At 66.9% G+C, this 55,093-nt stretch carries 55 protein-coding genes and 2 pseudogenes (1 of these 57 cut by a window edge); 33 read left to right on the top strand and 24 right to left on the bottom strand.

Annotated features, from left to right (window positions below):
- The 8 genes and pseudogenes from AC3IMC_RS05925 to AC3IMC_RS05890 form a co-directional block, all read left to right on the top strand.
- Positions 1-589 carry the 3' end of a thiamine pyrophosphate-binding protein gene (locus tag AC3IMC_RS05925; protein WP_490917471.1) on the top strand. Its footprint begins 1,070 nt before the window's first position, so 589 of the gene's 1,659 nt are visible here — the last part of the coding sequence; its start codon lies beyond the left edge, outside the window; the stop codon is at positions 587-589.
- A 355-nt stretch (positions 590-944) separates the two neighbouring features.
- A complete protein-coding gene (locus AC3IMC_RS05920) occupies positions 945-2,180 on the top strand; it encodes a hypothetical protein (RefSeq protein ID WP_490917470.1) in 1,236 nt (411 codons plus the stop codon).
- Between the two features lie 154 nt (positions 2,181-2,334).
- Positions 2,335-2,502 (top strand): annotated as a pseudogene (locus AC3IMC_RS05915) (NADP-dependent oxidoreductase); the annotation flags it as partial.
- Positions 2,503-2,688: 186 nt separating this feature from the next.
- Positions 2,689-2,886, top strand: a pseudogene (locus AC3IMC_RS05910) (nuclear transport factor 2 family protein); the annotation flags it as partial.
- Positions 2,887-2,930: 44 nt separating this feature from the next.
- Complete coding sequence (locus AC3IMC_RS05905; RefSeq protein ID WP_490917717.1) at positions 2,931-3,122, top strand: hypothetical protein; 192 nt, start codon at positions 2,931-2,933, stop codon at positions 3,120-3,122.
- 147 nt (positions 3,123-3,269) lie between these two features.
- A complete protein-coding gene (locus AC3IMC_RS05900) occupies positions 3,270-4,073 on the top strand; it encodes a DUF6994 family protein (protein ID WP_490917469.1) in 804 nt (267 codons plus the stop codon).
- 36 nt (positions 4,074-4,109) lie between these two features.
- The gene (locus AC3IMC_RS05895) at positions 4,110-4,349 is read left to right on the top strand and encodes a hypothetical protein (RefSeq protein ID WP_490917468.1); all 240 of its coding nucleotides are present in this window, start codon (positions 4,110-4,112) and stop codon (positions 4,347-4,349) included.
- A 190-nt stretch (positions 4,350-4,539) separates the two neighbouring features.
- On the top strand, positions 4,540-5,124 hold the full coding sequence (locus tag AC3IMC_RS05890; protein WP_490917710.1) for a DUF2510 domain-containing protein: 585 nt from the start codon (positions 4,540-4,542) through the stop codon (positions 5,122-5,124).
- 61 nt (positions 5,125-5,185) lie between these two features.
- Here AC3IMC_RS05890 and AC3IMC_RS05885 read toward each other — a convergent pair whose 3' ends face one another.
- The 3 genes from AC3IMC_RS05885 to AC3IMC_RS05875 are packed head-to-tail and all read right to left on the bottom strand — an operon-like array spanning position 5,186 to position 8,248.
- A complete protein-coding gene (locus AC3IMC_RS05885) occupies positions 5,186-5,965 on the bottom strand; it encodes a carbon-nitrogen hydrolase family protein (protein WP_490917467.1) in 780 nt (259 codons plus the stop codon).
- A gap of 45 nt (positions 5,966-6,010) precedes the next feature.
- Positions 6,011-7,360, bottom strand: a complete 1,350-nt coding sequence (locus AC3IMC_RS05880; protein WP_490917466.1) for an APC family permease — start codon at positions 7,358-7,360, stop codon at positions 6,011-6,013.
- A 9-nt stretch (positions 7,361-7,369) separates the two neighbouring features.
- Positions 7,370-8,248, bottom strand: a complete 879-nt coding sequence (locus AC3IMC_RS05875; RefSeq protein ID WP_490917465.1) for a carbon-nitrogen hydrolase family protein — start codon at positions 8,246-8,248, stop codon at positions 7,370-7,372.
- A gap of 96 nt (positions 8,249-8,344) precedes the next feature.
- Between AC3IMC_RS05875 and AC3IMC_RS05870 the strand changes: the two genes are divergently transcribed.
- The 7 genes from AC3IMC_RS05870 (at position 8,345) to AC3IMC_RS05840 (ending at position 15,204) form a co-directional block, all read left to right on the top strand.
- On the top strand, positions 8,345-9,094 hold the full coding sequence (locus tag AC3IMC_RS05870; protein ID WP_490917464.1) for a FadR/GntR family transcriptional regulator: 750 nt from the start codon (positions 8,345-8,347) through the stop codon (positions 9,092-9,094).
- Positions 9,095-9,169: 75 nt separating this feature from the next.
- On the top strand, positions 9,170-9,919 hold the full coding sequence (locus AC3IMC_RS05865) for an SDR family oxidoreductase (RefSeq protein WP_490917463.1): 750 nt from the start codon (positions 9,170-9,172) through the stop codon (positions 9,917-9,919).
- Between the two features lie 84 nt (positions 9,920-10,003).
- Entirely contained in the window at positions 10,004-10,756 is a 753-nt protein-coding gene (locus AC3IMC_RS05860; RefSeq protein WP_490917462.1) for a hypothetical protein, read from the top strand.
- A 51-nt stretch (positions 10,757-10,807) separates the two neighbouring features.
- Complete coding sequence (locus AC3IMC_RS05855; protein ID WP_490917461.1) at positions 10,808-12,355, top strand: HD domain-containing phosphohydrolase; 1,548 nt, start codon at positions 10,808-10,810, stop codon at positions 12,353-12,355.
- 94 nt (positions 12,356-12,449) lie between these two features.
- Complete coding sequence (locus AC3IMC_RS05850; RefSeq protein WP_490917460.1) at positions 12,450-13,379, top strand: NADP-dependent oxidoreductase; 930 nt, start codon at positions 12,450-12,452, stop codon at positions 13,377-13,379.
- Between the two features lie 242 nt (positions 13,380-13,621).
- Positions 13,622-14,137, top strand: a complete 516-nt coding sequence (locus AC3IMC_RS05845) for an RNA polymerase sigma factor (protein WP_490917459.1) — start codon at positions 13,622-13,624, stop codon at positions 14,135-14,137.
- Positions 14,134-15,204, top strand: a complete 1,071-nt coding sequence (locus AC3IMC_RS05840) for a CU044_5270 family protein (RefSeq protein ID WP_490917458.1) — start codon at positions 14,134-14,136, stop codon at positions 15,202-15,204. The genes AC3IMC_RS05845 and AC3IMC_RS05840 overlap by 4 nt, the downstream gene beginning before the upstream one ends.
- Before the next feature lie 57 nt (positions 15,205-15,261).
- Here AC3IMC_RS05840 and AC3IMC_RS05835 read toward each other — a convergent pair whose 3' ends face one another.
- A complete protein-coding gene (locus AC3IMC_RS05835; RefSeq protein WP_490917457.1) occupies positions 15,262-15,648 on the bottom strand; it encodes a hypothetical protein in 387 nt (128 codons plus the stop codon).
- A gap of 157 nt (positions 15,649-15,805) precedes the next feature.
- Between AC3IMC_RS05835 and AC3IMC_RS05830 the strand changes: the two genes are divergently transcribed.
- Complete coding sequence (locus tag AC3IMC_RS05830; protein ID WP_490917456.1) at positions 15,806-17,458, top strand: LuxR C-terminal-related transcriptional regulator; 1,653 nt, start codon at positions 15,806-15,808, stop codon at positions 17,456-17,458.
- Between the two features lie 403 nt (positions 17,459-17,861).
- Here AC3IMC_RS05830 and AC3IMC_RS05825 read toward each other — a convergent pair whose 3' ends face one another.
- A complete protein-coding gene (locus AC3IMC_RS05825) occupies positions 17,862-19,076 on the bottom strand; it encodes a virginiamycin B lyase family protein (protein WP_490917455.1) in 1,215 nt (404 codons plus the stop codon).
- A 165-nt stretch (positions 19,077-19,241) separates the two neighbouring features.
- Between AC3IMC_RS05825 and AC3IMC_RS05820 the strand changes: the two genes are divergently transcribed.
- The 3 genes from AC3IMC_RS05820 (at position 19,242) to AC3IMC_RS05810 (ending at position 21,829) form a co-directional block, all read left to right on the top strand.
- Positions 19,242-20,426, top strand: coding sequence for a metallophosphoesterase family protein (locus AC3IMC_RS05820; RefSeq protein ID WP_490917454.1), 1,185 nt, complete (start codon positions 19,242-19,244; stop codon positions 20,424-20,426).
- A gap of 143 nt (positions 20,427-20,569) precedes the next feature.
- Complete coding sequence (locus tag AC3IMC_RS05815; RefSeq protein WP_490917453.1) at positions 20,570-20,887, top strand: hypothetical protein; 318 nt, start codon at positions 20,570-20,572, stop codon at positions 20,885-20,887.
- A 135-nt stretch (positions 20,888-21,022) separates the two neighbouring features.
- A complete protein-coding gene (locus AC3IMC_RS05810; RefSeq protein WP_490917452.1) occupies positions 21,023-21,829 on the top strand; it encodes an alpha/beta fold hydrolase in 807 nt (268 codons plus the stop codon).
- Between the two features lie 58 nt (positions 21,830-21,887).
- Here AC3IMC_RS05810 and AC3IMC_RS05805 read toward each other — a convergent pair whose 3' ends face one another.
- The 4 genes from AC3IMC_RS05805 to AC3IMC_RS05790 form a co-directional block, all read right to left on the bottom strand.
- A complete protein-coding gene (locus AC3IMC_RS05805) occupies positions 21,888-23,132 on the bottom strand; it encodes an endonuclease/exonuclease/phosphatase family protein (RefSeq protein WP_490917451.1) in 1,245 nt (414 codons plus the stop codon).
- A gap of 209 nt (positions 23,133-23,341) precedes the next feature.
- Positions 23,342-23,662, bottom strand: coding sequence for a GYD domain-containing protein (locus AC3IMC_RS05800; RefSeq protein WP_490917450.1), 321 nt, complete (start codon positions 23,660-23,662; stop codon positions 23,342-23,344).
- 13 nt (positions 23,663-23,675) lie between these two features.
- Positions 23,676-24,401, bottom strand: coding sequence for a DUF2182 domain-containing protein (locus AC3IMC_RS05795; RefSeq protein ID WP_490917449.1), 726 nt, complete (start codon positions 24,399-24,401; stop codon positions 23,676-23,678).
- An 89-nt stretch (positions 24,402-24,490) separates the two neighbouring features.
- Complete coding sequence (locus AC3IMC_RS05790) at positions 24,491-25,096, bottom strand: DUF1326 domain-containing protein (protein ID WP_490917709.1); 606 nt, start codon at positions 25,094-25,096, stop codon at positions 24,491-24,493.
- A gap of 349 nt (positions 25,097-25,445) precedes the next feature.
- On the opposite strand from AC3IMC_RS05790, the gene AC3IMC_RS05785 reads away from it, so the two are divergent.
- From AC3IMC_RS05785 to AC3IMC_RS05770, 4 genes are read left to right on the top strand one after another with little or no spacing between them, the layout of a single operon-like run.
- Positions 25,446-26,150 (top strand): DUF998 domain-containing protein, encoded by a 705-nt coding sequence (locus AC3IMC_RS05785; RefSeq protein ID WP_490917448.1) that lies wholly within the window; start codon positions 25,446-25,448, stop codon positions 26,148-26,150.
- The gene (locus tag AC3IMC_RS05780; protein WP_490917447.1) at positions 26,147-28,861 is read left to right on the top strand and encodes a PEP/pyruvate-binding domain-containing protein; all 2,715 of its coding nucleotides are present in this window, start codon (positions 26,147-26,149) and stop codon (positions 28,859-28,861) included. The genes AC3IMC_RS05785 and AC3IMC_RS05780 overlap by 4 nt, the downstream gene beginning before the upstream one ends.
- Positions 28,858-29,544, top strand: coding sequence for a hypothetical protein (locus AC3IMC_RS05775; RefSeq protein WP_490917446.1), 687 nt, complete (start codon positions 28,858-28,860; stop codon positions 29,542-29,544). The genes AC3IMC_RS05780 and AC3IMC_RS05775 overlap by 4 nt, the downstream gene beginning before the upstream one ends.
- Positions 29,541-30,140, top strand: a complete 600-nt coding sequence (locus AC3IMC_RS05770; protein ID WP_490917445.1) for a TMEM175 family protein — start codon at positions 29,541-29,543, stop codon at positions 30,138-30,140. The genes AC3IMC_RS05775 and AC3IMC_RS05770 overlap by 4 nt, the downstream gene beginning before the upstream one ends.
- 15 nt (positions 30,141-30,155) lie before the next feature.
- Here AC3IMC_RS05770 and AC3IMC_RS05765 read toward each other — a convergent pair whose 3' ends face one another.
- Complete coding sequence (locus AC3IMC_RS05765) at positions 30,156-30,422, bottom strand: hypothetical protein (RefSeq protein WP_490917444.1); 267 nt, start codon at positions 30,420-30,422, stop codon at positions 30,156-30,158.
- A 97-nt stretch (positions 30,423-30,519) separates the two neighbouring features.
- Between AC3IMC_RS05765 and AC3IMC_RS05760 the strand changes: the two genes are divergently transcribed.
- Both AC3IMC_RS05760 and AC3IMC_RS05755 read left to right on the top strand, forming a co-directional pair.
- Positions 30,520-30,984: a hypothetical protein gene (locus tag AC3IMC_RS05760; RefSeq protein WP_490917443.1), complete on the top strand. Its 465-nt coding sequence runs from the start codon at positions 30,520-30,522 to the stop codon at positions 30,982-30,984.
- 97 nt (positions 30,985-31,081) lie between these two features.
- On the top strand, positions 31,082-31,852 hold the full coding sequence (locus AC3IMC_RS05755; protein ID WP_490917442.1) for a YoaK family protein: 771 nt from the start codon (positions 31,082-31,084) through the stop codon (positions 31,850-31,852).
- A 22-nt stretch (positions 31,853-31,874) separates the two neighbouring features.
- Here the strand turns inward: AC3IMC_RS05755 and AC3IMC_RS05750 are convergent, their stop codons facing one another.
- Positions 31,875-32,708, bottom strand: coding sequence for a GmrSD restriction endonuclease domain-containing protein (locus AC3IMC_RS05750; protein WP_490917441.1), 834 nt, complete (start codon positions 32,706-32,708; stop codon positions 31,875-31,877).
- 186 nt (positions 32,709-32,894) lie between these two features.
- On the opposite strand from AC3IMC_RS05750, the gene AC3IMC_RS05745 reads away from it, so the two are divergent.
- The gene (locus tag AC3IMC_RS05745; protein ID WP_490917440.1) at positions 32,895-33,563 is read left to right on the top strand and encodes a hypothetical protein; all 669 of its coding nucleotides are present in this window, start codon (positions 32,895-32,897) and stop codon (positions 33,561-33,563) included.
- A gap of 45 nt (positions 33,564-33,608) precedes the next feature.
- On the opposite strand, the gene AC3IMC_RS05740 is transcribed toward AC3IMC_RS05745, so the two are convergent.
- The 5 genes from AC3IMC_RS05740 to AC3IMC_RS05720 form a co-directional block, all read right to left on the bottom strand.
- On the bottom strand, positions 33,609-34,607 hold the full coding sequence (locus AC3IMC_RS05740) for an aldo/keto reductase family protein (protein WP_490917439.1): 999 nt from the start codon (positions 34,605-34,607) through the stop codon (positions 33,609-33,611).
- A gap of 29 nt (positions 34,608-34,636) precedes the next feature.
- The gene (locus tag AC3IMC_RS05735; protein ID WP_490917438.1) at positions 34,637-35,668 is read right to left on the bottom strand and encodes a LacI family DNA-binding transcriptional regulator; all 1,032 of its coding nucleotides are present in this window, start codon (positions 35,666-35,668) and stop codon (positions 34,637-34,639) included.
- Between the two features lie 66 nt (positions 35,669-35,734).
- Positions 35,735-37,606, bottom strand: coding sequence for a metallophosphoesterase family protein (locus AC3IMC_RS05730; protein WP_490917437.1), 1,872 nt, complete (start codon positions 37,604-37,606; stop codon positions 35,735-35,737).
- Entirely contained in the window at positions 37,603-38,688 is a 1,086-nt protein-coding gene (locus AC3IMC_RS05725; protein ID WP_490917436.1) for a hypothetical protein, read from the bottom strand. Before AC3IMC_RS05725 ends, AC3IMC_RS05730 begins: the two co-directional genes overlap by 4 nt.
- 265 nt (positions 38,689-38,953) lie before the next feature.
- A complete protein-coding gene (locus AC3IMC_RS05720) occupies positions 38,954-39,823 on the bottom strand; it encodes a DUF1295 domain-containing protein (RefSeq protein ID WP_490917435.1) in 870 nt (289 codons plus the stop codon).
- 207 nt (positions 39,824-40,030) lie between these two features.
- Between AC3IMC_RS05720 and AC3IMC_RS05715 the strand changes: the two genes are divergently transcribed.
- Entirely contained in the window at positions 40,031-40,462 is a 432-nt protein-coding gene (locus AC3IMC_RS05715) for a DUF2177 family protein (RefSeq protein WP_490917434.1), read from the top strand.
- On the opposite strand, the gene fdhF is transcribed toward AC3IMC_RS05715, so the two are convergent.
- The 4 genes from fdhF to AC3IMC_RS05695 all read right to left on the bottom strand — a co-directional run bounded on the left by fdhF (position 40,404) and on the right by AC3IMC_RS05695 (position 46,562).
- The gene (fdhF, locus tag AC3IMC_RS05710; protein WP_490917433.1) at positions 40,404-43,139 is read right to left on the bottom strand and encodes a formate dehydrogenase subunit alpha; all 2,736 of its coding nucleotides are present in this window, start codon (positions 43,137-43,139) and stop codon (positions 40,404-40,406) included. The two genes, AC3IMC_RS05715 and fdhF, sit on opposite strands and share 59 nt — an antisense overlap.
- A complete protein-coding gene (locus AC3IMC_RS05705; protein WP_490917432.1) occupies positions 43,136-44,863 on the bottom strand; it encodes an NAD(P)H-dependent oxidoreductase subunit E in 1,728 nt (575 codons plus the stop codon). Before AC3IMC_RS05705 ends, fdhF begins: the two co-directional genes overlap by 4 nt.
- A 168-nt stretch (positions 44,864-45,031) precedes the next feature.
- Positions 45,032-45,175, bottom strand: coding sequence for an MFS transporter small subunit (locus AC3IMC_RS05700; RefSeq protein ID WP_490917431.1), 144 nt, complete (start codon positions 45,173-45,175; stop codon positions 45,032-45,034).
- Between the two features lies 1 nt (position 45,176).
- On the bottom strand, positions 45,177-46,562 hold the full coding sequence (locus tag AC3IMC_RS05695) for an OFA family MFS transporter (RefSeq protein ID WP_490917430.1): 1,386 nt from the start codon (positions 46,560-46,562) through the stop codon (positions 45,177-45,179).
- Between the two features lie 205 nt (positions 46,563-46,767).
- Here AC3IMC_RS05695 and AC3IMC_RS05690 point away from each other — a divergent pair, with 205 nt between their 5' ends.
- The 3 genes from AC3IMC_RS05690 (at position 46,768) to AC3IMC_RS05680 (ending at position 50,223) form a co-directional block, all read left to right on the top strand.
- On the top strand, positions 46,768-48,444 hold the full coding sequence (locus tag AC3IMC_RS05690) for an FAD-binding dehydrogenase (RefSeq protein WP_490917429.1): 1,677 nt from the start codon (positions 46,768-46,770) through the stop codon (positions 48,442-48,444).
- A 77-nt stretch (positions 48,445-48,521) separates the two neighbouring features.
- Positions 48,522-49,412: a potassium channel family protein gene (locus tag AC3IMC_RS05685; protein WP_490917428.1), complete on the top strand. Its 891-nt coding sequence runs from the start codon at positions 48,522-48,524 to the stop codon at positions 49,410-49,412.
- Between the two features lie 73 nt (positions 49,413-49,485).
- Positions 49,486-50,223, top strand: coding sequence for a hypothetical protein (locus AC3IMC_RS05680; RefSeq protein WP_490917427.1), 738 nt, complete (start codon positions 49,486-49,488; stop codon positions 50,221-50,223).
- Position 50,224: 1 nt separating this feature from the next.
- On the opposite strand, the gene AC3IMC_RS05675 is transcribed toward AC3IMC_RS05680, so the two are convergent.
- Positions 50,225-51,142, bottom strand: a complete 918-nt coding sequence (locus AC3IMC_RS05675; protein WP_490917426.1) for a CPBP family intramembrane glutamic endopeptidase — start codon at positions 51,140-51,142, stop codon at positions 50,225-50,227.
- Positions 51,143-51,159: 17 nt separating this feature from the next.
- Positions 51,160-52,209: a helix-turn-helix transcriptional regulator gene (locus AC3IMC_RS05670; RefSeq protein WP_490917425.1), complete on the bottom strand. Its 1,050-nt coding sequence runs from the start codon at positions 52,207-52,209 to the stop codon at positions 51,160-51,162.
- A gap of 166 nt (positions 52,210-52,375) precedes the next feature.
- Here AC3IMC_RS05670 and AC3IMC_RS05665 point away from each other — a divergent pair, with 166 nt between their 5' ends.
- From AC3IMC_RS05665 to AC3IMC_RS05655, 3 genes are all read left to right on the top strand, one after another.
- Entirely contained in the window at positions 52,376-52,810 is a 435-nt protein-coding gene (locus tag AC3IMC_RS05665) for a nuclear transport factor 2 family protein (RefSeq protein WP_490917424.1), read from the top strand.
- Positions 52,811-52,907: 97 nt separating this feature from the next.
- Complete coding sequence (locus tag AC3IMC_RS05660; protein ID WP_490917423.1) at positions 52,908-53,546, top strand: hypothetical protein; 639 nt, start codon at positions 52,908-52,910, stop codon at positions 53,544-53,546.
- A complete protein-coding gene (locus AC3IMC_RS05655; RefSeq protein ID WP_490917422.1) occupies positions 53,539-53,697 on the top strand; it encodes a hypothetical protein in 159 nt (52 codons plus the stop codon). The genes AC3IMC_RS05660 and AC3IMC_RS05655 overlap by 8 nt, the downstream gene beginning before the upstream one ends.
- Positions 53,698-53,714: 17 nt before the next feature.
- On the opposite strand, the gene AC3IMC_RS05650 is transcribed toward AC3IMC_RS05655, so the two are convergent.
- Positions 53,715-53,969, bottom strand: coding sequence for a hypothetical protein (locus AC3IMC_RS05650; protein ID WP_490917421.1), 255 nt, complete (start codon positions 53,967-53,969; stop codon positions 53,715-53,717).
- Positions 53,970-54,174: 205 nt separating this feature from the next.
- On the bottom strand, positions 54,175-54,852 hold the full coding sequence (locus AC3IMC_RS05645) for a GntR family transcriptional regulator (RefSeq protein WP_490917420.1): 678 nt from the start codon (positions 54,850-54,852) through the stop codon (positions 54,175-54,177).
- Positions 54,853-55,093 lie beyond the last annotated feature (241 nt).

The raw sequence follows: 55,093 nt of genomic DNA, 5'->3' as shown, positions 1-55,093 counted from the left end.
GGCTCTGGCCACGGCCCTGGATGCCGTGCTGCCGGAGCGCCGGACGGTGGTGCAGGACGGCGGGCACTTCATCGGCTGGGCGCCCATGTACTGGAACATCCCGCGGCCGCAGGACCTGGTGATGGTGGGGACCGCCTTCCAGTCGATTGGGCTGGGCCTGGCGAGCGCCGTCGGGGCGGCCCGCGCAGTGGAGAACGACCGTACCCTGGTGCTGGCCTCCGGCGACGGCGGCTTCCTGATGGGCCTCTCGGACCTCGAATCGCTGATCGGCGCCGCCCGCAGCGCAGTAGTGGTCATCTACAACGACGCCGCGTACGGGGCCGAGATCCACCAATACGGCTCGCAGGGCCTGACCGAAAAGCCCATGCTGATCCCGGAGGTGGATTTCAGCGGGATTGCCCGGGCTCTGGGTGCTGAGTCGGCTGTTATCCGGTCGCTCGGTGACTTGTCGGCCCTGCAGGACTGGATTGACGCTGGCGCTCACGGGACTTTTGTGGCCGACTGCCGCATCACGTCCACCGTCCGGGCGCCGTGGCTGACCGAGTGGATGAAGGCCTCCCAGGCTTCCAACGCGGCCATAGCAGGGTGACCGACCAACGGCATCAGCGGAATCACGGGCAACTTTTGTAGTTGGAGGACCCACTTAGGTAAGTTGAGGCATGGTCGCCAAGTTGCCTCGCTTCCTGCGGATCAGGGGTGTTGTTCACGCCAGGAAGATAGCTCCATAGCGTGGCTGAACGGGACTGTACTCACCAATCAGGGCCAGAGCCCCGCCTATGCTGTAATTCCGAGACGATTCATCTCGGGCTCCATTTTCCTTGTGCAATCGAGTTCGGAGGCTTCATATGGCATCTGTAAGCGTTTCTGTTGGTCCTAGCGACCGGGCAATAAGTTTTGACCACGCTGCGCAGAACCATTATGGACAGGTTCAAGGCTGCCTCAACATGATCTCGCTCATTGGGGTGAAAGAGGATCAAACCGGCTTCGACACTCGCCTGAGGGAGCACTTGACAGAGCCTCAGCAAGAGGAGCTCAGGGAAATTATGCTGGAAGCCGCCAAGGTTTTCGGGCAGCTGGGGCCTAAGCTTGAACCGTCAAAATTTGAAATTTCTTCTACTGGCCGCGACCCAGAGGTTTTCGCGACTTTTCAGCGAATCATGCTCGGTGCTACTAAACAGGTAACAGTCACCGACAGAAGCCAATTACTGCAACGATCCGTTCTGATAATCTTGGTAAGCGGGTTCGAAACCCTCATGTCCGATTTGGCGGCCGCCATCATCCGGGAAAACCCCGGGATAGCGAGTCTTGAAACTGCGAAGCTCAGCCTTGCCGAGCTCCACGCTCTAGGCTCAGTTGCTGAAGCAGCCGAGCATTTGACATCGAAATACGTCGAAGATCTTGCTAGGGGATCAATTGAGGACTGGGTCAAGTGGTTTGACAAGTCCGGAGTCAAACTAAACGAAATTCCGGCTGGCTGGGCACAATTTAGGGAAATTTTCGCGAGACGAAATCTTTATGTTCACACTGATGGACGTGTCAGTTCGCAGTATATCGATACAATGGTGTCCGCTGGTGCGAAGGCGGAAGACATCGCCCCGAAAGATTCCAAGATCACTGTCAATAATGAATACTTACAACAATCGTGCGAACTCTTAATGGCCGCTGGCACCCTGTTGGCTACTAGTGTATGGATGAAGCTAAGGCCCAGCGAATCATCCCTTGCTGTTCAGTGGTCCCTTGGAGTTCTGGAACGTGCCCTAGATGATCGCAACTTTCAGGCTTGTGTTCACATTTCTGACAAGATGCTGCGAGTTGTAGGCACCAAGGCCAACTTGGTGACGGTCTGCAGGCTGAAGACAGCCAACTGGACAGCAAGAATGCTGGCTGGCGATACAGAGCGAGTGGCAGCAGAAGTCCGCGGCTGGGACGTTGGTGGAATTGATCTTGTCTACAGTCACGTTCGCTCAGTCCTGCTTGCTAACGATGAGCATGCCTTGGATGAGATCTCCACCCTCGTCAGGACTGGACGCCTGGCTAAGGTTGACGTTCTTTCCTCTGTTCTCTACCAAGGCCTTAGGGAACGCCAAGGACAGCGGTTCTATGATGCGCTGGATGTCGAACATTTGGGCCTTAAAATCCTCGCGGAGGGCGGCGAGCCCTCACTTGAGATAGCACCGTAACGCGCCACTAAGTACGGCCGTTAGGTTCGGCGTTGAGGATGACGGGCGCCACATTTGGGCGCACCTTGTTGGCCGAAGTTCGATGTGATGCCCTGCCCGGAGGCGGCGCGATAGGGGCAGGGCAAGACGACGAACCTTCATGGCCTACTAGGTGCTCAACCGGCTGGGGGTGGAAGGCCGGGGAACGGTCCTAATCGACAGCGGCGCCGGCGGTGTCGGCTCGCCCGGACGTCAGATTGCCGTGGCCATGGGTGCCAGCGTCATTGCCACCGCATCGGAGAAGAACCACGATTTCCTCCGCTCCCTGGGCGCTGAGCCCGTGGCGGGGCACGCTCGGCGCGCTCCTCCCACATAGCTTCAGTATCCGCCGCCAGACGGCGGGCGCAATCCCCCAAAGTCGGCGTTCCTCCAGCACCCCCGGAACCCCCGGCGAGGGGATCGCGGCCGGTGGTGCCGGCGTCGTACTTTTCCTTTACGGGCTAATGAACAGTTGATTGGAGGTCCACAAATGGGACAGGCACGCAAAACCACCGACCGCCTAATGGCGGCCATGGGCGCCAAGGACAAAGAGACGCTGGCGCCCTGTTACGCCGCCGACGCCGTGGCCTACACCCCTGACGTGGGGGAACTCCGCGGAGGCGATGCCATCACCGGCTACCTCTTCGCATACTGGGAAGCCATGAACGACGTCCGGTACGAACACGTGGCCAAGTACGAAGCCAGGGACGTTGCGATCTACGAGGTATTGTGGTGGGAACCAACACCGAGCCACTGCACCTGCCGTCCGGCGAAACCCTGCCGGCCACCGGCAAAACGCTCCCGGTCAGGAGCTGCGACGTTACAACGGTCCGGGACGGCGAGATCACCTCCCATCACTTCTACTTCGACCAGCTGGAGTTCCTGGCACAGCTCGGCCTGATGCCCGCGTTGTCGCCGCGCTAAGCCGTTGGTGCAGGGTGCGGGAAAGATCAAGGCAAGATTGCCACAGTACGAGCCGTTGCAGTCCCCCAAACAAATTGCATCAAACCATCAGCCGCACCGACTAATGGGGGAAACGGATGACGGGTATCCAGTCCTGCCGAGTCACCGATGGAGAACGACCCTGCAACGCCAGATCCTGTGGATCCCGGGTCACTTCCGCTCTTCGATATCTCATTCGATTTCAAAACCGATAAGCCTGCAAAAAATAGGCCCGACGCCGATAGGGACAGTCCAAAACTCCGGTCAATTCACGAACTGTTGTGGACCAAGCGGCTCAACTCCGGGATCCTTTTCGCACCCAAACGGCCACTGCGCCGCCGAGACGGTTACCTTATCTTCACTGACCCTTCCGGCGTCAGACACTGGTACGGCAGCGATGCCATCACTGGCTCCTACGGCCGTTGGCTACGACCGAAGGCTTTAGTCGCCGCCATCGCCGGCCTGAACGAAGAGCAGCGAGCCCGGTTCCTTAACCCTCCGTACACCATTGGAAGTGCCATGATCTGGCCTGTCAGGTCGAAAGACCTGCCCACAATGAACACGGCACGAGGGCTGAGGATTGTCATTGCCGACCGGATGGACCTCACCCTTGAATGCATACGGCGTCACTACGCCGGTGAGCCAGGGAGTCCTCTCGCTGACGTCACTCACGCCTATGAAGACTTTTTCGCCCTCTTCGACGGGTTCAAGGAGTTCGTGGATTTCTTCCACTTCCAGGATCTCGTTACGCCGGACTATGCGCAGATCCGCTTCTATCTGCCGTTCGAAGACTTCCAGCGTGCCGGAACCCCCTCCACCACTGAGGAGTACGTAACGTACCGGGAGGCAACACTGGAGTTTATCGACAAGCGAAGCCGCCGGATGGCGAAGTGGCTCTCGGAGAACCACCCCGACGTGGAGGTCCGCGACTAGCTCCGGCGACAGGGCAACCCTGACATGTCTTTGGGTATGACCGGGGGAACCGCCCTGCGCTACGGCGTGGTTTCGGTCCTGCTGATCACCGTCCAAGTGGTCAGCTTGTGGTTTTATTCCAGCGAGGTCTACCGACCTGCAGGAACTCGCCGACCTGCTGGTCAGCCGGAAAATGCGCGGGAAGTTGCCGAGATCTTGCGGCTGAAAGGCGCTGACGCCTTCCGGTCCAACATGGAAGGCCATACCCGCGGCAAGATCGTGGTTGCCGTCGACTAGGATTCCTGATCCAGGCAGCTGGTTGAGGAGGGCTCCGTCCCTTGGGACGGAGCCTTCCTATGCGTGGTTGCGCTGACTACGTTACGACTGATTCCCACTAGCCACGGCGGGTGGTGTTCGATAATCTTCCGCCAAGAGCTGGGGGCAAACCTTGTTAGGTGGCGTTTGAAAGGAAAGTTCCGTGGGGAAGATGAAAGGCAACCGTCTGAACACGGCTGCCAATGTAGGTAGCTTCGTCACGTCTCGACAGCAGCTCGATATTCAGAGACAGCTGGCGATGCAGGGAGCGATTCAGGCGCAACTTGCTGCTGCTCAGCTTGACCAGCTTCAGCGTCAGCAAATGGCAACTGAGTACGCCAATCTATGCCGATGGGCAGACAACGAATTTCACGCAGGCCGCATGACCAAAGAGCAAGCCGAAGTATTTGTCGCCGAACAGTGGCATAACCGATTGACTCCCCCGCCAAAAAGCTCCTCGCTAGTTACTTCATCTCCATGGAAAGCTCTAGACAATATTCTTGGTCGCGATCCCGCTCCTGGCTGGTACCACGAAGGCCGCGGCACCGCGCGCTGGTGGAATGGCACAAGGTGGACGGTTCACATATGTTCCGTCCAGGAGGCACTTGCAAGGCAGCAGGTCCCGCCTGTAGCCGCTCCACCTCCGTCGACGGGCCAGGTGACATGCCCGGCCGGTTGGTACCCAACGCCTACGCATGGGGAGCTGGCATATTGGGATGGAAACGTGTGGACCGGCCAAACCAGAACGGATAGCTAGAACAGGCAGACGTTCCTGGCCGACTCCTCTTGTCATCGGCAACCAGAACTAAGAGCGGTTCCTACAACCGCCGCTGCCGGAACATCGGGAACGACTCCCTCACCCGGTCGACCGTCTCCAGCGAGACCTCCACGGCTCGCACCCCAGCGCCGAGCCCGAGATCAGCCTCCACAACACCCATCGGATCCACCAGCACGCTCCGCCCCACGGATACCGGCGGCGCCTGGCACACTCCCGCCACGTAGACGCTGTTCTCGATCGCCCGCGCCGCATTCAGCGCCAGCCACTGCTCCGTCTTGTGCTCGCCCGGCACCCAGGACGAGCAGACCAGCAGGACCTGCGCGCCGGCGTCGGCTAATGACCTGGCCAGCTCCGGGAAGCGCAGGTCGTAGCAGGTCATCAGCCCGAAACGCACTCCCCCGTGCTCGAACACCACCGGTTCAAGGGACTCCCCCGGCTTGATGAACTCGGACTCGCCGAACCCCTGCGCGTCGAAAAGGTGGATCTTCCGGTAGGAAGCCAGCCGGCCGCCGTCGGGCCCGAACGCCACCAAAGTGTTGTGCGCCCTGTCCGGTTCGTCCGAGGTCTCCACCACGCCCGCCACCAGCGCGATGCGGTGGCGGCGGGCGGTGGCGGCGAGCTCACGGCAGACGGGACCGTCCAGGGGCTCTGCCACGGCCGGGAACGTGGCGTCCACCTTCTTCTTCTCGTAGGTGGCGTACTCCGGGAAGGCGATCAGCGCGGCGCCGTCGCGCGCTGCCTCGGCGGCGAACCTCTCGATCGCGGCGAGGTTGGCCTGGATATCGGCACCCGACTCCAGCTGACCCAGCGCTATCTTCACGAGCTTTCCTTCCCTTGGCCGTACAAGCCGCAACTCAAACAGGGATCAGGCGGCTGCCTCGACCGACGCCTTCTCCGTCGCAGCCATCTCCGGCGGCGCCGCCTTGAAGCCGCGGGTGATCAGGGCCAGGACCACGATGCCCAGCACCAGCCAGGACACCCCCAGCGTAATCGCGTTGGAATCCAGCTGGGAGAGCAGGTAGGCGCAGATGATGGCGCCAATCACCGGGACCACCACGTAGGACACCGGGTTCAGCTGTTGCCCGGCCCGGCGCTGGCGCACGTAGTGGAACACCACTGAGACGTTCACCAGCGTGAAGGCGGTGAAGGCACCAAAGTTGATGAACGACGTCGAGGTGGCCACGTCCAGGAAGAGCGCGATCAGGCCCACGACGCCGGTGACCACCAGGTTGGCCACCGGGGTGTGGTACTTCGCATTGAGCCTGCCGAAGACCGCCTTGGGCAGGACCGAGTCGCGGCCCATCGCGTACATCAGGCGGGAGGCGCTGGCCTGCGCGGCCAGGCCGGAGGCGAACTGCGCCACCACCAGGCCGGCCAGGAACATGGCGCCGAACAGCTGCCCGCCGATCTGCAGGGCGATGGAGCTGGCCGCGGACGCCGAGTCCTCGAACACCCCGCCGGGGTGCACCAGCTGGGTCACGTAAGAGACTGCCACGAAGATGCCGCCGCCGATCAGCGCCACGAGCATGATGGCGCGCGGAACGGTGCGGCGCGGGTTGATGGTCTCCTCGGTGAGGGTGGTGACGGCGTCGAAGCCCAGGAACGAGTACGCGGCGATGGCCGCGCCGGCGGAGATGGTGGTGAAGCTGGCGGTGTCGTTGAAGAACGGCTGGCCGCTGGCCAGTCCCCCGGCGCCGTTGCTGGACACCACGTTGCCGATGGCCAGCGCCACGAAGAACACCAGGACCAGCAACTGGAACGCCATCAGCACGTAGTTGGCCTTATCCGCCACCTTGATGCCCAGGATGTTCAGCAGCGTGGTGACCACGATGAAGCCCACGATCCAGACGCCGATCGGGATGTCCGGGAACTGCGCAGTCAGGTAGGAGCCGCCGATGAGCCAGATGACCATGGGCAGGAAGAGGTAGTCCAGCAGCACGGCCCAGCCCACCAGGAACCCGACCCGGGGGTCGATGGAGCGGCGGACGTAGGTGTAGGCGGAGCCGGCCACGGGGTAGGCGATGGCCATCCGGCCGTAGCTGTGCGCGGTGAACAGCATGGCCACGAGCGCCACGAGGTACGCCGCCGGCGCGGCGCCGCCGGTGGTCTCGGCGATGATGCCGAAGATCCCCAGGACGATGATCGGGGTCAGGTACGCCAGCCCGAACAGGACCAGCGAGGGCAGCTTCAGCGTGCGGGTGAGGGTTGTTGTCACGGTGCTTCCTTAGGGCTTGTAGGACGGCGGTGTCCAGGTGGCCGGATTGATCCGGCCTTGGTAGACGGAAAGTTCGACGGCGGGCTCCCCCTCGCGGAACTGCGACCAGGGGCGGTTGAGGTTCTCCGTGCCGTGCGTGCGGACATGCTCGACGGCGGCAAGGTCCAGTTCCGCGGTGAGCAGCTGCGGCTGATCGTCCGAGGCCTCGGCGAGGGTGTTGCCCTCCGGGTCCACGATGATGCTTTGGCCCTTGCCGGTGGGGCCGGCACAGTTGACGCTGACCATGAACACCTGGTTCACGATGGCGTTGGCCTTGGCGAGGATCAGTTCCTGCCTGCGGTCCGGCGTCGTGGTTTTGACGACGTTGAGGATCACCTCGGCGCCCATCCACGCGAGCTGGCGGGACACCTCCGGGTACCAGGCGTCGTAGCAGATGTTCAGGCCCACCCTGCCGATCCCGGGAAGGTCCACGGTGGTGAACCTGTCGCCCGGATCGTAGGGCTCGAACGGGCGCCAGGGGAAGATCTTCCGGTAGTAGCCGGCGAGCTCCCCTTCCGGGGACAGGACCAGCTGGGTGTTGAACAGCTGGCCTTCCGGTCCGCGTTCACAGACGCTGCCGGGGACCAGCCAGATGTTGAGGTCCCTGGCCAGCTGCTTGAGCTCGGTGACCCGTGGCCCGTCCAGCGGCTCGGCACTTGCCTGGAGCATTTCAGCGCGCTGCAGGTCCGGGTCCTGGTCGCCGAAGAGATGCAGCTCGGGGAAGACCACCAGCTTGCTGTGCGGCTGGGCGTCAAGGGCTGCTTTGACCTCGTCCGCGAAGGCCGAAACGGGTTCGCCGATGAGCCGCGGCCGGGCCTGCGCCGCGACGAGGGGAAGGATTCGTTGCATGGGTTTTTCTCCGCTGTGGGGTGTGATCCGGGTTATATTAGATCAGAATGATCCAATAAAGGGAAGGGGGCCGGCGTGGGCCGTAAAGTAGCGGTTATGACCGATCAGCTGGAGGAGACCGCCGAGCCCCCGCGCCTTGGTGCCGGCAGGATCACCGGGATGGAACGGCGCAGCGCCATGGACGCGGTGCGGATGCGGATCGGCATGGCGATCTCGCTGGGGCTCCTGAAACCGGGCGAGCGGCTGCCGGACCAGGAGGACGTGGCCCTCGGTCTTTCGGTCAGCCCGATCACGGCCCGGCGCGCCCTGGCCAGCCTGGCGGAGCAGGGCGTAGTGGTCCGCCGGCGCGGCCGGGCCGGCGGGACGTTCGTGGCGGATGCGCCGCCGTCGGACGTCCTGGCGTCACTCTCGGCCTCGCCCGCCGAGTCCCAGGCGGTGAACCGGCTGGTGGACCGGCGGCTCTTGTTTGAATGCGCGGTGACGCACTATGCCGCAGTGAACGCCACCACCGAACAGCTGGACGAGCTGGACCGGCTGACCCGGGAGATGGCCGGGGCGAGCGACTGGTCCTATTACCACCGGATGGATGAGCAGTTCCATCAACTGGTGGGAACCGCATCCTGCCTGGACACCGCCGTCGACGTTTACCACGAGACCCTTGCCGAGCTGTATGACTACTTCATCCCCTACCCCATTGAGAAGCTGCACAAGTCCAACCACGACCACATCGCGTTGGTAGCAGCCCTGCGGGCCGGCAAGGTTGAGGAAGCGGTGGAGGTTTCACGGAAGCACGTGGACATCCTTCATCGGACCATGTTCATGGGGCTGGCGAAGGGCCAAGCCTAAGCCGCCAGGCCGATCCACAACGCCGGGCCGCCGGACGCACCTGTTTTGTCGTAGGCCCGGCCTAGGATTTCTTCCATGAGGATCGCCGTTGCAGGGGGAACCGGTACAGTGGGCCGCCACGCTGTGGCCATCGCCAGGGAGCGCGGGCACGATGTGGTCAGCCTCAGCCGCACCGAAGGGGTGGACCTGGTCAGCGGGCGCGGCCTCGACCAGGCGCTCCAGAACGTCGAAACAGTCATCGACGTCGCCGGCATCCAAACCATGTCCACCAAGAAGGCCGTGGATTTTTTCACCAATGCCACCCAGAACCTGCTGGCCGCCGGGAAGAAGGCCGGCGTGAAACACCACGTGGCGCTGTCCATTGTGGGCATCGATCACGTCAATTCGGGACTGTATGCCGGGAAGCTGGTGCAGGAGGACGAAGTCAGGCACGGCGGCATTCCCTGGCCCCTCCTCCGGTCCACCCAGTTCCACGAGTTCGTGCCGATGGCCATCAAGGCCGCCTCGGTAGGCCCGCTGGTCTTCGTGCCCACCATGTTCACCCGGCCGGAGGCGGCACAGGAAGTGGCCGCGGCCCTGGTGGACGCGGCGGAGGCGGGGCCGAAGGGCCGCATCCCTGACCTCGGCGGCCCGCGGACCGAACGGCTGAAGGACCTCGTCTCGGCCTATCTGGCCAGGACGCGGCAGAAGAAACGGATCGTTCCCCTGCACGTCCCCGGCCCCATAGGCAAGGCCATGCGCAAAGGCGCGCTGATCCCGCCGACGGGTTCCGCCGTCGGACGCCAGACGTTCCTGGAGTGGCTCGAAGCCATCGACGCCGCGTAAAAGCCGATCCCAAATGGGGCAGTTGCCCCATGCCCTTGCTGCGGCCCGGTCCTAGGCTCAGGGCATGGAGAAAAGGAGGCGGCCATGAACACCTACCAGCCGCAGTCATCAGCACAGGCAACACCGACCCTTGCCGAACTTCCCGAGGACGCAGCGGAGCATTTCGCCGGCTACGCCATCTTCGGGCTACCTTTTGCCAGCGGCCACTACCTGGCGTTCCGGGATTTTCCGGTGAGCTCGGTTGGCCCCGGCTACCGCTCCGTCTGGCACCGCACGCCCGGCGGGGAATGGACCCTCTACGCAAACACCGCACCTGAGTTCAGCTGCGCCCGCTACTTCGGGGCAGCCTTCCACCACACGGTGGAGACCGACGTCGACATCCGGTGGAGCGGTCCGTTCACCGCCCTGATCACGGTCCCGGGCGTTCTTGACTGGCACCTGCAGCTGGGCACTTCCGCGGCCACCTCAATGTTGACCGCCATGGCCATGCGGATGCCCGAAACGCTGTGGCGCAACGAGCTGGTGCTCAGCGTCATGGGAGCCTTCGCAGGGCCGCTGCTGAACGCCGGCAGGATGAAGGTCTCCGGTGTGGTGCCCAACGGCCAGACGTTCCAGGCCCAGCCCCGGCAGTTGTGGCTGGTCACGGATTCCCAGGCCACCATCCGGGGCGAGGACGCGGGCGTGCCCGGGCCACTGGAGGTGCAGGACCATCTGGCGGACTTCTGGCTTCCGCAACGAGGACTGTTCGGAGCCCGGGTGGGCGTGCGGTTCCCGTCCACCGCCCGTCCCGGCGTGGAACCCGCCGGCGTCCGCGGACGGAAGAAGCAGGCCGCATGACGGCGGGCTGATTCCTACTGCCCGCGGTGATGGCTTCCTAGAATGGCAGGTGTGAAGCAGTCACCGGCGGGGCCGCGCCGCAGTGAAGTCCTGGCCGCGCTGTCCCTCGCCATTGACCTGGGCCTCGGTCAGCCGATGGAGCACATGCTGCGGTCCTGCCTGCTTGCGTTGCGGATCGCTAAGGCGGCGGGGGTTGACGCCGCCGGCCAGGGCAGGCTCTACTACGCCAACCAGGTGGCGTGGATCGGCTGCCACGCGGATTCCTTCGAACTGGCGGCGCTGTTCACGGACGACATCGCCTTCCGCGCCGATTACTACAACCGCGACCAGCACGGACTGCCCATGTACGCCGGCATGTTCAGCCATGCCGGCGCGGGCCTGCCGCCGCTCGCCCGCGTTGCCTACTGGACGCGTTTCGCGGCAACGGGCAGCGCTGCGGTGCGGAACATGATTGCCTCGCACTGCATCTCTGCCGGGGTGCTCGCCAGCAACGTGGGGCTCGACGGCGGCGTGGCAGGCCTGCTTGCACACACCTTTGAGCGGTGGGACGGCAAGGGCCTGCCTGAGGGAGTAGCGGGGCCGGACATTCCGCTGGAAATGCGGATCATGCATCTGGCGGATACGGCGGAGGTGTTCCTGCGCCAGGAGGGCGTTGCGGGTGCCGTGGCGATGGTGCGGGCGCGCCGCGGCACCCAGTTCGATCCGGCCCTGGCCGGGCTGTTCATCGACCAGGCTGAGGCACTCACCGAAGGACTCCTCGACGTCGACTGCTGGCAGGCCGCCCTTGACCTGGCCCCCAGCGACGCTCCCCTGTCCGGGGCCCAACTGGACGCGGTGCTGCGGGCCGTGGGTGAATTTGCTGACCTCAAATCCCCTTACACGGCCGGACACTCCCGCGCCGTGGCTGCCCTCGCCGCCGCCGCCGGGGAGGAGCACGGGCTGCCGCCCGACGATGTGAGTGAGCTCCGCCGAGCAGGATGGGTTCACGACCTCGGGCGCCTGGGGGTATCCAACCAGGTGTGGGACAAGAAGGAGCCCCTCACCCGGGCGGACCTGGAACGCATCCACATGCATCCGTTTCTGGGAGAACGGATCCTCAGCCGCGTGCCAGGGCTGAAGAGCGAGGCGGCCCTGACCGGCCTGCACCATGAGCGGCTGGACGGGTCCGGCTACCCGCGCGGGATCGGCGGAACGGACCTGGGAATCAAGCAGCGGATCCTCGCGGCTGCGGACTCCTACCACGCCTCCCTGGAACCCCGTCCGCACCGGGCAGCGCTCACGCCGGCCGACGCGGCGGCCAGGCTGCGGCAGGAAGTTTCAGCCGGCCGGATTAGCCGGGAGGCTGCGGACGCCGTGCTCACGGCCGCCGGCCAGCAGCCCCATCAGCGGCCTGCCGCTCCGGCCGGGCTCACCCCGAGGGAAGTGGAAATCCTCGGCATGCTCTGCCGTGGCATGGCCCCGGCCGAGATAGCCGGCACCCTGTTTCTCGCCCGCAAGACCGTCCGAAACCACGTGGAGCACATCTACACCAAGATCGGTGCAACCAACCGGGTGGGTGCCACCTTGTTCGCGGTAAGGAACGGGCTGATTGAGCGGTGACTCCGCAACAAAAAATCGTGGGACTGCCCGTGCCATGCACCACTTCCCGGCCCGATCCGGAATAGCTGCAGATGTCCCCGCAGTTGTCCCAGGCATGAAGGCAATCACCTACAGCGAATACGGAGCCCCTGACGTCCTCGAATTCGGCGACCAGCCGATGCCAAAGGTGGGGCCCGGCATGGTCCTGGTCAAAGTCAAGGCAGCCGCGGTGAATCCCGTGGACTGGAAAATCATGGCGGGCTACCTGGATGCCGTCATGGACCTGCAGTTCCCCGTCATCCCCGGCTGGGACGTAGCGGGGGTTGTGGATTCGGTGGGCATCGATGCCCGGCAGTTCCAACCCGGCGACGAAGTCATCGCCTATGGCCGCAAGGACTATGTCCACGGTGGCAGCTTTGCCGAGTACATCGCGCTGCCGGAGCGTCTCCTCGCCCGGAAGCCCGCCTCGCTCGACTGGAACGAATCGGCGGGCCTGCCGCTGGCTGGGCTCACCGCCTACCAGGTCCTCAACCGTCTGGACCTGAAGGCCGGCGAAAGCGTCCTGATTCACGGCGGCTCAGGAGGCGTGGGCTCCCTCGGCATCCAGATCGCCGTCGCCATGGGCGCCAACGTCATCGCCACCGCTTCCGAAAAGAACCATGACTTCCTCCGATCCCTAGGTGCCGAACCGGTCGCCTACGGGGATGGGCTCGCAGAGCGCGTGCGCGCATTACGTCCTGATGGAGTGGACGTCGTTGCCGATTTCGTGGGCGGAAACCTCAAGGCAACCCTGGCCGTGCTGGCCGAAGGCGGCAGGCACGCCTCGATCGCCGACAGCGAAGTTGAAGAGCACGGCGGCGAATGGATGTGGGTCAACCCAGTGGCAGCCGACCTGCAGGCACTCGCCGCGATGGTGGACAACCGGAAGATGCGTGTGGAAATTGCCAAAGTCTTCCCGCTGGAAAAGGCTGCGGATGCCTTCCGGTCCAACATGGAGGGACATACGCGCGGCAAGATCGTGGTCGCAGTGAACCAGGAATCCTGACCGGCTGCCCCCTTTTTACGGAAGGCTCCGTCCCTTGGGACGGAGCCTTCTGCATAGGCGCTCGGGCGGAGCTTTCGGTCAATGAGGGGGTGTCACGTCTCGTCGAGCCGAGGTCTCTCACCGGCCGGTCTACGGGGCCGGTGACTGGGCCTGCAGTGAGCAGGCTGAGTTCCAGTGCGCGGCGATGCGGAGGATCTTTGGGCTGCTCGTTACACTTTCGGGGTTGCCGGACATTAATGTGTATGAGCTTGCAGACAGTCCGGGGGGACAAAGCGGAATTGGAGCGGGAAAAGCGTTTCTTGATAGCGCACGCGGCCGCCCACGACAGAATTTATCGTTATCTTCGCCGCCGGACTGATGATGCCGCCACCGCTGAAGACTTATGCTCCGAAGTCTTCCGGATCGCGTGGGAGAAAACGACCAACAGTACAAGTCTTAGTGTGATGGTCCTTTTCGGCGTCGCGCGCAACGTCTTGCGGAACCACGACAGGGCCTCGGCCCGCTCGGTGAGACTCATCAATGAACTTCGGCCAGAACACACGCTGGATGCCTCAGTGGAGTCTTCACCCCTTCAGGAAGCCCTGGAGAAACTCAGCCCTGATGAACGGGAAGTTCTCCTCCTGACCTACTGGGATGGCTTCAATTCCAAAGAAATCTCGAACCTACTCAACACCAGCGCGACAGCCATTCGGATGCGCCTGCACCGGGCGCGCAAAACCCTGGGCCACCTACTGGAGACAGAGGGCGAAGAACTATGAAGCAGGATACGCTCGACCAGCTGATTGAAAGCCACATGACCGCTGGTGATCCGGCGGCCCACATCACCGACTACGAACTGACCAGGAGCAGGGACCGCTCCCGCGTCCACTTCGCGGTCGCGCCCCCCGAGGATACCGACGACGCCTCCGCTTATGACACCGGCGACCCGCTCAATGTTGTACCAATCCCAGCCAAACGGGCAGGGCGCGCCAGAACATGGCTGGTATCGGCAGCAGCAGCCGCAGTTCTCGTTGCTCTGGTTGCTGGAGACGTCGTCGGGCTTGCCGGCTGGCGGGGCAGCGCTACCGCTGAGGCTGCTGAAGTCCTCAGCACTGCGGCCGAAACGGCCATCACCGGCACTGACCCTGTGGTGAAGCCAGGCCAATACCTGCGGATCAGGAGCACCAACGTCTGGTCAACGGAGACCGTGGCTCAGGACGGTTCATCGCATCAATGGCTGGATACCGAAAAGATGGACATGTATATCCCGGCCGACCCCACGGCGGAATGGGTGTGGCAGCGCTCCGGAAGAATTCCCACAGTCTTCTTCGACGCCAAAGCCCAGGCCTATGTTCGTGACCAAAACGTCCAGCCCCATCCGGAACTGCTGCGGGCCAACAAAGGCGAGTTCTACGGGCAGCCGGGCGGGATATCCAGCACGGACATGTCTTCCTTTCCCCGGGATCCCCACCGGCTGCTGAACAGCATCTACAAGCGCACGCTTGGGAAGGGGCAGTCAGTCGATGGGGAAGCATTGGTGTTCATTGCCGACCTTTTGCGGACAGGGATCGTTCCGGCCGACTTACGTGCAGCCCTGTACAAGGCTGCGGCCATGATCCCCGGGGTGACGATCATGGAAGGACAGGCAAACCTGGAAGGGCGCACGGGTGTGGCGATCGGGCGCGACGAGGGCACGTTCAGCCGCCAGGAAATCATCATCGACCCGCAGACAGGCCAGCTGATCGGCGAACGGCAGGTTGTCACCAGCGACTACGGGGCCGTGCCAGCCGGCACTGCCATCGGGTGGACGGCCATTGAAACATCCGTTTCCGATTCAGCTCCGTAGCGCCCCTTTGGTTGTCGACAGCCCGGGGAAAGCCGATAAGGTCCCGCTTGGACCCAGTCATCCAACCGGCGACCCGACGCGGAGAACCCCCGCAACGTGCCGCGGAAACTCCGTCAGGTCCTCGCCAGCGTCCCGGTACCACTGCGAGAGAACCGCCGGCGGCTGGCCCAGAACGGTCGTGTTGCTGAACGATTCGATCCACGACCCGGACCGTGCCAGGTGTTCGCTGGCCAGAGCCATGTGGTTGGCCATGGATTCGGCGTCGGGATGGACCTGCAGGACGGTGATCTGCCGGCCCTGTTCATCGGCGAAGAACTGGAACACCAGCATCCTCGGCTCACGGCTCTCCACCAGGCCTGCCACCTCGCGGCAGGCCTCGAGGGCTTCATCGAGGTGCCCGGGGCGCACGGTGTAGGTGCTCAAGTAGACAAACGGCTCGTACATGATGGCCTCCTGAACCAGGTGATCCGCACCCTGCGGATCACCTTCAGGATCCCGCCGACGCACCGCGCGGGCATCGGCGGAACGCGCCACCTTCGGCATCCGGCACTGGGTAGTTATGCCCACTCCAGCGATGCATAGTAGTGATCAGGAGGTTGCAGTGGCCGACGACGACAATCACCTCGCGCGCGCCCGGTCGTTCCACGCATCGTACGCATGGCGGCAGGCCTGCGCCGAGTTCCGCGCCGCCGGCGGGCTCGCCGGCCTTGGGGTCGAGGACGTCGAGCGTTTCGCCGAGTGCGCACAAATCGTGGGGTTCCGCGATGAGGCAATTGCCGCGCTGGCGCAGGCCTTCGAGACGCGGGCCGCGAACGGCCAGGTGCGTCCCGCCGTCGCCTCCGCTTTCTGGCTCTGGGAGGCCTACAACCTGAACAGCGAGTTCGGCCAAGCCAACGGCTGGATGGCACGGGCCAGGGAACTTGGCCCGGACGACGCCGGCGACGAGCCCGGCTGGCTGCTGATCACCGCGGCGTACGGCCGGATCGCCGCAGGTGCCTATGACGAGGCTTTGACGCTCCTTGCCCGTGCCCGTGAGGGCGCCGCGAGAACGCACGACGCCGACCAGCTCGCCTTCTCGACGCTCCTCACCGGCCGCGCCCTGGTCCAGTCCGGCCGCCTTGGGGACGGGCTGGACTGGCTCGACGATGCCATGGTCCGGGTAGTGGCGGGCGAGACGACCCCGAGGGTCACAAGCCTGCTCTTCTGCGCGGCGATCGGCACGTGCCAAATGGAGGTCCGGGATGTCTCGCGGGTCCGGGAGTGGAGCGCTGCCCTTGGATCGTGGCTCGATACGGTGCCTCCGTTCGGCGGCCCCTTCTACGGCAACTGTCTGGTTTACCGCGCGGTCCACCTCCGGCTCGCAGGCCAGTGGGCGGCTGCCCTCTCCCTGCTGGAAGAGGCATGCCAAAGCCTGGCCCAGGGCTCAGGAATCCGCCTGGTTGGCCACGCGCGTTACGAGCTCGGTGAATCGCACCGGCTCCTGGGTGACTTCCCCGAGGCCGAGGCGGCCTACCGGGCGGCGGCGTTCGCCGGAGGCCCCACGCAGCCAGGGCTCGCCCTGCTGAGGCTCTCCCTCGGAGATGTGCCGGCGGCAGCAACGGGGATCCGTCGTGCGCTTGGCGAGTCAGTGGGGCCGGCAGCCCGCGTGGAGCTGCTGCCGGCGGCAGTGACCGTACTCTGCGCGGCGGAGGCAGCAGGCGAAGCAGCGGCCGCTGCAGCCGAGTTGGGCAGCCTCGCCAAGCGATTCGCCTCCGACAGCGTGCGGGCCAGCCACGCGCGGGCCCTCGGCGAACTGGCTCTTGCCAACGACGAGTGGCAGAAGGCTCTTCCCGAACTCCGGCAGGCAGCGGGTCTGTGGCGGGACCTTGATGTCCCCTATGAAACGGCACGGTGCTCAGTGCTCCTGGCCAACGCATACCGGGGTGTGGGGGACGACGAGGCAGCGGACCTGGAACTCGAATCGGCGCGCGAGGCCTTCATGCGCCTCGGCGCCCGGCGCGATGTGCTGGAGGTCCAGGGCATGCTCCGGCATCCGGCCCTTCCGGGCCAGCACGGCCTCTCGCCCCGCGAGGTCCAGGTGCTCCGGTTGATCGTGCGGGGCCTGACCAACCGGGCAATAGGTGCAGAGTTGTTCCTCAGCGAGCGAACCGTCCAGCGCCATGTGAGCAACATTTTCGACAAGCTCGGTGTCAGCTCCCGGACACAGGCTGCGACGCACGCCCTCGACCGTGGGATCATCAGCACCGCCCCATAAGGCTGAGCTGCAAGGTTCCCTCAAGATTGGGGCAATAGATCTTCCCGATGGAAGAAAGCTCTTCCCGGGGTGCGCTACATCTTCCTAAGGTGATCCCACGAGCTTGACTAGGGGGACAACTTCGATGATCACGGACACGAATGCCGGCAGGGGCTGCGATGACGCCGCCGCGGCGGAGACCGCCGGCGTGGGTACGGCACCCGCAGCCGACGGACAGAATTCCATGGCACGCCCAACTGCCCGGCGCCCTGTCGTTATTCCCCGAGGCTACGCAGTCCCCCAGGCTCCGCCGTCGAGGTCCGCCGGCCGCGAGCGCGAAATCCGGCAAGTGATCTACGACCTCGCAAGCCTTGCGGCCAGACGCAGCGCGCAATAATCCGAGACTGACCAGCCCCGAGGAAGGTCAGTCCAGCGCCCAGGCCTGCTCCACACCCGCGCCGCTGGCCTTCCTCCGGCGCCGCAGCACTCCGACAAGGACGGCAGCGCCCGCCAGCAGCAGGGCACCCGCTCCGGCAGCGACCGCCGGGACTGCGGCACCGAAGGAACCCCCGGCACCGTCTGTTGTGCCGGCGTCGGCTGGCCCCGCTGACTGTGTCTCTTCCGCGACCGGGGCGGGCGACGCAGCAGCCGCCACAGATCCGCCGTCGAGCACTGTCAGCGACTTGCCGCGCCTGTTCACCACGACCACGGATCCGTCGCTCCGCTCAGCCAGACGGCCGGGATCGTCACCGACCGCGATGGTTTTAGAAGCGGCCGGAGCCCCGGCCGGAATGACCGAGACGGAGTCGTCCAGGCTGTTGGTCACGTACACGGTCCCGTCGGCGGCGGCCAGCACCTCCTGCGGCGCCCGGCCCACGGGGATCCGCCGCGCCACCATGGTGCCGCCGGGCTCGATCACCGCAAGCTCGTTCGTCATGATGTTGGCAACGTAGACGGTCCCGTCCGGGGCCGCCGCGATCCCGTGCGGGCTGGCCTGCGCGCCCACATCAATGGTGTGCGACGGCCATGCCGCGCCGGGGGGAATCACGGTGACGGTAGCTGCGAGCTGGTTGGTGGCATAGGCCGTCCCGTCCTTGGCCAGCGCCACCCGCACTGGATACGGCCCGGCCTGGACGGTCCGGCTCACCCACGCCTCGCCCGGCTTCACCACGGACAGGGAGTTCTCCTCCGGGTTGGCCACGTACAGCGAGCCGTCCGGCCCCACCGTGAGCCAGTGCGTGCCGAAGGAGACCTTCATGACCAGGGAGACCTCGCCGGCGCCGGGGCCCACCACACCGATTTCCGACTGCGCGCCCTCGCTCTGCGCCACGTACAGCGTCCCGTCCGGCGTCACGGCGAGCGAGGTGGGACCAGCCCCGGTCCTGATGGTGCGGGACGGCGCGGTCTCCCCCGGTCGGTAGGCCAAAACGCCGCCGTTGTAGCTTTGGTCGCTGACGTACAGCGTGCCGTCGGGCCCAGTCGCGACGGCCACCGGCTGGCCGGCCACACCTATCGTTGCGGTGTCGGCGGCGGAGGCCGGAACGGTGACGACGGCGACAGCCAGCAGGAGCGCGACGCCGGCCAGCAGCGCACGCCGGAGAGCTGGCGCCGCGAGCGCGCGTGAAAGCTTCGTCTTCATGAATGATCCCCCAAGAATGCTGCCGACCCCCTTGGCAACCCTCCGATCCTACCTGCCGGGCCGGCGAGCTGTTCACCCTGCGTTTGTAACCCGGTTGCTGGGGCAACCTACAGTCACTGCGACGGCGGCGGGGAGTCTCGCCGCGCATGACGCAGAGAGGCAACGATGACCGTCAAGATCAACCAGCCCAATTTCAGCAGGCGGACAGCACTGGCAACCGCCGGCGCGCTTGGTGCACTGGGAGCAGTGGCGGCCGCTGGTACCGGCGCAAAGGCAGCGCCCGGAGCCAAGGCCCCCAAGCCGGTCCTCACCTTCCGCCCGGACGGAAAGTTCAAGGTGGTCCAGTTCAACGACACCCAGGACGACGAGCAGACAGACCGCCGCACCATCGAACTGATGAATGGCACCCTGGACGCCGAGAAGCCAGACTTCGTGGTGATCAACGGCGATGTCATCAACGGAGGCTGTGATACCGAACTGGAGGTCAAGCAAGCACTCAACCACGTCGTGCAGCCGATGGAGAGCCGGAAGATTCCATGGGCCGTGACGTTCGGCAACCATGATGAAGACTCCGTAGCAAGGACCGGCATGACTGAGGCCAAGATGCTCCAGTTCCTGCAGAGCTACGAGTTCAACCTCAACGACGATTCTGCCGCCGGCGTCACCGGCACCTCCAACTCGCTGCTGCTGGTGCAGTCATCCAAGTCCAAGGACCCGGCGTTCGGTCTGTGGCTCATCGATACCGGCCGCTACGCACCGGACACCATCAACGGGCAGGACTTCGCCGGATACCCGCACTGGGACTGGGTCCGGATGGACCAGGTCACCTGGTACCGGAACCTCTCCATCGCCACGGAACAAAAGTACGGGCGGAAGGTCCCGTCACTCATGTGGGGGCACATCGCGCTCCACGAGCACCGCAACATGTGGTTCGCCAGCCTGGACTCCCGCACCGACGCTGACCACCAGCGGGCCATTGCCAAGCACGGCATCGTTGGTGAACGGAACGAGGACGAGTGCCCCGGCCCCTTCAACTCCGGCCTGTTCAACGCCTTCCTGGAACGCGGCGACGTCCGCGGCTACTTCGTGGGCCACGACCACGTCAACACCTATGTGGGCAACTACTACGGGGTGGAACTCGGTTATGGCCCAGGCACGGGGTTCGGTGCCTACGGCCTGCCGGGTGCGGACCGAAACAGGCTCCGCGGCGCACGAGTCTTCGAGCTGGATGAGAACCACACCGGCATCTACAAGTCGACCCGCTTGGTGTTCGCCAAGGACATGGGCATCGACCTGACCGCCAACGACCAGCCGATCACGCCCCTTCGCTTGAACCCGGCGCAGCTCTAGCGGCCTGCGGGCGGGGACACCGTGGACATCACGGCGTCCCTGCCTGGGTCCGGGGGCCAAACGAGGGGATTTCCCCCTTTGCGCCGGCATCCCGCAGGTCTACCCTGATCCGCATCAGCGTCCACCGCCGTCGAGGAGCCGTCATGCCCGGGTTTGTGCAGATCATCGAATTCAAGACCTCCCGCATTGAGGAGATCAAAGACCTGGGGCGCCCTTCAAGAACCGGGGAAGGCGCTCCGGCCACCGTGCGCCGCATTGTTGCCACCGAGGACAGGGACCGCCCGGGGACTTACTTCACCATCGTCGACTTCGACTCCTATGACTCTGCGATGCAGAATTCCAACCGGCCGGAGACATCAGAATTCGCTGCCAAGATGGCGGAACTGTGCGACGGGCCGGTGATCTTCCACAACCTCGACGTCATGTGGGAGGAAACCGAACCAGGTGCGGACAACCGGTAGGAAGCGTGTGTGCCTCCCGTCAGTCCTGCTCCGTAGCGGGGTGGAGCCCGTCCAACCCTCATCGTTGATCTCAGTCAGCTCGCGTCAGCACCGCTGGCTGCGGCGGCGGAGCAGCAGGAGGCGTAGCCTGAACCCATGGACGCCGATGTACGGCAGCTCCGGCTCCGCACCGGCATCACGGTGCCGTGCCTCGTTCAAGAGAACAGACGCGGCGGTGCAGGTGCCACTCCCCTGCTGTTGCTCCATGCCTGGGCCGAATCCCGCAATAGTTTCGACCGGCTGATCCCCCTCCTGCCCGGCTTCCGGATCTACGCACCGGACCTGCGCGGCCAGGGCGATGCCGACAAGCCGGCGACAGGCTACTCCCTGGCGGAGCAGGCGGACGATGCCGCCGCAGTCCTGGACGCGCTGGACGTCCCGCGGGCCGCCGTCGTCGGGTCCTCCAGCGGCGGTTACGTGGCCCAGCGACTCGCGGTCGTCCATCCCGGAAGGGTGGCCGCGCTGGTGCTGGTGGGGTCTCCCCAGAGCCTCCAGGGACGGCCCGCCTTCGCCGACGAGGTGGACGCGTTAACCGACCCCCTCGATGAGGCGTGGGTGCGGGACTCGCTGGCCTGGTTTCCCCTGCTCCATGACGTCCCTGCCTGGTACATCGAGGACCGCGTCCGTGACGGCCTGCGGATGCCCGCCCATGCCTGGAAGGCCATCCTCAACGGGTTGTGCGAGGCCGCGCCGCCCACGGAAGCCGGAACCATCCAGGCTCCCACCCTCATCCTCTGGGGCGCACAGGACACCCTGCTGCCGCGCAGCAGCCAGGAGACGCTGGCGGCCCGAATCCCAGGTGCGGTGCTGAGGATTCACCCTGACGTCGGACACCTGGTCCTGTGGGAATGCCCGGAGCAGGTCGCGGCGGACATCGCAGCATTCTTGCGCTCGCAGCCCTGACCCACGCAAGCTGATGGTCCCCGCGCCAGGGAGGCAGCCACGGGCCGCGATGGAACCGTTACGAGGACTTACCCGGGAGCTGCAGTTCCGCCCAGACCAGCCGGTGGTCGCTGCTCGGGAACGGGTAGACACCCGTAAGCCGTGACAGCGGGTCCGCCTGGGACGGCCAGAACACCCCGGCGTCCAGCACCTGCGTGCCCCGTGACGGCAACACGTAGTCCGTACGGAGGTTTCCCGGCGCAGTGTCCGCGAAGTCCGCCGTGTCGTAGCGGGGGTCACCCTTCTGGCTGTTGTTGGCTCCGCCCTGCAGGGCCGCCGCTTCAGGTCCGCCCGCGGAGGTGGGCAGGGGGTCCACGATCCGCTTGGAATTGAGGAGCTGCGTGATGGCGGAGCCCACGGAGTCGCCGTCCAAGGGGTCAGCATTCTGGTCGCCGACGATGACGAACGGTTCGCTTGGCCGAAGCCCCCGTTCCTGCCCCTTGTCGTCAACGATGTAGTTGGAGCTGCCCGGGGTGACGTAGTCAGCCCAGAAGCGGATTTCGTCGTGGTTGCGGCGGCCGTTCCGGTCCTCAGGGCCGTCAAAGGTTGGCGGCGTGGGGTGCGAAGCCAGCACGTGCACGGTTTCGCCGCCCACCGTCACCGGGACATCCCAGTGCGACTTGCTGGACAGGCGCACCGCCTCAAGCTCCTCCTTGGAGTACCAGTCTGCAGGCTCCGGCGTGGCTGGGTTGTCCGGCAGCAGCGCCCCCGGCATGTCCTTCCACAGGAAGTTCCGGAACGTCCTCACACTTTCCGTGTCGATCGGATACTTCGACAGGATGGCCATCCCGTATTGGCCTTCGAAAGCACCGAAGCCAAAGGCGTCGTCGCCGCCGCCGACCTTCCCGTCGTTGTTGAGGTCAAAGCCGGAAGGGACGCCGGTATTGGACGGAGCAACAAAAGCGTAGGGGTAGTCCACCGGATCAGCGCCATTCTGCCCCTTGGCCAGGTAGTTGCTGCGGAAGAGGTCCACGGCCCGGTTGTCCGGCACGTAGTCGAACTCGTTGAGCAGGATGACATCGGGGTGTGCCCGCTGAATGACCTCGGCCACGGCGCGGGCCTGCGCGTTGTCCGGAGTGGACAGGTCCGCCTCGAGCTCACCGGCTTTTGCCCGGTTCAGCGACAGGTTATAGGTGGCCACGCGCAGGTCCACAGCGTGGTCCTTGCCGGGTTCGGCGCGGGCCGGAACTGGACCGAGTGCGGCCGTGAGGCTGGCGAGGGCGGCTGCGGTAAGGGCAGCGGTCAGTGGGCGTCTGGTGGACATGGTGCTCCTTCGCGGCGGTGTACGGCGGCGCGTTCAACCTAAGCCGCCAAGGTGACAACCACACGTACGCCAGGCAAACGGAAACATGCGGGGACCAAAGCACCCACCCGCGCCGACGCGCCGCACGCAGCCAGCGGCCGCCGTCGTACATTACGACGGCGGCCGCTGACGCCGGTGCCTAAGGCGCCGAGGGCATCATCGAGGCGACGCTATTGTCCGGGCGCCCGGTAGGACGGGGTCTTCTTGGCGGCCTCGTCGATGTCCTCCACAGTCAGGAGCGGCTTCAGGCGGACGTTGACGTTCCCGGTCGAATTGATCAGCAGCGACAATGCTGCGGCGCTGGCATCGTCAGGCACCTCAAAGACGCCGAGGACGTCGTAGTAGCCAAATGCGTAGTAGAAGCTCTCCAGCGTTCCGCCCACGGAGCCGAGGGCCTGCGTCAGGGCCTCGCGCCGCTTGGTGCCGCCTTCCTGCATGAGCCCCTTGATTCCGTCACCCACATACGTTGCTTCAAACATGTACTTCGGCATGATCTTTCCTTTCCTACATTCCCATCCCGGTTGTCGCCGCAGGAACCAGCGCCACCCCCAGTGCGATCACGACCAGCGCCGCCGCAACAGAACGGTTCGCCAGACGCCTCCAGGGCAGCATCTTCTCCCCGGCAATGAAGGCCCCGATCAGGGCCATCCACCCGACACTCATCACGCCGAGTGCGAACAGCGCAGTCATCAGCGCCCAGCAGCAGGCCACGCACCAGGCGCCGTGCTCAACGCCCATCCGGAGGGCACCCGAATAGCCGGGCCGCATCCGGTGCAGGATGAAGTCCATGGGCGAGCGGCATTTCATCAGGCTGACGTTCTTGGCCGGAGTGAGCTGGTACACGGCAGCCATCAGGATGACGGCTGCCGCGACGTAACGCCCGCCCTGGTCGGGAGCGAAGGCCGCGGGTGCCATCGCCGCCGCCCACATATAGAGCCCGTACGCCACCAGCCCGAATCCGGTCCATGCGGCCAGGTAGCCGGCCACGAATACGGCGGTTGACCCGGCCGGCGCGTACCGTCCGGTCTGCCGCCTGTGTCGCTGGATCCGGTGGTAGGCCACCACCATCGGCGCCACCGACGGGAACATCATGGCTGCGAGCATCACCACCCACGTCACGGTGAAGAAGCCCACCGGCCCCGGATTGGTCCACGCGCCCATGTCCATCCCTGCCAGCTGCGTGGACGTAAAGACCCAGCTGGCAGCGGCCAGGACCAGCAAGACAGCCACCAGTACTGCCTCCCGCGGATCAACGCGGGAGGCGTGGGCGACTGCCTCGCCGTTTCCGGCAAGCTTCCGGTGACGCACCGGCCGGCCGTTCAGCCCCGGCCCTTTGGGGCGCCTTCGGCCATCTCGCTGGCGAACGTGAAGTCGGACGTTTCGCCGTACGAACCGTCGAACTCCAGCCCGAACAAGTTCACGTGCCCCGGTCCCTTGCCGATCCGGAACTCGGGCGCGAAGCCGTACATGGCGTTCTTCACTGTGGTCACGCCCCCGTCCGGGCCGGGCAGCGGCTCGAACATGTACCTGCTCTGCTGGCCTACCGATGCCGAAGGCCGCTCGCCATCCGAAAACGTCACGGCGGCGCGCTCCAGGCCCAGCCAATCGCCGTACAGGCCGGCAAAATCGGCGAAGGGGCCACCGGCCTGACCACGAAGAATGCTTTCCAGGGCGGCCACTTGTGCATCCGATGCGGACTGGTCGACGACGGCACCCACCTTCCAGCCGCCCGCCGTCAGGTTGGCGGGGAACCAGTTGACGAACGCGAAGTCGACGCCGGACAGGTCGGTGTCATCGAGGTTTCCCTTTGCAATATGGAAGACATTCAATCCGCTGCACTGGCCACCAGGCCCGGTGGGTACGCCGTCCACAGGACACGGACAAACCAGCTGGCACACGCAGGTGCCCACGTAGGTTCCGGACATTTCCCAAGACACAGCATCCTCCTCACCTGGCACCATCGCCTGGCAGAAGCGGCCCGGATCCGGCGCCCCATCCCTGGAAACGGGGCAAACGGCCCCGTTAATGCAGACCGTATTCCCCCGCCCACGGGCAGTCAATATGGGGGGCTACCCAATGATTCCGCTCCCTGGAGGAACCGGAAGAGAGGCAGAAAGGGAGGCGTGACTCTCGGATAAATGCACACCATCGCGGCCCCAAGGCCGTTCGGCCCTAGCGGCATCCAGCGCTCCGGCGGAGGCTGATACTGGCGCCGGGGCAACCGTCCGTAGGCCCTGCGCCGGCCACCGCCACACCGTGAAGTGGAGGACCTCCATGTCGATCGCCGGAGGACGGTTCCCCCAGCGCCGCTGGGCCGCCGCGTTTCAGACTGCCCGCAGCGACGCCCTGCGCAAGATCCTCCTCGCCGCCGGGCCAGCGTCGTCGCTGCTCTACGTGGTCTTCACCGATGTCTTGGCTGCGTCCCGCTGGAACGGCTACCGGCGCACCGAGCAGATGGTGAGCGAACTGTTCGCCGTCGGCTCCCCCGGCCGGGACGTCCTGGTCCCTTTCACGTGGATCTATACGGTCCTGTTCACGGCGTTCGGGCTTGGCGTCTGGAACTCCGTGCGCGGCAACCCTCCTCTGCGCATCGGCGGCGCCCTGCTTACCGCGTACGGGCTGTGGAACATCATGGGCGCCCTCTTCCCGCTGACGCTGGGTGAGGCTTCCTCCGTTCCCATGCACATCATCGCCACCAACATCCAGCTCGCACTGATGGTCGCCGCCATGTGCTTCGTCGCGGCCGGGTTCCACGGCCGGATGCGGATCTACTCGATCATCTCGCTCGTGGTGTCAGCGCTCATGGGTATGGTCGCGTTCATGGCGGCGCCGGGGCCGAACCTGGTGCTGGGCATCGGCGAGCGCATCAGCATCGGCGCGTTCCTGCTGTGGGTGGCGGTCCTCGCCGTCGTGTTGTGGAAACGGACAGCGCCAGGGAAACGCACGACGGCGGCGGGCAGCAAGGAGGCAACGTCATGAACTACGCGAACGGCCTGGGTAACGTGAAGCCGGGCGACATCGCCGAAGCCGGCGGCAAGGCCGTGGGCCTGGGCGGCCTCATCCAGGCGGGGCTGCCGGTGCCACCGGGGTTTGTGCTGACCACCGACGCGTACTCCGAGTTCGTCGCCCGGAACAACCTCGCGGAAGCCATCCAGGAACTCGCCACGCTGGAACCGCAGGCCTCACCGGAGGACTACGAGCACGCCTCCGCGCTGATCCGGACCCTGTTCAGCAAGGGCGCCATGCCGTCCGGCATCCAAGCCGAACTCGAGGCCGCCTACGAGCACCTCGGCGAGGGCATCGCCGTCTCCGCCCGGTCCTCCGCCACGGCCGAGGACCTCGCCTCTGCCAGTTTCGCCGGGCAGCAGGAAACCTACCTCAACATCCGCGGGCCGGAGGCGCTCAGCAAGGCCGTCATCGACTGCTGGGCCTCGCTCTGGACGGCGCGCGCCATGGCCTACCGCGCCCGCCAGGGGGTACCCCCGCAGGAGGTGCGCCTCGCCGTCGTCATCCAGCAGATGGTGGAGGCCGACGCCGCCGGGGTGATGTTCACCGCCAACCCCGCCAACGGCCGGCGCGACCAAACGGTGATCAGCGCCGCGTGGGGCCTGGGCGAGGCCGTGGTCAGCGGCCAAGTCACCACGGATGACCTCACCGTCGACACTGCCACCGGGAAGGTCCTCTCCCGGCAGACAGCGGACAAGGAACTCATGACTGTCCTCTCGGCGGACGGGACGGCCGAGGAAAAGGTGGCGGAAGCCCGCCGTCGTGCGCCCGTCCTGGACGATGCCGCGGCGGCGGAACTGGCCCGTTACGGCCAACGGATTGCCGAGCATTTCGGCGCGCCGCAGGACATCGAGTGGGCGCGGGCGGACGGCCAGTTCTTCCTGCTGCAGTCCCGGCCCATCACCGCGCTGCCCGAACCCTCGGCCGACGCTCCCACAGAATGGCCCGTCCCCTATCCCAAGGGGCTCTACTTCCGGGCGAGCATCGTGGAGCAGATGCCGGAGCCGCTCTCCCCGCTCTTCGCCGACCTCATCGACGGTTCGGTGTCCCGCTCGATCTCGGCCCTGATGAACGACGCGCTGGGCCAGCACTCCCTCCGCGAGGGCGACGTCCGGTTCCCCACCATCAACGGCTACGCCTATTACTACTACCGCACCTGGCCCATGCTGCGGATGACGGGCAGGACCGTTCCCGCGATGGGTGCGCTGTTCCGCGGCAAGGCACACATGGGCGTCAAAGGCTGGCGCGACTACTCACATCCGCGCTACGAACGGATCATCAAGGACTGGTCCGTCACACCGCCGGCGGAGCTTCCCGGCGAGCGGCTGCTGGCCGGCGCGCAGGCCCTCCTGGACGCCGGAACCGTCTACTACACGGCCGTGCAGTCCATCATTCCGATGGCCGACATGAGCGAACTCTCCTTCCGGGCGTTCTACAAGACTGTCCGCCGCGACGGCGATCCCCCGGCCCAGGAGCTCCTCCTGGGTTTCGACAGCGAGCCCATCCGGGCGGAAAAGTCGCTGTACGACCTGGCTGGCTGGGCGCGCAGCGACCCGTCGCTGGTTTCCGTCTTGCTGGAGCGGCCGACGGCGGAGCTCGCCGAGTGCCTGCGCACCGGTTCCGCGCCGCCTGGGGTGGACGACGCCCTGTGGCAGGAATGGCGGATCACCTTCCAGGAACACCTGGCCCTGTACGGCCATGCGGTCTACAACCTCGACTTCGCCAGCCCCGTCCCGGCCGATGATCCCTCCGCGCAGGTGGCGACGGTGAAGTTCTACCTGCGCGGGCAGGGCACCGACCCGCACGAGCGGCAGCGGCAGCTGACCGAGCGCCGGGAGTCGCTGACCCGGGAGGTGGCGGGCCGGCTGGGGCCGCGGCGGCGGGCACTGTTCTTCCGTCTGCTCAGGTGGGCGCAGGAGACGGCGCCGGTCCGCGAGGACGCGCTGGCCGACGTCGGGCTCGCTTGGCCGCTGCTGCGGCGGATGCTGCTGGAGCTGGGGCGGCGGCTGGTGGACTCCCGTGTGATTGCTGCACCGGATGACGTGTTCTGGCTCCACTTCTCTGAGCTGCAAAGCGCGGTGGAGTTCGGGCTGGCGGAAACTGATTCCGGCGTTTCCCTGGCCGGTGCGTCCCGTCCGGTGCGTGGCGCCGCCGTCGAGGAGCGCAGGATGCTGTGGCGCGGCCAGGCGAAGGCCGCGGCCCCGCAGATGCTTCCGCAGAAAGCGTGGATGGAGAAGGCGTTCGGGTCGATGATGCCGGGAGGCCCCCAGCAGCAGGCCGGTGACGTGATCAAGGGGACCGGCGCGAGCTCAGGACGCGTCTCCGCGCCGGCCCGGGTCCTACGGGGGCCCGAGGACTTCGGACTGATGCAGCCCGGTGAGGTGCTGGTGGCCCGCATGACCACCCCCGCCTGGACGCCGCTGTTCGCGATGGCGTCCGCGGTGGTTACCGACGTGGGCGGCCCACTGAGCCACAGCTCCATCGTGGCACGCGAGTACGGCATCCCCGCCGTCCTGGGGACCGGGGTGGCGACGCAGCGGCTGGCCGGCGGCCAGAAGGTGAGTGTGGATGGTGACGCCGGGACGGTCACCATCGAGGCGGCTGCCGGTGCCGCCGCCGGGGGTTCCGGAGCGGCTTCTTCTGCGGGCGGCCTGAATCCTGGGTACAAGGGAAAGCTGCCATGACATACCGCACGCGCAGGGGCGCACTGCTGACAGCGGGTGCAGGGGCGTGTTGTGCGGCCGCCTACCTGGCGGTGGTGCGGCCCCGCCTCCTCCGCTGGGGTGCGACAGACGAAGAAGTGCGGGGACCATACCCAGGTGCGGATCTGATTCCGGACAGCACCCGAAGCGCCACCATGGCAGTGACCATCGAAGCGCCGCCCTCCCAGGTGTGGCCGTGGCTGGTGCAGATGGGCACCGACCGCGCGGGCTGGTACAGCTGGGACCGCCTCGACAACTTTGGGCGGCGCAGCGCCGAAAGCCTCCACCCGGAGTGGCAGGACATCGCCCTCGGCCAGCATCTGGCGGCAAAGCCGGATGGCAGCGAGTGGTGGGAAGTCGCTGCCCTTGAACCCGGGCGTTTCCTGGGCCTCCGCATGTCCCTTGATCTGCGCGGGCGTCCCTTCGATCCGGCAGGGGCGCAGCCACGCTTTTACACCGACTCGATCTGGGGATTCGACGTGCGCAGCCTGCCGAACGGGCACACCCGGCTGGTGGTCAGCGGGTACTGGGCGCTTCGGCCCAGGTGGCTTCAGCCCATCCTGAGCCTGGCGATCCTGGAACCCTCGCACTGGGTCATGCAAACCCGGCAGTTCTCGAATCTCAAGCGGCTCGCCGGCGGCCAGCAGGGCATGATATTCGAGTGAACAAAAACCGGCTCGAAGCCTTCAGTGACGGCGTCCTCGCCATCATCATCACCATCATGGTGCTCGAACTGCACACACCGGAGGAACCGACATGGGCGGGGGTTGCTGCGGTCCTGCCCGCGATTTTCACCTACCTGCTGAGCTTCGTGTACGTGGGGATCTACTGGAACAACCACCACCACATGATCCACCTGGCCAGCAGGGTGAACGGCGCCATCCTCTGGGCCAACCTGCACCTGCTGTTCTGGCTGTCGCTGTTCCCGTTCACCACGCGCTGGATGGACGAATCCGGTTTCCAGCAGGTCCCCGTGCTGCTGTACGGAACCAACCTGCTGTGCGCCGCAATCGCCTACTTCATCCTGGAACGGCGGCTCATCGCAGCGCAGGGCAAGGACGGGGCCCTCGCCAGGGCTGTCGGGAAGGACTGGAAGGGTAAAGCCTCCCCCGCCATCTACCTCGCCGGAATCGCCCTCACCCTGGTCCAGCCGCTCCTGGGAGTCGCCGCCTTCACCGTCGTCGCGCTGATCTGGCTGGTTCCGGACCGGCGGGTGGAACACTTCGTCGTCAAGGCCCAGGACAGCGCCGGGCAGCCGTGAAACAGGGCGCTACGGCTACTCCCCCATGCCGGGGTGCACGGGAACAAAGTCCACTTTGTTGCCGGAGTTCTTCCGGGCCGCCGGCGTCCGAGTGAACCCCTTGGCGTCCAGTCCGTTCCTGGCCCGGAATTCTGCGAGCGCGGTGTCGTAGGCCTTGTTGAGGGTCTTACCGGAGAACTCGCCGGTGCTGCCGTCTGTGAATGCGATCCGGATCCGGACGCTGGCCGGGTAGTGCCGGGTCATCCGGATGAAGCCGTCGGCGTCCTGCTGGAGTGTAATCACGGGGTCCTGCTTTCGTTGGTGGGAGCAGTCTCAAGTTTGCCGCGGATCCCTTGAATCCCGTTCCCGGCCGACGCCATACTTGGCCATGGCTTGGGGGATGACACGGCGTGGAACGTGGATGCGGTACGGCCTGCTTTCGGCCCTGCTGATCGGGATCCACTTGGGAACCCTGTGGTTCTTTTCGGACGGCGTTTACCACGGCGGCGCGAACGTCCCGCTCCGCAGATTCCCGGAGGACGTCGATGTCTTCTTCGTCCTGACGTTCACGCCCACGTTCATTGGTCTCAAGTTCCTGGCTTACGACTCCGCAGTGCGGGCAATCACTAAGGGCTATACGCCGGCCGCGGTGATGGTCGTCTTCATTGCCGGCTACGTGGTGGCCTTGGCGATGGAAATTGCATTCCTCATCGCCGCGTCAAAACCGGTAGCGGACTCAGGCTTCGCGATTTTCGGCTCGATTCTCCAAACGCCGTTCGTGCTCCTCTTGGCCGGCGCCATCGTCGCAGGTTTGGCGCTGAACAAGGACTTTCCGCCGCAGACGCAGCCAGGCACATCGCCTTAACCACCGCCACTGCGCGGCCTCCTGGAAGATCGGAGGATACTGAAAGGGCCTCCCGCCAGCAACCACTGCGTCCCCAGGACGGCCGAAAGGTATGCCCATGCCCGCCCGCTTCCTCCCCGCCCACCCGCCCAGCATGCACCTGGTGCTCATGCTGGCGCTCACGTTCTCAACCGGCGTGCTGGACGCGGTGGGCTATCTGGGCCTGGACCGGGTGTTCACGGCAAACATGACAGGCAACGTGGTGATCCTGGGCATGGCACTGCTGGGCGGCGACAACCTTCCCGTCCTTGGCCCCATCGTGGCGCTGGCCGGGTTCATGACCGGTGCCATGATCTCTGGACGTGCACTGCGGCTCAGCAGCGCCGGCTGGAACCGCCGCACCACCACGCTGCTGGTAGGTGTCAGCGCCGTCATGGCGGTTGTGGCAATCCTTCTCCTGAGCGGGGTCAACCCGCGGCACAACGAGGTCCTGACGGTTGCCATCACCGGCACGCTGGCGGTCACGATGGGTGGGCAGGCCGCCACCGCCCGTCACCTCAACGTCAGGGACGTCCCCACCGTGGTGGTCACCTCCACCATCACCGGCCTGGCCGCCGACTCACGCCTGGGCGCCGGCACCCACCCCTTCTGGGGGCGGCGGCTTGCGGCCATCGGGCTGATCATGGCCGGCGCTGCGGTGGGCGCCGGTTTCGTGCAGCTGCACCTTGGGCTCGGGGTGCTGCTGACGGCGCTGCTCACCCTTGGGGTCGCCCTGCTGGGCTGGAGCGCCACCAACAGGCACTCTCCCCCGCACGCCGCGGACACGGCGACGGCCGCACCCAGTCCGGGCGCCGCCGTCGTAAGACCTGATCCGCAAGCCGAACCGTAGGCCCCAGCCGCAGGAACGGCGGCTATCCCTCGCAGGCCACCCCGTCGCCGTCGCCATCCAGCCCGGAGCGGTACCCGGCCGTTCCTGCGTAGAGCGGTGCTGCTCCGGCAGCCACCACCTCCGCGCAGTTGGCGTAGTAGACAACAGTGGTGCTGGAGGCGGCCGCGACATACGTCGGCGCCGGCTGCCCGGGGCAGCCGCCGAGGATGCCCGCGATCGCGTCGTGCTCGGCCTGCGTCACCCACAGGCCGTAACGGGCCTTCACGGAAACCTGGCGCGCCACGTACTCGCACCGGAAACCCTTGGCCGGCGGCAGCCAGGTGGCGGCGTCGCCGTCGCCTTTTTGCTGGTTGGTGGGCCCGTCGGTGGCCTGGAGGTTCAGCGGATCATTGGCGAACGCCGTCCGCTGCTCGGTGGTGAGCTGTTGGGCGCCCTTCTGCCAGGCGTCGCTGAGTGCCACCACGTGGTCGATCTGCACGGCGCTGCTGGTGGTGGTGCCGCGGAGGAAGCCGATGACGGTGCCCGTGTACGGGTCAGCGAGTACGCCGGTCTTGACCGTGCAGGGGACGCTGTTGACGTAGGTGATGTCCGTCAGGTCCCGGTTGAGGATGTCGTTGCGGGTATCGCAGCCGTTCCGGTCCACGTCCGCCCAGGTGGGCCCGAACAGCGACCGCTCATACCCCGTCTTGGGGGCGCGGCCCTTCACGGGAAGGGTCTCGAGAAGGTCTGAGGCGGTGGTGGTGTCCGCGGCAACGGCTGGCAGGCTTCCGGCGAAGAGCGCCAGCAGGGCGGAAAGGACGACGGCGGCAGCCCAGCGGCTGCCGGACGCGGGCGTGGTGGGCAAAGACGTGGACATGCAGTTCCCCAGGTTCTGTGCACGAGAGTTGAGAGGGCCGGCGCTCCATGGCTGCCGACGCCACGGACGAGCTTATCGGCCGCCTACGAGCGGTTCCCCGGAACTGTGCGAACTCTTGGCAATTACTGCGCGAATCCTATGGTGAGATTCAACGCGGGCTAATTCAGCTGCACTGATAATGAATGGGTGGTCACCATATTCAAAGTCCTTCACAACGCCCTGTTTTTAGCGGGCTACCTCTCCATACTCATACTCGCCATTATTGTCGGTCATTTCGGTCGAAAAGACATTGAAATAGCAATTTTTGCTGTTGCCACGGCGATGTATGTCGCCATGCTCGTTCTTGCATCAGCGGTCAACCGCAAGAACAAGCGGATGGGGCTCGTGCAGGAGCCATCCGCAGGCGCGGCCAACCTACCGGGAAGAGTCCACAGCCTGCATGCCTCCGCCTCCTACGACCACGACGCCCACACAGTTTGGGCCCTGATTCGCCCCGCTGAAAGCGCGGTTTTCCTCTCAGATGCACAGCGGGCGTTTACTGTTCCCGGGACGCCACCAGGCGTAGGGGAACAACAGTGCTTCATCGGGCGGGACGGGTCCGTCTCAGTCATTGAAGTCATCGGCGAGGAAAGCCCGTGGTGGGCAACGACAAGGCCGATCGCACAGGACAAAGCTAACCAGCGTTATACCTATCGACTCGAGCCGACCCCTACTGGTTGCACGCTCACCATGGGAGCCGTTATTGAGCTTCCCGGAAATGCCGCCTTCGCCTACGACCCAAATAACTGGTGGGAAAACCATTCTCGGAAATACTTCAACCGCGTTCATGAAGTTCTTTCGGCCCGGCAAGACTAATCGGGAGAACGACGGCGGCACCCACGCCGTGTGCCGCCGTGGAACTTAAACCCGCTCGGGGAAGGATTCCACCTTCGCCGGGTCCCGCTCCACCAGGTCCCCGAGGATGCCATCAAGCTTGGTGACGAGCGCGGGGTCAAGACGGACTCCCGCCGCGGTGACGTTGTCCCGGAGCTGCTCCGGGCGCGAGGCGCCGACGATCGCCGAGGAGACGTTCTGGTTCTGCAGCACCCAGGCCACGGCGAACGCCGCCATGGACAGGCCCGCCTCCTCCGCCAGCGGCTTCAGCTTTTGCACGGCCTCCAGCACCGGCTGCTGCATGTAACGGTGTTCGGTCTTGACATCGCCGCCGTCGGCGGTGAAGCGCGAGGCCTCCGGGCCGCTGCCGCCCGGCACGTACTTGCCCGTGAGGACTCCCTGCGCGATGGGCGACCACACGATCTGGGACAGCCCCAGCTCCTGGCTCAGCGGCACGATCTCCGGTTCGATGACCCGCCAGAGCATGTTGTACTGCGGCTGGTTGGAGACCAGGTGGATTCCGAGTTCCCTGGCCAGCTCCACTCCCCTGCGGATCTCGTCCACCGTCCACTCCGAGACGCCGATGTAGTGCGCCTTGCCGGCCCGGACAATGTCGGCGAAGGCCTGCATCGTCTCCTCCAGCGGCGTCTCATAGTCGTACCGGTGGGCCTGGTACAGGTCCACGTAGTCGGTGCGGAGCCGGCGGAGCGAGCCGTTGATGGACTCCATGATGTGCTTCCGGGACAGGCCGCGGTCGTTCTTGCCCTCGCCGGTAGGGAAATAGACCTTGGTGAAGATCTCCAGGCTTTCGCGCCGGACCCCGTCGAGGGCTTCACCCAACGCCGCCTCGGCCTTCGTGCCCGCGTAGGCATCCGCCGTGTCGAAGGTAGTGATGCCCAGGTCCAGGGCGGTGCGGACACACTCGGTGGCGGCGGCCTGGTCGATCTGTTCGCCGTGCGTGGTCCAGTTGCCATAGGCGATGGCGCTGACGTACATGCCGGAGTTGCCAAGCTTGCGGTATTCCATGGTTTCCTCTCAGGGATTGGTCTGGCTGTCTAGTTCGTTGGTGCGGCGCGGCGGAGGCGCCGGGGCGGTGCGGTGCTGCCCCGGACCACCAGCCGGGGTTCGATGCGGCCCGCCGACGCCGGCGCTCCCGACAGGGCCCCGAGGATGGCTTCGGCAGCGAGCCGGCCCTGCTCGGCCACGCCGTGGTCCATGGTGGTGAGGCCGATCGCGCCGGCCAGTTCGTGGTTGTCGTACCCGACGACGGAAAAGTCGCCGGGGACGCTCAGTCCCGCGCCGCGGAGGGCGGCCATCGCCCCGAAGGCGAGCTCATCGGACGCGGCGACCACCGCCGTCGGGGGTTCCGACAGGGTGAGGAACGCGCTCATTGCCGCCGTCCCGGCGTCGACCGTGTTTTCGACGGCGGCCTCCAGCGCCGGTTCCTCCGGCAGGCCCGCCTCGGCCAGCGCGTCCCGGTAACCCCGGAGCCGCTCCGCCGGCGGCACCCCGCCAAGGGGCGACCCTTCCGTCCCGCCGATGCCCAGGAAGGCTATCCGTTCGTGTCCGAGGTTGAGCAGGTGCCGGGTTGCCGCCCGGCCCCCGGCCCGGTCCTCTACCTTCACCGACGAGGCCCCCTCCCGTTCGGAGCCCACCAGTGCGACGGCCTGGCCCTGCTCCTGCAGCGCCGTGAGTTCGTCCGGCGTGAGCTGGAGGGCCGCCACCAGGACTCCGTCGGAGCGGCCGCGCAGCCTCCTGCCCGCGAAGAACTCCTCCCGCAGCCCCGGCGTGGACAGCTCCACCAGGAGCACGTCGTAACCCGCCTGGCTCAGGACGCGCCCGGCTGCCGCGATGACCTCGGCGAAGAACCATTTGGAAAGCAAAGGCACGACGACGGCGACCGTCCGGGTGCGACCGGTGGCGAGTCTGGAGGCGCTGGGCGAGATAGCGTAACCGAGCTCCTCAGCAGCTTTTCGCACGCGCTTGCGGGTCGCGTCCGAAATTCCGGGGATGTCCCGAAGGGCGCGGGAAACCGTGGAAACGGAGACTTGCGCGCGGGCGGCTACCTGTTCGACTGTTGGGGGCACGCCCCTACGCTACGTGCTGCAAAGCGCCTTTCGCAAGCGCTTGCAGAGATCTTCCTCATGTCTCGGTCAAGGGGCTGGACGCACCACGATGGCCGAGGCGCACTGGTTGATGAGCGTGCCGAGGCTCGAGGATGCGGTCGCCGTCTTCGTGCCGGTGGCGGACGTATCGGTCAGGGCGAGGCTGTTCACTTCGATGGCCGCATTCGACTTGGCCGCGATGTTCGACGACACGTCGCCCAGCTCACTCGTCCCCGCCGGTGCAGTGAAGGACGTGGTCGCTGAGTTGGTGCCGTTCCTGACGCCGTGCGCGGTCAGCAGCAGTGCGCCGGCAGTCACCGGCGTGATGGAAGGAGCCCGCACATCCGGGTATGCCACCCCGCTGTTGGTGTCAGTGGCGGGCGCGACGTCCAGCGGCGTCGTCGTATTCGCCCCCTGCACTGCCACCGCCGCCCACGCATACCGCGAGGCGGGCTCCGGCACGCTGGGCGCGGTGTCGCCGGCCTGCATCACCCGGTACCAGACCGCCTGGTGCGCAGAGGCTGAGCTGGCGCTCGTGAAGTCGGCGATGGCGCGGGTCCATCCGGCCGGAGTGGTGACATTCGCGGAACCGGACACGGTCACCTGGGAGAACAGGAAGACCGTGTCGCCCGGCTGCCAGCCTGCCGGCAGGGTGGGCGTGTACGAGCCCGACGCCGTCAGCTCGCCAGCTCCCGTTGCCGAGGACCTGACGGAGACCGGGGTCGCCGGCGTGGGCGTAGGCGTTGGAGTCGGTGTAGGCGTCGGAGTAGGTGTCGGGGTGGGAGTCGGTGTCGGCGTCGGAGTCGGAGTGGGAGTCGGTGTGGGCGTTGGGGTAGGTGTCGGCGTCGGGCTCGGCGGAGGCGCCGGGCGGGTCAGCGTGAAACTGTCCGTGTAGGTCCCGCCCGAGGCGCCCACGAAATTGCCCGTCAGCGTCGTGTCCGTCACCGACACTTTCAGGAAGCCGTAGGTCGGGTTGTTGTTGCTGCCCATGAAGCTCTGGAAGTACGGGGCCGTCGTCGTATTGCTCTCACTGTTGATCGACCTGCCGCCCGAGCCCACCGTAGCCAGGATGGTCCCGGTGCCGGCGGCGAACTGTCCGGTTGGATTCGTGTCCGCAACGCAGTCCGGATTGAAGCTGCTGACCGGGATGGCCGTGCAGCTGCCCTTGAGGGCGAGCGGGTAGCTGCGCGCGTACGCGTGGTCATGCGCCTGCAGGTACAGGTCCACCTTCTTGGCCACCAGCAGGTTCATCAGGTCCGGGCTGGCAGCGCACGGGTAGTTGACCATCGACAGGCAGTACATGTGCATCCCGACCACGACGAACGGGATCCCGGCGGCCCGTGCCGCGTCGATCGTCGAGGACACGTACTGGTAGCCCTGGGTTCCGGCCTTGTAGGACCAGTCCTTGGTGGTGCCGTCAAAGGTCAGCTTCGGGGACACCATGATCACCCGCACCAGCGGGCTCGTGGCCGGGTAGTCGGTGTAGAACTGCTGGCCGTAGTCCCCGGACGAGCCAAGCTTGTCCGGCAGGCACGCTGCGAAGTTGGACCACACGCCGTCCGGCCCGTTGTCCTCATGGTTCCCGGACACCACCTCGTAGGGCATGGTCCCGGCGTGCTGCGAGACGAACGAGCACCAGGACGACTCAGGGGTGATCTGGGAGTAGGACATGTCGCCGAGGTTGAAGAACGCTGCAGTCCCGGCGTTGCGGGCGGCGTCGATCACCTTGCCGGTCACCGTGTTGCCGCCGGTATCGCCGGCGAACCCCAGGCTCACCGTTGCTGCAGCGGTGGCCTTGGTCTCCCGCGATGTGGCGAGGAAGTAGACATTGGCGAGGACGAGTCCCAGGCCAAGCACAACGGCGAGGACGCGGCGCAAGGGAGTATGCAGTGGGTGGCGCACGCGCCGGCGGCCGTTCATTGGCAGCTCCATTCGGTGGCGCGGCGCAGGCCGTTGGCTGCCGCAGAATATCCGACGACGACGGTGGGCCCCGCCTGGCGTGACACGGAGGTGGCTGCTCCGGACACTCCGGTGAACTGGCCGTCCGAACCCGGCGGCAGGATGCGGGCGCTCTTGCCGATCCACATCACGGCCTGCGGCCGGGACGAGCGGAACGACGGCGTGCTGCCGGCGCCAACTGCGATGCCGGCCACGCCTGCCGTGGCACTGGACGCGGGCCCTGCGGCCGCTGCGCCCAGGTCATTGATGAGGCCCGATGCGCCCCACGCGACCGCGTGGGTTCCTTCCGGAACGGCGCTCTGGCCGAGCGCCTGCCCGGTGGAATCGATCGCGAGCACCACTCCGCCCCGTCCGCCCAGTGCCGGCAGCACCTTCGGCGTACCGTCGGGCGCCCACAAAACCGGGGACCCGCCGTCGCCAAGCGCCACGCCGCCGACGGTCCCGTCGGGGCCGACGGCGAATGCGTGGCCGCCCCGCGCACCCGCAGGCAGCGGAAGCTCGCGCGGCGCCGCCGTCACGCTGGGCCAGACAGCCGGATGCTCGTCCTCATCGGCGCCCGGCCCGTCAGCGTGGTCCTCGTTGGCGACCAGAACCCCTGCGACCACTCCCCCGTCTGAGACCGCCGACGGGATGGCAACCTTGCCCGGGCTGACGGGAAGCGGGTGGTACTGGCCGTTTTGCCACCACCATCCCACCAGCATTTCCTGGTTGGGGTCGTACCCGGTGCCTACCACCACTCCGTCCTTGTTCACCGAGGCGGGGGCCACGGCCTGGAGGGGTATCGACAACGCGGTGGCCTGCCCGTTCCGCCACAGCACCGGTGCGGACTCGCCGCCGGCCGTGTCGGCAATGCCGGCCACCAGGCCGTTGCTGCTGGCCGCGGTGGCGTTGCTGCCCGGGCCGCCGAGGCCGGGGAGCAGCCGGGCCGAACAGTTCGTGGCTGCGGGAAGGTCTGCCCCGGCAGCAGACGCCGCAATGGGCACCATCACCACCGCGCCCTCCAGTGCCAGCACTGCGGCTGTCAGCAGTGCCTGGGGCCGCACAGTCCTGCGCCCGCTGCCGGTTCCGCCTTTGTTAGTAAATCCGTAGTCCCGCAATGTTGCTCCCCGGAGTTGAGCCCAGATGCCCAGCAGCACCTGCAGCACAATCGACCACGGCCATGGCGGCCCTGTTCCTCTGAGGCTAGGACCCGGGCCAAACGGAAGTCACGAGTACGGGATACCTAATTCGCGGGCCCGCCCGTACTTGGGGGATATCCCCCTAACCGGCGCCGGGGCACCCCCCGCCGCATGCCGCCGTCGTACGCTCCTACCTAAGCCTGGGCACCAGCACGGGCGTGTTCTTCTTGTAGGCCTCGTAATCCGGCTGGCCGCCCCACTTCTTGTCGGCTTTCTTCTCCAGGGGCGGCACGCCGCTGCCCTTGGTCAGCAGCAGGGTCACGAACACCGGGGAAATGAGGGCTGCCCACTGCCAGCCCTGCAGTACGGGCAGGGCGATGATGGCAACGCCCACCCAAAGGATGATCTCGCCGAAGTAGTTGGGGTGGCGGGACTTTGACCACAGGCCGGTGCTGATGAAGCGGCCCTTGTTGGCGGGGACGTTCTTGAAGCGGGTTTTCTCGAGGTCCGCGACGGTCTCAATGGTGATGCCCGCGGCCCACACCAGCAGGCCCGCCCAGAAGAACCCGTCCAGCCCCACCTTCTTGTCCGATGTGATCGCCACCCAGGCGAGCGCCGCGGTGAGCACCACCCACAGGCCCTGGATGGTCCAGGTGTTCAGGAAGCGGAAAAAGTCCGGCTTGAGTTCGTCGAAACGGTCGTCCTTGCCGTGCTTGCGGATGCGCAGGAACAGGAAGCTGCCCAGCCGCGCCGCCCACAGCACCACCATGGCCGCCAGCAGCATGCCGCGGGCGTCCACCCCCCGGGAGGCCAGCACCAGGAACACGGTGATGGAGATGTAGGTCAGGGCCCCGGTGAGGTCGTAGAACTTCTCCGTCTGCGCCTTGTAGGACGGGATGAACACCAGCCACTGGATCACGAACGCGGCCGCCACCCCCAGTGCGAACACCGGGAACCCGCCGATCCTTGACCCAGCTTGGCTGCCGGCGAGGGCGATGAGCACCGCCACCACCACCGCTACGAGGATGCTGACAATCGCCTTGCGGCTGTTTCCGTTCATGCAGGTGAGGTCCTTTCACGGCCTGCCGCGCGCTGCTGCACGGCTGGCCTCCCGCGCCTTTGTGGAGGCACGTTTACATCCAACAACGCCTTGCGCGCCGTTTACCCAGTCTTCGGAGCCGCGGGGTTGTTGTATGGGTAGACCCGTCCGGCCACCGCAGCGGCACCGAACTGCTTCTGCAGCAGTCCCCGATCCCAGGAGTACACCATGAGCCGCCGCGCCAGGAACTGGCTGACCGCGTATGTTGTCAGCGCCGTGATATTCGCCGCCCTGGACGTCGCCTGGATCCTGCTGGTGGCCAACCCGCAGTACCAGAGCCAGATCGGCCACCTGCTGGCACCGCGGGCCAACCTGCCCGGCGCCGTCCTCTTCTACGCCATTTTCGTGGCCGGGATGGTGCACTATGGCGTCCGGCCCAACCACCCGGACGCCACGCTGCGGCAACGCGTGACGGGTGCGGCCCTCTTCGGCTTCTTCACCTACGCCACGTGGGCGCTGACGGCCTTCGCCGTGCTCAAGGACTTTCCCGCCGTGGTGGCGGTGACGGACATCCTCTGGGGAGCCGCGGCGTGCAGCCTGGTCACCTGGGTGGCTGCATCGGTCCTGCGCGACCGGATCCGGAAGGTGCGCCCAGCCTGACCGCGGTGACCTTGTACTCCGGGCAGCCGGTGGCCTCGTCCCCGACAGGTGATGTAAGTCCATTGACTGAGGCGCCCGGAAAGTGGAAGCCCGCGAACACCTGGCCGGGCTCCACGTCGTCGGTGATCCTCACCTGGAGTACGGCCTCCCCGTGCCGGCTCTCCACCCGCACGGTGTCCCCGCCGCCTATGCCCAGTGCCGCGGCATCGTCGGGACCGACGTCGACCGTCTCCCGTCCCAGCAGGCGCAGGTTCGCCGTGCGGCGCGTCATGCTCCCCGAGTTGTAGTGTTCCGCCCTGCGACCCGTGATGAGCAGGAACGGGAACTCCCCGTCGCATTCCTCCCCGGGCGGAAGGTAATGCCTGGCGGCGAGGTGCGCGCGCCGGTCAGGCGTGGCGAAGCCGTCCTGATAGAGCCGGGGTGTTCCGGGGGAATCCGCGGACCCGCACGGCCAGTGCAGCGGCCCCTCCCGGTCCAGGCGGGAATGCGACACACCGCCGAACAGCGGCGCCACAACAGCGCATTCGGCCATGGCGTTTGCCGGTGTTGGGCACCCGAGGCCAGTTCCCATCCGGGCCGCGACGGCGTGCAGCACCTCGAAATCCGTGCGGACACCGGCAGGAGGTGCAACTGACTCCCTGACCCGCTGGAAGCGCCGGTCAAAGTTGACGAACGTGCCGTCCTTTTCCAGCCACGCCGCCACAGGGAATACGACGTCGGCGGCAGCGGCGGTGGCGGAAAGGAACAGGTCGTTGCAGATCACCAGCGGGCAGGCGTCCAGGGCGGCGCGGACGGCTGTGCTGTCAGGATCGGTGGTGAGCACGTCCTCGCCGATGACCCAGAGTGCCTGCAGCGTCCCGGACCGGGCGGCGGCAAACATCTGCGGAATCCGAAGCCCGGGCCGGGACGGCAGCGGGGCCTGCCAAACCCCCGCACACCGCTCCCGCGCTGCAGGGTCAGTGACTTTCTGGTACCCGGGCAGCAGGTCGGGCAGCGCACCCATGTCCGAGGCGCCCTGGACATTGTTCTGTCCGCGCAGCGGGTTCACACCGCCGCCGCCGCCCGGGCCGACGGCGCCCCGCAGGACCGCGAGGTTGGACAGCGTCCGCACACCGTCCGTGCCGTGCAGATGTTCCGTCACGCCCAATCCGTAAAAGATGGCCGGCGCTGCTGCCTCCCCGTAGAGCAGGGCCGCCTGCACCAGGTCATCCTCCCGGACGCCGCTGATCGCCGCCACCCGGTCCGGCGGATAGTCGTCCAGCAGCACCCGCAGTTCGTCGTAGCCGGTAGCATTTGCCGCCAGGAAGTCGGAATCCACCAGCCCCTCCCGCACCAGGACATGCGCCAGGCCGTTGAACACGGCCACGTTGGTTCCCGGCCGGGGCCGGAGATGGACGTCGGCGTGCCGTGCCAGGTACGTCCGCCGGGGATCCACCACCACCAGGCGCGCCCCGTCCATGACCCGCTGGAAGATGCGCGAACCCACGACAGGGTGCGCCGCGGTCGGGTTTGCCCCCACCAGCAGGACAGCGTCACATCCGTCCAGGTCATCGAAGGGGTTGGTCCCGCCGCCCAGGCCGAAGGCGGCAGCCAGGCCAGCTGCGGACGGGGCGTGGCAGAGACGGGAGCAGTTGTCCACATTGTTGGTGCCCATGACGGCCCTGGCGAACTTCTGGGCCAGGTAATTCTCCTCATTGGTGGCCCGCGCCGAGGAGATCAGGGCGAATCCGTCCGGGTCCGCGTCCCGGACCGCGGTGAGCCTGGCAGCCACGAACCCGATGGCCTCATCCCAGGTTGCGGGAACCAGCGTCCCGTTCCGACGGATCAGGGGCGTGCCGAGCCGCTCCGCCGAGTTCAGGAATCCATGGGCAAACCGTCCCTTGACGCAGGCGTGCCCACGGTTGAGGGACCCGTTCCCGACGGGCTTGACCGTGCCGATCGTGTTGTCCCGGGTGACCACTTCCAACGTGCAGCCGACGCCGCAATAGCCGCAGGTCGTCGTCGTCCGCTGTTCACTGGCTGCCCTCTGTTCACTGGCTGCCCGCTGTTTGGTTGCCTGCTGCAGGTCCAGCAGCCCCCCATCCGACAATGCCCCGGTGGGGCAGGTATCCACGCAGGCCCCGCAGGAGACGCAGTCGGACTGTGCCCAAGGCCCACCTGTCCCCGGCGCCACTACCGTCCCGGCTCCCCGGCCCACCAGCGTCAGGGCGAACGTGCCCTGGATTTCCGCGCACGCCCGGACGCACCGCCCGCAAGCGATGCAGAGGTCCCGGTCGAGCTTGACGTACGGATGCGAGTGGTCCACTCCGCGGACCGGGAGCAGAACGCTGCCGGCCGGGGCACCCACTCCGTACTCCGCGCAGTCCCGGGCCAGCTCGCTCCGGTCCACGTCCAGGGCCCGTGGCGGCAGTCCCGCCACGATGGCCTGCAGTGCGGCCCGCCGCTCAGGTCGGGATGCGTCGACGGCGATCTGAAGGCCTTCCCGGGCCGGGGTGCTGCAGGCTGCAACGAGGCCGCGTCCGTCGACGTCCACCAGGCAGGTCCGGCAGGAGGCTGCCGTGCTGAGCCGGTCATCGTGGCACAGCGTGGGAATCTCCAGGCCTGCGCCACGTACCGCGTCAAGCAGGGTTGCTCCGGCCGGCACTTCCACGGGACGGCCGTCTATGTAGACCTTCATCCCTGCCACCCGGCCAGCCCGTAGACCCGGGCGAGGCTTCGCACCGCTGCCGGCACCCGGCGTCCAAAGGCGCACAGGCTGCCTGCCGCCATGGTGCGCAGCACTTCGCTGCGTTCCCGGCTGGAAAGGGCTTCATCGGGCTGCCGCCGGTCTTTCGGCACCCCGGCCAGGGCGCGGCCCCGCCACGTGCCCACCCGGCACGGCGAACACTGCCCACAGCTCTCCTCCGCGGCAAATTCCCACAGATTCTGCAGCACCTGGCCGCCGGTGAGCCGGTCATCGAAGGCGACGATTCCGGCGTGACCCAAGGCCGCGCCAAGCCTGGACAGGGCCGCTTCGCTCAACGGGATGTCGAGGTCGCCAGGGCCCAGGAAACCGCCCAGCGGACCCCCGATCTGGAGGGCGCGGAGCGTCCTTCCGTCCCGAAGTCCGCCGCCAAGGTCCTCCACGATCCGCCGCACGGGGGTGCCAATCTCCACCTCGTAGGCGCCCGGCCGAAGGAACCGCTCGGACAGGCAGGTGAGCACGGTCCCGGACTCGTCCGCCGTCCCCAGTGCCGCGTACGCGGCACCGCCGTGCTGCACAATCCACGGGACTGCGCAGAGCGTCTCCACGTTGTTCACCACGGTGGGCCTGCCGTGCAGCCCGTGCTCCGTGGGGAACGGCGGCCTGGGCCGCACCACGCCGCGAAGGCCCTCGAGCCCGTTGAGCAGCGCGGTTTCCTCGCCGGACACGTAGGACCCCGCGCCCACGGCCACCCGGATGTCCAGGCCGGTCCCGCTGCCTGCGGCGTCCGGGCCAAGGTAGCCGGCGGACCGGGCTTCTGCCACTGCCTCCCGCAGCCTGGCAGCGGCGCGCGGATACTCGGAGCGGACAAACACAATGCCGGTGTCCGCCCCGACGGCGAAGCAAGCCAGCGCCAGGCCCTCCAGCACGCGGTGCGGATCCTGTTCCATCAGGAGCCGGTCCGCGTACGAACCCGGGTCCCCCTCGTCACCGTTGGCCACCACCACCCGGGGAGCGGGATGCTCAAGTGCGGCCCGCCACTTCGCTGCGGTGCGGAATCCGGCCCCTCCCCGCCCCCGGAGTTGCGCGGCTTCCACCTGGGCCAGAACGTCCCCCGGGTCTACGGAGGCCGCGATGCCCGGCCAAACAGACCACGGCCGGGACTCTCCCAGTATTCCGGCGGTCACTACCGGCACCCGGCTGCTGCTTGCCACCGGGATGGACGGCGCCCTGGGCGGCGCAGTTCCGTGCAGTTGGTCGGCCAGGTCCGGCCCGGCATGCGCGTCCCCGCCGTCCAGCGCCGCCGGTCCGGAGTAGCAGTAGCCCAGGCAATGCACCTCCTGGAGGGAGACGGACCCGTCACCGCTCCGGCTCCCGGCCTGCACCCCGAGTGCCGCCTCCACCCCGGCAAGGTGCGTCCCCCCGGTGGCCGCGAAGCAGGCAGCTGCGGTGCACACCCGCACGTGCCTGGTTCCGTGGGGCACAGTGAAATCTGCGAAGAAGGATGCCGGGCCTTCCACGGCAGCAGCGGGCAGGCCGAGGCCGCGGGCAATGCCGGGGCTGGCAGCGGCAGTAGGCGCGGATTCGGACTGGCGCAACGAGTCAGGGACGCCACCAATGTCCCGGCCAAAGCGGGCGGCATACCTGCGGAACGGATCGTCGGTGTTCCGGTCCGGCGTGCCATCGGTTGGGGAGCCCAGATGCCGGGGTTCCTGCATGCCCCCAACCTTGGTCCCTGCTGGCTAGGCCAGGGAAGGGTCCAAAGTCCCCGCGTGGATGACGTCTGACGCCAAACTGGCCCAGTTTTCACGGGAGGCTGCCGGGAATCGGGGGAAATTCCGGCAAGCGCTACCCCAAAACTGGGCCAGTTCGGCACGGGGCAAAGGTCAGCCGAACAGCGCCGCCACCCGGGTCAGGGTCTCGTAGATACCGTAGGCCAGCGGCACGCCCACCAGGGCCCAGCCGACGGCGAGCTTCCCGGCCGAGGGGTTGACGGGCGTTTGGTGATTGTTGTTTTGAACAGTGCTCATCTCAGGCCTCCATGGCTGGTTCGTGCCGCTCGGGGCGGGGTTCGTGGAATCGGGCATCAACGGGTTTGACCAGCAGGTTGGCCACAAAGCCGATGACGAGCAGCGCCACCATGGTCAGCAGCGCCGGCTGGTAGGACGCGGCGTTCAGCTGGCCGGGCTTGCCCTGGGCGTCCAGGAACGCGTTGACGATCAGCGGCCCCGCCACGCCGGCGGCGGACCAGGCGGTGAGCAGCCGTCCGTGGATGGCCCCCACCTGGAAGGTGCCGAAGAGGTCGCGCAGGTACGCCGGGACCGTGGCGAACCCGCCGCCGTAGAACGAGATGATGACGAACGCGAGCGCCACGTACAGGATGGTGGTGCTGGAGCCGGCCAGGGCCAGGATGGTGTAGAGCACCGCGCCGACGCCCAGGTACACCATGTAGATGCGCTTGCGACCGGTGACGTCGGAGGTGGCGGACCAGGCGAACCGTCCTGCCATGTTGCCGATGGACAGCAACCCAACGAAGCCCGCGGCAACCCCGGCGCTCACCAGGGACTTGCCGTCGGCCTGCCGGAAGAAGTCCTGGATCATGGGAGCGGCCTGCTCCAGGATGCCGATGCCCGCGGTGACGTTGCAGAACAGCGCCACCCACACCAGCCAGAACTGCCGGGTCTTGATGGCGTTCTTCGCGGAGACGTTCTCCCTGGTCACCAGTTTGGCTGCCTTGACCTTCGCCGGATCGAACCCGGCGGGCCGCCAGCCGTCCGCGGGCACCTTGATGGTGAACGCGCCGAAGAGCATGTACACGAGGTAGATGGCGGCGAGGGTCAGGAAGAGCTTGCCGACGGCGTCACCGCTGGCCACCCAGCCCTGGGCGCCGGAGTTGGGATCGTACGCCTTGAGCAGGGCCTGCGATACCGGGCTGGCGATCAGCGCACCACCACCGAAGCCCATGATCGCCATTCCGGTGGCCAGGCCGGGCCGGTCCGGGAACCACTTGATCAGCGTGGACACGGGCGAGATGTAGCCAATGCCCAGGCCGATGCCGCCCACCACGCCATAGCCCAGGTAGACCAGCCAGAGCTGACGCGTGAAGATGCCCAGCGAACCGATAAGGAAGCCACCCACCCAGAACATTGCCGAGGTGAACATAGCCTTCCGGGGGCCGTTCCGGTCCACCCAGGTGCCCATGACCGCCGCGGACAGGCCCAGCATCACGATCGCGATCGAGAAGATGACGCCGATCTCGGTCAGGCTGGCGCCGAAGTGCTTGACCAGCGCCGTCTTGTAGACGCTGGTGGCGTAGGCCTGGCCGATGCAGAGATGGACGGCGAGCGCAGCCGGCGGGACCAGCCAGCGGTTGAAGCCCGGCGGGGCGATGGAGTGGTCACGGTCCAGGAAGCCCATGTTGATTCCCTTGCTGTTGAAGACGACGGTGTCCAGAGGCTAAAGGCTCATACCCGGGCCCGTTGCCTTCGGCAATTGTGCGGTAGATCATCAGCAAACGTACTATTGGCGCGCCGAGCGGCGGGGAATTTACGGTGAGCGGCACGCTCCGCTGCTGTACGTTGGACCCGTACCCGTCAGTAGCAAAGCTGGAAGCAGGTGCCGCATGGACGCGGACGTCATCATCATTGGCGGCGGGCTGGCCGGGCTGGTGGCCAGCAACGAGCTGGTCCGGGCCGGCAGGCGCGTGGCCATCGTGGACCAGGAGAACGAGTCCAACCTGGGCGGGCAGGCGTTCTGGTCCCTGGGCGGGCTGTTCCTCGTGGACACGCCGATGCAGCGGCGCCTGGGCGTCAAGGATTCCTTCGAGCTGGCGTGGCAGGACTGGCAGGGCTCAGCGCAATGGGACCGCCTCACCGGCCCCCATCCCGAGGATGAGTGGGCCCGGCAGTGGGGCCGCGCGTATGTGGAGTTCGCCGCCGGCGGGAAGCGCGCATGGCTGCGGGAGCACGGCATCCGGTTCACGCCCCTGGTGGGCTGGGCCGAGCGCGGCGACGGCAGGGCCGGCGGCCATGGAAACTCCGTCCCCCGCTTCCATGTCCCATGGGGCACCGGCACCGGGGTTTCGGAGCCCTTCGCCGCGCGTGCCCGGGAGGCTGAGTCGGCAGGCAGCGTCCAGTTCTTCTTCCGGCACCGGGTGGACGGTCTAACGTACGACGGCGGCACGGTCACCGGGGTGCGCGGCTCGGTGCTGGCACCTGACGCGTCGCCGCGCGGAGTGTCCTCCACCCGCGACGTTGTGGCGGAGTTCGAGCTGCGGGCGCAGGCGGTGGTGATCGCGTCCGGCGGGATCGGCGGCAACCACGGGCAGGTGCGGCGGTGGTGGCCCTCGCGGCTGGGGACTCCGCCGCGGACGATGGTCACCGGAGTGCCGGCGCACGTGGACGGGCGGATGCTGGACATCGCCGATGATGCCGGGGTCCGGCTGGTGAACCGCGACCGGATGTGGCACTACACCGAGGGCATCCGGAACTGGAATCCCATCTGGCCGGACCACGCCATCCGGATCCTGCCCGGGCCGTCGCCGCTCTGGTTCGACGCCCTCGGCCGGCGGCTCCCCTCCCCCGGCCTGCCCGGCTACGACACCCTCGGCACCCTGCGGCTGCTGCGGACCGCGCCCGATACCCAGCAGTACGACCATTCCTGGTTCATCCTCAACCAGCGGATCATTGAGAAGGAGTTCGCGCTCTCCGGCTCCGAGCAGAACCCGGACATCACCGGCCGGGACCTCAAGCTGCTGCTCCGGACCCGGCTGGGCCGCGGCGCCTCCGGTCCCATCGAGGCATTCAAGGAGCACGGCGCGGATTTCGTGGTGGCGGACACTCTGGCGGATCTGGTCCGCGGGATGAACGGGCTGACGGAGCAGCCGCTGCTGGACTACGGGCAGCTCCTGCGGCAGATCGAGGAGCGCGACGCCGAGGTTCGGAACCCCTACTCCAAGGACGCCCAGGTGGCAGGCATCCGGAACAGCCGCCGTTTCCTGGGTGACCGGCTGTTCAGGACGGTGAAACCGCACCGGATCCTGGACCCGAAGGCCGGCCCGCTGATCGCCGTGCAGCTGCACGTGGTCACCCGGAAGACGCTCGGCGGGATTCAGACGAACCTGTCCGGACAGGCACTCGCACAGGACGGCTCCCCCATTCCCGGCCTTTACGCGGCGGGGGAGGCTGCCGGGTTCGGCGGCGGCGGGGCGCACGGCTACAACGCGCTGGAGGGCACCTTCCTGGGTGGCTGTATCTTCACCGGCCTCACGGTGGGCCGCTCACTCGCCCGGGCACTCTGACCAGGCTTCGTGCCCAAGCCCAGTGCCGCCGTCGTGCGCTCCACGTGCCCGGAACCGGCGCACTTAGGATGTGAGGCATGGACTTCGAGGACGCGCTCCTGACTGCCACGGGCGCCGCGCTGATTCTTCTGATGGTGGCCGACGTCTTCCATACCCTGCTGTATCCGCACGGGTCGGGGCCGGTGGGGCGCACCATCATGCGCGGGTTCTGGCTGCTGTCCAGGAAACTCCGGGGCGGGGCCTCCTCCATCGCCGCGCCGCTGGCCATGGCCGCGGTGATCGCCGCGTGGGCTGCCCTGGCGGCGGTGGGCTGGGCGCTGCTGTACCTTCCGCACCTGCCGGACGGCTTTTCCTACTCCCCCGATGTCGCACCGCAGGCAGACTTTCCGGAAGCGCTCTACATCTCGCTGGTGGCACTCTCCACCGCCGGCTTTGGCGAAATCGTCGCCACGCACCCGCTGCTCCGGCTGGTGATGGCGTTCCAGGCCGTGGCCGGTTTCGGCCTGCTGACAGCCACGGTCTCCTGGATCCTGCAGACCTACCCGGCGCTGAGCCGGCGCCGGGCCCTTGCCCACCGGCTGAACCTGTTCCGGGAAGCGGCGGGCCCGTCCGGCATCGCCTCCCTGGACGCGCGGCACGCTGCGGGGCTGCTGGAATCGATGGCCGAGAACGTGGCGTCCGTGAGCATCGACCTGGTGTCATTCCACGAAACCTACTACTTCCATGAGGTGGAGCAGCGGGGTTCCCTGCCGGCGACCATCGCGTACGCCCACCGGCTGGCCTCCGAGGCCCAGGCCAGTGACAACGCCGAACTTCGGTTTGCCGGCCGGATGCTCTTCGCGGCCTTGGATGACCTGGCCGACGTCCTCCGCGGAAAGTTCGGCCACGTGGGGGAATCGTCCTCCGATGTCTTCGACCACTACGAGCTCCACCACAGGCACCGGCGGCCGCCGGAGTCCGGGCGGTAGCCGACCTCATCCGTTGTCGGCACCGGGGGCCGGGCGTAAACTCAGCCCACCATCCACACGGAGGCGGGAAGCCATGAAGAGCATCCGGGCGCAGGCCCTCGACGCGGAACAGAACGCCAGGCTCACTCCGGGCGGCGACGAACGGTTCTCCGGGTACGGCGTCATGGGCCTGCCCTTCAGCTCCGGCCACGTCCTGGCCATGCGGCGCTTCCCCGTGACCAGCGTCGGGCCGGGTTACAGCTCCGTCTGGCTGCGCCGCCCAACGGGACGGTGGACCATCTACGCCGACGCCCCTCCCGAGGTTTCCTGCGCCCGCTATTTCGGCGCGGCCCTGGACGACGCCGTCCAGTGCGGCGTCCACGTCAGCTGGACGGCGGACAACGCCTTCACCGTGACGATCGGCCGCGACGTGGACCTGACCTGGACGGTGGAACTGGCGGCCACTCCCGTCACCAGTTCCATGAGCGCCGTCATGACCGCGCTGCCCCACCCGCTCCTCTCGAACACACCGTTCCTCAAGGCCATGAGTGCCGCCGCCGGGCCCATGCTCGGCGCCGGAAAACTGGGCCTGGCGGGCAGCGTGCCCAACAAGCAGGGATTCCGGGCCAAACCCCGCCGTATGTGGTTCATCTCCCGCAGCTCGGCGGCCCTTGCCGGCGAGGACCTCGGCACCCCGCAGCCCCTGCCCGCCCAGACCCGGCTGGGCGATTTCTGGATTCCCCAGCGCGGCATCTTCGTGATCGGCGCTTCGGCCTTCGACCCGTTCGATCCCGCGCAGCATCTTCCGGCGACCGCGCGCCGGAGCGCCTAGGCTACCTTCGCCGGCGCGGTGACCTGTGCGGTATCCGGATGTGGATGGGCCGGAAACGCCGCGGGCCGGTCATCTCGCCCCGGCTTGTCAGTGCCACCGCGGCAACCAGCAGCCACATCGTGGCCGCCTGCCCCCACGGGTAGACCTGCTGGGGAACTCCAGGCGTCGTCGGGTTGAGGATATACTGGAAGGCCGCCAGACTCGCGTGCATCAGCGCCACCACGAGCACACTGCCCGTATGGTCGTAGACCCAGACCATCAGCACCCGGTAGGCCGTGAGCTGGCCGACGAGTACCGCGGCAATCCACAGTGACATGAAGACCGCCAGCGGCACACCGCCGTTCGTTCCGCCACCGCCCCAGTAGTTCACGAAGAAGTGCCACCCGCCCCACAGCACCCCCACCAGGAGCCCGGTCCAGAGAACGCTGAAGTGCTGCCTTGCCCGCGGAACGGCGAACCCGGTCCAGCCGATCTCCTCGAGAGGCCCGACCACCAGGCCCAGCACAGCTCCCATGACGAGCGTCCCGGCCCTGTCCGGCTCCGAGGCAATCCGCGGCGCATAGTTCAGGGAAGAAATCCACAGCACGAGCACGGGGGCGGCCAACGTTACCGGGGCCACCAGCAGGGCGAAGAGGTACCAGCGGCCGTCGACCCGCCACTTCGCCAGCCTGGCCCAGAGGTCCCGGTACCCTTCCCGTCCCGACACGATTCCCGTCAGGACGAGGCTGGCCACCGCTGGACCCAGCAGCATGGCCGGCACGGTGGCGGGCATGGTGAGCTGGAACTGTTCCGGAGTGGGTGAGAGGCCGCCGGTGACCGCCCACACGGCCAGGACGATGGCACTCCAGGACAGGAGGAAGGTCACGGCGTAGTACCACGGCAGCGGGTGCCTGCGCACCGATGTCGCCAAGGCATGCATGGGAACCTCCCCGCGCTTCAGGCCACGAGCCGGGCCACCAACTCCCCCCGGCTCCCAACGCCGACTTTCTCGAAGACAGACTTCAGGTGGTCATGCACCGTGTGCGGAGAGATGAACAGGTGCCGGGCGATGTCCGCCGTCGGATTTCCGGACAGCACCTCCAGGCAGACGTCCCGCTCGCGTGCCGTGACGCCGTAGGCCATCAGCAGCAGGCTGGCGAGTTCATGGGTGGTGGCGGGTTCCACCGTGACCACCATCTGCTCGGGGTCGTCCCCGGTGATCAGCCTGCTGGCCTGCAGCACCACCCAGTTGTCCCTGGCATCGCGCATCCTGGCCCGTGCCGTCCCGGAGGCAGCGGCATGCGCCTGCGCCACGAGCGAATAGAGCGTCATACTGAACCTGCCGGGGGCGGCTTCCTCCACATCGGCCAGCCAGGTGGCGGCGGCGGACGTGGCCGCGCGCAGCTCGCCGTGCAGCCCGGCAAGGACAATGACGGGCCCGACGGCGGCCTGCCGCACCGGGTTCGCCACACGGACGGCAACCCTGGTGGCTGCCGCAAGGGTGGCGGTTACCGCGTCCAGGAATTCCAGCTCGCGGTCGCTAAAGTCACGGCCGCCGCCACGGAAGATGCTTCCCACTCCCCAGCACGCGTCGTCCACGCGGAACGCCGCCCGCAACTCATGTTCCAGGCCCTGTGGCTTGAGCAGGTCGTTGATGCGGACGCTGCGGACCACCTCCCGGTGCGGCGCGTCCGACATCCTGGCGATGGCATGCGGGCGGCGCAGCAGCTCGGCGAAAGTGTTCGGTTCCTGTCCGGCGTATTCGGCCTGGGCAAAACGGAGGCTGTACTCCTCGTACTGGTCCTTGCCCACCGGCCAGGGCTGCCAGTTGGTGATGGAGGTCATCGCCATTGATTCGGGGTCGACGGCGGCCCAGCACCCCTGCTCGAACGGCACCTCCCGCTGCACGACGGCGAGGGCCGAGGTGTAGAGGTCTGCCAGGCCCAGGCCGTCGGCGGCCAGGGCTGCGATGTCCCGTCGGGCACGCTCCGCGCGCTCCTCCCACATACCTCAAGTATCGTCCCGGACGGCGGCGGGGCAATCCCCTAATTTGGGGGTCTCCGAAGCACCCCGAAACCCCCGGCGAGGGGATCGCATCGGCGCGTGCCGCCGTCGTACTTTTCCTCTATGGACGCCGGACCGAGCCCGGCTCCCCGGATCAAAGGAGGTTGCAATGGGACAAGCACGCGATGTGATGGACCGGCTGATGGCGGCCATGGAGGCCAAGGACAAGGAGGCGCTGGCCGGCTGCTACGCCGCCGACGCGGTGCTTCACACGCCGGACCGGGGCGGGATCACCGGACGCGCGGCAATCGCCGACTACTTCTTCCATTTCTGGGAGGCCATGCCGGACGTCCGGTACGAGCTCGCAGACCAGCATGAGGCCGGGAACGTGGCCATCGACGAGGGCTTCGTGACGGGCACCAACACCGGCACGCTGAGCCTGCCCACCGGCGGGTCACTGCCGCCCACCGGCCGGCCCGTCCGGGTCAGGAGCTGCGACGTGGCCGCGGTCGAGGAAGGTGTGATCACCTCGTACCGGGCCTACTTCGACCAGCTGGAACTCCTGGGACAGCTCGGACTGCTCCCGGAACCGTCCAGGCAGTGACGGGCTAGACTGGCCGGGTAAGGACGGATTGGGGGATCCAGGGCGGTGTTTGCTGCCGTTTCCGCTGGTCGGTCGCCGGCGAACGCAAAGGACCCCCGTGGCCTTCTTCCAGGATTTTCCCGTTCCTCCCCTGCCGCCCCGGCCCCGTGCCGTCCGGCACACTCCGCCGCCGTGGGCCGGCCCGCCTGCCTATGAACTGCCGGCCGTTGTGCACCTCGGCACCTTCCTGCACCGCAGCCGGGACGCGGTCGTGGCGCTCCGAAGTGCCGAGGTGTTCTCCGCGGGAGTGTCCTTCAACCTGTCGTGGGTCTTCCGCCGGGGCGACGAGGACGAGGAGGCCTGGGACGAGAGGCGCGGCCTGTTCTTCCGGCCCATGGGTATGCACCAGGGCAGGGCTGCCCAGTCCGCGCTGATGTTCGGCGTCCAGCTTCCCGACGGTTCGAAGGCCAGTTCCGGCCATCAGGTGCCGTACGGGCTCATGGGCACCGATGGGCAGCCCGCGCCTCCAACCCTTGCCCTGAACAACGGCGGCGGCAGCGGCGGCGATGACGAGCTCGCCGGCACCGGCAACTTGTGGCTGTGGCCGCTTCCGCCTGCCGGCGACCTCCGGTTGTTTGCGCAATGGACGGAGTTCGGGCTTGGGGAAACGTCCATCACGCTCGACGGCGGCCGGCTGCGGGATGCCGCTTCCGGCGCCCAGCAGTACTGGCCCGGGGAGGACAGCAGCAATGGGTAGTTTCACTGGACTTGTCCTGTATGCCGTCTTCGTCGCCGTCTTCTTCTACATCCTCTACGCCGTGGTGCGCGCCGCGGTACGGGACGGGATTGGCCAGGCCGACGAGCGGCGGCGACGGCGGGCTGCGGAGCTGGACAAACACAGTGCGTAGGGCCTAGCGGCGGCCGGCTACGCAGTCACCTCCTGCACCGGGCATTCCTTTTCAAGGGCAGAGACAATGCTTCCATAGCCCTGAAGGAACATGCGGCGGCCGTGGCCGTCATCAGTCCACACCCAGATGATGGAATAGTCGGCCGTAATGGCGTCCACAACCCCGGTGCCGGCGAGGGTTCCTTCGGTGTACCGGACGCTGTCCCCCACTGCCAGGCGGGGATGCCGGACCCGTTTCCTTCGTGGCCGCAGGATAGCGGCGGGCCCTACCATTGCCGTGGCTCCTGGCGGTGGTTGTCCTGGTTGTGGTGCATTGGGTTTCCTTGGGTCGCGGGCGGATGGCCAGCTCATTACAACCCTGCCCGCTGCTCCCAGGTCACGCACTGAGGCGTGGTGAAGCAAGACTAACGCGCGGGGCGGCGCGCATGCCCGCCCGGGCCCAGGCAACCAATTGTGACTGCCGGCGCGCGCGTGATCATTAACGGTCGACGGCGGCGAGCAGCTGCGCTTCGGCGCGGTTCAGGTAGCCGGCAAGGAAGTTCGCTGCCGCGGCCGGATCCCCGGCTTCCAGGAGTTCCACGATCCGGGCGTTGTCCTCCACGTAGGGCTCATGGAAGGCGGGGTCGGCAGCCATGGAGTGGAACACCAGGCGCATCTCCGCCAGCACCTGGTCCATCAGTCCGTTCAGGCGCTCACTGCCGGCACGGTTGACCAGTGCGCGGTGAAAGTCCTGGTTGGCACCCGCCATGGCAGGGATGTCCCCTTTCGCAGCTGCGGCACGGGCGCGGCCGACGATCTCCTTGAGGGGCCCCACCGGAGCCTGCCCGGACCAGAGCACAGAGGCGGGCTCCAGGAACCTGCGGACCCGGTAGATCTCTCGGATGTCCTCTGCTGTCGGACGGGCCACGAAGACACCGCGGTTGGGGATGCGCGTGACGATGTGTTCGGCGTGCAGGGCGGTAAACGCCTCCCGGAGGGTGTTGCGGGAAACCCCCAGGGCCTCGCGGAGTGCTTCCTCGGCGAGCTTGGTTCCTGGCTTCAGCTGTCCTGCCTCGATGCGGCTGCGGAGCTGCGCGGCAACCCAAAGCCCCGTTTCGGCGTGCTTGGTGGTCCTGGCCTCGGTCTGCAGATCGTCCAGCACCTCGTCAAACGTCATGGCTCCACGATATAGGCCTCCGGCCGGCTGCCCGGACAACCCGCCATCAGGTCCTGCCGCTTCCCCACGGACGCGCCATCACCTCCTGCCGCTTCCCCACGGATGCGCTATCAGGTCCTGCCAGTTCTGCATGGATCCGCCATCACCTCCTGCAGGTTCCCCGTGACGCCCGTTCAGCTCTTGTGAGGGAAGTGATGGGGCGTCACCGCGGAGCGGGCGTTTGCTGATGGTGGGTGGTTGT

The sequence above is a fragment of the Arthrobacter sp. E70 genome, from assembly GCF_058266945.1.
This window is presented reverse-complemented; position numbering and strand designations above follow the sequence as displayed.

Excerpts from the sequence above, each read along its gene's own strand:
- AC3IMC_RS05825 (WP_490917455.1), bottom strand. The coding sequence starts at position 19,076 with ATGAAGACGAAGCTTTCACGCGCGCTCGCGGCGCCAGCTCTCCGGCGT.
- AC3IMC_RS05845 (WP_490917459.1), top strand. The coding sequence starts at position 13,622 with ATGAGCTTGCAGACAGTCCGGGGGGACAAAGCGGAATTGGAGCGGGAA.
- AC3IMC_RS05700 (WP_490917431.1), bottom strand. The coding sequence starts at position 45,175 with ATGAGCACTGTTCAAAACAACAATCACCAAACGCCCGTCAACCCCTCG.
- AC3IMC_RS05775 (WP_490917446.1), top strand. The coding sequence starts at position 28,858 with ATGACATACCGCACGCGCAGGGGCGCACTGCTGACAGCGGGTGCAGGG.
- AC3IMC_RS05805 (WP_490917451.1), bottom strand. The coding sequence starts at position 23,132 with ATGTCCACCAGACGCCCACTGACCGCTGCCCTTACCGCAGCCGCCCTC.
- AC3IMC_RS05790 (WP_490917709.1), bottom strand. The coding sequence starts at position 25,096 with ATGTCCGGAACCTACGTGGGCACCTGCGTGTGCCAGCTGGTTTGTCCG.
- AC3IMC_RS05835 (WP_490917457.1), bottom strand. The coding sequence starts at position 15,648 with ATGTACGAGCCGTTTGTCTACTTGAGCACCTACACCGTGCGCCCCGGG.
- AC3IMC_RS05720 (WP_490917435.1), bottom strand. The coding sequence starts at position 39,823 with ATGAACGGAAACAGCCGCAAGGCGATTGTCAGCATCCTCGTAGCGGTG.
- AC3IMC_RS05875 (WP_490917465.1), bottom strand. The coding sequence starts at position 8,248 with ATGCAACGAATCCTTCCCCTCGTCGCGGCGCAGGCCCGGCCGCGGCTC.
- AC3IMC_RS05655 (WP_490917422.1), top strand. The coding sequence starts at position 53,539 with ATGGGTAGTTTCACTGGACTTGTCCTGTATGCCGTCTTCGTCGCCGTC.
- AC3IMC_RS05755 (WP_490917442.1), top strand. The coding sequence starts at position 31,082 with ATGCCCGCCCGCTTCCTCCCCGCCCACCCGCCCAGCATGCACCTGGTG.
- AC3IMC_RS05895 (WP_490917468.1), top strand. The coding sequence starts at position 4,110 with ATGACCGGGGGAACCGCCCTGCGCTACGGCGTGGTTTCGGTCCTGCTG.
- AC3IMC_RS05695 (WP_490917430.1), bottom strand. The coding sequence starts at position 46,562 with ATGGGCTTCCTGGACCGTGACCACTCCATCGCCCCGCCGGGCTTCAAC.
- AC3IMC_RS05760 (WP_490917443.1), top strand. The coding sequence starts at position 30,520 with ATGACACGGCGTGGAACGTGGATGCGGTACGGCCTGCTTTCGGCCCTG.
- AC3IMC_RS05675 (WP_490917426.1), bottom strand. The coding sequence starts at position 51,142 with ATGCATGCCTTGGCGACATCGGTGCGCAGGCACCCGCTGCCGTGGTAC.
- AC3IMC_RS05840 (WP_490917458.1), top strand. The coding sequence starts at position 14,134 with ATGAAGCAGGATACGCTCGACCAGCTGATTGAAAGCCACATGACCGCT.
- AC3IMC_RS05810 (WP_490917452.1), top strand. The coding sequence starts at position 21,023 with ATGGACGCCGATGTACGGCAGCTCCGGCTCCGCACCGGCATCACGGTG.
- AC3IMC_RS05890 (WP_490917710.1), top strand. The coding sequence starts at position 4,540 with ATGAAAGGCAACCGTCTGAACACGGCTGCCAATGTAGGTAGCTTCGTC.
- AC3IMC_RS05670 (WP_490917425.1), bottom strand. The coding sequence starts at position 52,209 with ATGTGGGAGGAGCGCGCGGAGCGTGCCCGACGGGACATCGCAGCCCTG.
- AC3IMC_RS05665 (WP_490917424.1), top strand. The coding sequence starts at position 52,376 with ATGGGACAAGCACGCGATGTGATGGACCGGCTGATGGCGGCCATGGAG.
- AC3IMC_RS05815 (WP_490917453.1), top strand. The coding sequence starts at position 20,570 with ATGCCCGGGTTTGTGCAGATCATCGAATTCAAGACCTCCCGCATTGAG.
- AC3IMC_RS05800 (WP_490917450.1), bottom strand. The coding sequence starts at position 23,662 with ATGCCGAAGTACATGTTTGAAGCAACGTATGTGGGTGACGGAATCAAG.
- AC3IMC_RS05865 (WP_490917463.1), top strand. The coding sequence starts at position 9,170 with ATGAGGATCGCCGTTGCAGGGGGAACCGGTACAGTGGGCCGCCACGCT.
- AC3IMC_RS05785 (WP_490917448.1), top strand. The coding sequence starts at position 25,446 with ATGTCGATCGCCGGAGGACGGTTCCCCCAGCGCCGCTGGGCCGCCGCG.
- AC3IMC_RS05900 (WP_490917469.1), top strand. The coding sequence starts at position 3,270 with ATGGAGAACGACCCTGCAACGCCAGATCCTGTGGATCCCGGGTCACTT.
- AC3IMC_RS05730 (WP_490917437.1), bottom strand. The coding sequence starts at position 37,606 with ATGAACGGCCGCCGGCGCGTGCGCCACCCACTGCATACTCCCTTGCGC.
- AC3IMC_RS05740 (WP_490917439.1), bottom strand. The coding sequence starts at position 34,607 with ATGGAATACCGCAAGCTTGGCAACTCCGGCATGTACGTCAGCGCCATC.
- AC3IMC_RS05870 (WP_490917464.1), top strand. The coding sequence starts at position 8,345 with ATGACCGATCAGCTGGAGGAGACCGCCGAGCCCCCGCGCCTTGGTGCC.
- AC3IMC_RS05850 (WP_490917460.1), top strand. The coding sequence starts at position 12,450 with ATGAAGGCAATCACCTACAGCGAATACGGAGCCCCTGACGTCCTCGAA.
- AC3IMC_RS05645 (WP_490917420.1), bottom strand. The coding sequence starts at position 54,852 with ATGACGTTTGACGAGGTGCTGGACGATCTGCAGACCGAGGCCAGGACC.
- AC3IMC_RS05820 (WP_490917454.1), top strand. The coding sequence starts at position 19,242 with ATGACCGTCAAGATCAACCAGCCCAATTTCAGCAGGCGGACAGCACTG.
- AC3IMC_RS05780 (WP_490917447.1), top strand. The coding sequence starts at position 26,147 with ATGAACTACGCGAACGGCCTGGGTAACGTGAAGCCGGGCGACATCGCC.
- fdhF (WP_490917433.1), bottom strand. The coding sequence starts at position 43,139 with ATGAAGGTCTACATAGACGGCCGTCCCGTGGAAGTGCCGGCCGGAGCA.
- AC3IMC_RS05705 (WP_490917432.1), bottom strand. The coding sequence starts at position 44,863 with ATGCAGGAACCCCGGCATCTGGGCTCCCCAACCGATGGCACGCCGGAC.
- AC3IMC_RS05860 (WP_490917462.1), top strand. The coding sequence starts at position 10,004 with ATGAACACCTACCAGCCGCAGTCATCAGCACAGGCAACACCGACCCTT.
- AC3IMC_RS05650 (WP_490917421.1), bottom strand. The coding sequence starts at position 53,969 with ATGGTAGGGCCCGCCGCTATCCTGCGGCCACGAAGGAAACGGGTCCGG.
- AC3IMC_RS05680 (WP_490917427.1), top strand. The coding sequence starts at position 49,486 with ATGAAGAGCATCCGGGCGCAGGCCCTCGACGCGGAACAGAACGCCAGG.
- AC3IMC_RS05715 (WP_490917434.1), top strand. The coding sequence starts at position 40,031 with ATGAGCCGCCGCGCCAGGAACTGGCTGACCGCGTATGTTGTCAGCGCC.
- AC3IMC_RS05685 (WP_490917428.1), top strand. The coding sequence starts at position 48,522 with ATGGACTTCGAGGACGCGCTCCTGACTGCCACGGGCGCCGCGCTGATT.
- AC3IMC_RS05920 (WP_490917470.1), top strand. The coding sequence starts at position 945 with ATGATCTCGCTCATTGGGGTGAAAGAGGATCAAACCGGCTTCGACACT.
- AC3IMC_RS05750 (WP_490917441.1), bottom strand. The coding sequence starts at position 32,708 with ATGTCCACGTCTTTGCCCACCACGCCCGCGTCCGGCAGCCGCTGGGCT.
- AC3IMC_RS05690 (WP_490917429.1), top strand. The coding sequence starts at position 46,768 with ATGGACGCGGACGTCATCATCATTGGCGGCGGGCTGGCCGGGCTGGTG.